This window comes from Tenacibaculum soleae (genome assembly GCF_030549005.1).
GTDB classification, from domain to species: Bacteria; Bacteroidota; Bacteroidia; order Flavobacteriales; family Flavobacteriaceae; genus Polaribacter; species Polaribacter soleae.
This window is the reverse complement of the sequence record NZ_JAUOSW010000007.1, coordinates 57,672-115,342: the sequence shown is the minus strand read 5'-3', so window position 1 is coordinate 115,342 and position 57,671 is coordinate 57,672. Positions and strand designations below refer to the sequence as shown.

Here is a 57,671-nt window from a genome sequence, read left to right as displayed (position 1 = left end):
TGAAGAATTAGGTTTAAAAGTATTATGCTTACCAACGCATTTTATGGATTCGATAGGGCAGTGGCGTTGTGTGTTTGATAAAGAAAATGATCGCATTTTTGAATTAGCAGATAAATATAAATTAGCTATTGAAATTCATCCGTATGACGGTGATAAGATGATTAAGTTAGAAAATACCAATTGGCGTTTTCATTTAATTTGGATGTTGGCTCAATGTGGTGATGCGTATCATTTTTATACTTTAAACGGTATGCAAGAGCGTTTTCCGAATATTAGAACCTGTTTTGCACATGGTGGGCAATTGGCACAAATGAATTTAGGACGTCGTATTCAAGGATTTGACGGAAGACCAGATTTGTTTGAAGGGAAAACGCATCCAAGGAAAGCAGTTGGGCATCCAAATATCTTTTTTGACACCTTGGTACATGATACAGATTCTTTAAAATTAATGATAGATCGCCAAGGATCAAATCAAGTAATTATGGGGTTAGATGATCCATATCCGTTAGGAGAAATGGAAAGTGATGCGCAATCATCATATCCAGGAAAGTTGTTAGATTTAGCAATTGATAGAGATATTATTAATCAAAAACAATATGACGAAATTTGGGAAGATAATACCTTACGTTGGTTGTTTGGTGATGATGAAAAAGCAAAACAAGATTTAATATCGAAAATTTTAAAATAGCATGTCTGAAGTTACCCAATTTCATAACATATCACATATTTTTATTTCCTTTATAGGTGCAGTTTTACTATTAGCAATTTATTATAATATTACTAAAAGGTTTCAGCAAGTATTAGCAGAAGGAAATGTAATAAAGCGGGTAGATAAAGGCTTATTATATTTAAGTTTTGGTATGTTGGTTTGGGTAATTTCAGGTATTTGGGCATATGTAGCAGGTTATTTTAGTTTTACTAAAACTGTTAGTTATCAAATAGGTGTAAATATTTTATCAACTGTTAATAATTTGTTTTGGTTGTTGGCATTGTATTATGTGTATGATGCACCAAAATTTATTTATCAGAATGAAAAAAATGTAAAAATTATAGGGATTATAATTGTAGCAGTAGCTTCATTAACCATGTTATTGTCTTTTTTTGTAGGTAAAGAGGTTTATTATGGTGTAAAAATAACGGCGGTTCCTGATGTGTTATTAACTACTTTTTTGTGTTATTTAATGGGAGTTTCTTTTTTTAGAACCTTTATGCATCGAGATTTAAAGTTAGTGGCTATTATTTCGGTCATTGTAATTTCGTTGTTATTTGTATCACAATTATACGATGTTTTTGTTGGGTTAGATAACGATTTTGTAAACCTGATGATTCGTATTATAGCCAAAACCTCTTTGGTTTCTGTCTTTTTAGTATTGGCAACAAGTTGGGTAATTCAATTAGCGCACACTCCGAAACCTAATGAGATTCGGGTTAAATTTTTAGATTGGTCTTTAATACAGTTAAGTGTACCATCTAAAGGTATTTATGAACAAAAAATTGACTTTGGGTCAAAAACAACACAGTATAAAAATTTATTAAATTTTGCGTACAGAAGAAAATTTGCTGAAGCTTCTAATCAATCTATTGTTGTAAATTCAGGAGGCGAAATTAAAAGTCAAACCTATTTAACTAGAATCGTTGATAATATAAATTCGATACTTCAGTTAGAAGAAAACGATCGATTGGAGCGCAAAGATTTAATCACGTTTATAGGCGAAAGTAAATATCGTTTGCGTATTTTACCTGAGCATATATTTATTGATGAAGCGTTATTAGAAGAGTATAAGCATTAATTATAAAGTGTTTAGTTGTCCTAATAAGTTAATAAGTTTGCTTTTTGTTTTAGCGTAATTGTATTGGTTTTTTACTTCTTTTAAATTGTTTTCAATTAATTTTACTTCTCTATAATTAATTAAAAATAATGAACTTTCGCCTAACGAAAACTTTCGTTCTTCACTTTTAACGATTGTTTTGTAATCATTAACTAAGTTTTTAAGAATGATATTTTGTTTTTTATACGAGGCAATTTCTTGCTTTGTAGCTTTAATTTTGTTTAGCAATATTGTTTTTGTGGTTGCTATTTCAAAATCTAAATCTTGTATTTTTAATTTTGCTAATTTTAAATCACCTCTTGATTTTCTTAAAAATAACGGAACGCTAACTTGAAGTGAATTTTTGTAATTAGATACGTTAAAGGCATCTAGATTATCTACTTTAGCACTTAATAAATTGTATTGAAAATCAATTTTAGGTAATAAGTTGTTAACTTTTAATCGTTTATTTATTTCTAAATTTTTTCTTTTTAATTCTAATAATTTTATTTTCGGATGGTTACTTATACGATTTTCAATAATCGTATTTGATGTTGATTTTAAAAGTCCATCCATCTTATAATACGTAGTGATATCTGGTACTACTTCTTGCTTTAATTCCATCGGAATATTAGCATCAATCCATAAAAAATTAGAAAATTCTAATTTTGATTTCAAGTATTTAATGTTAGCTTTTTCTAAATCTAGTTTTCGACTTTTTAAATTAATACTCGCTTCTAAGGTATCAACAGCAGCCTTATCACCAGCTTTAAAGCTTTTAACAACATTCTTTAAGCGATTTTCTGCGTTTGCATGATAATTTTTGTAAATAGTGTGTTGTTGGTAATATTGAATCCAATTTAGATATGAGTCTATAACATCAAATAAAATATTGTTTACCAATAATTGCTGTTCTAGTTTACCTTGTTTTGTATATAGTTTGGCTTGTTTTAAGGTAGCCATTCGCTTATTGATAAATAAATTTTTAGCTAAAGGAATACTTACACCAATGTTGTATAAACCATTTTTAGGAGTTTTAAATTGAGGGTTTAAATATTGACCAGAGTTGTTTTCATAACTCGCCTTTAATTCAATACCATACCAAGTTGGTACTTTAAAAGTTGAGGTTAGTTTTTTATAATAATCGGTGTTTTTAAATTCTTTTTTGTCGTAATCAACCTCAATTTTAGGGTCAAAAGCACCACGAGCTTTCATTAATTTAGCTTCGTTTTTACTGGTAATAAGTTTTGCTTGTTTTAAAATAGGGTGATGTTTTTTAACATACCCTAAGCTTTCTTCTAATGAAAGTGTGTTGATAGATTGATTTTGAGAAAAAGATATAAAACTTATAAATAGGTGTAAAAAGGATAGTTTTTTCATCATTTCTTTTTCTTTGAATTTGTGTTTTTAGGTTGGTAAAAATTAGGAGGAAAGCTATTAATTTGCCTCCATAATTCATACCAAATAGGTACATTTTCTAACAAAGCAATTGTTTTTGCTCCTGAACCAATTCTAATAGCTTTAGGCCATGGTTGTTTGTTATTGTTAGGAACGATTAAAACTCGATACTTACCATTATCGCTAATAAAATTTTCGATGGCAATTATTTTAGCTTCGTAAGTTCCGGTAGACATATTTGGCCAACCGCTAAAAATTATTGCTGGCCAGCCATCAAACTGAACCCTAACTTTTTCGTTAATATGTATTAGTGGTAAATCAATTGGTTTTATATACATTTCTACTGCTAAATCATATGTAGCAGGCATAATATTCACTAATTGTTCACCTTCTTTAAAAGTTTCACCAATACCAGACTTTATAGTTTTATTGATGTAGCCATCTTGGGGTGCAGTAACATATAATAGAGAGCTTCTTTTATTGTAATTAGCAAGATTTGTTTCTAATTTAGAAACTTGTATTGCCGTTTCATAAGCTCCAGATTTAGCAGAATATAAACTACTTTCAGCTTTTGATATTTTGTCGATATAAGAAGCTCCTATACTTGAAATAGCAATTTCAGCATTGATAATATTGTTTTTAGAAGTTAATAGTTTATTTTTTTGAGAGATAACTTTTGCTGAGTATTCTTGTAATTTAGCTTTCTTTTCTTCAACATCTTTTACCGCTTTTAAACCTTCTCTTTGTAATGTAAGTGTTCTTTCATATTGAGTTTTGGCAATGCCTTGCTTTATTGTTGCTGTTTCTAAATCAATACTATCACTAGTAACTTTTAAATAAGCTTGTTGTAATTTGTTTTTTGCTTGTTGTAATTTTAGCTTACGTTCGTTTTGTAAACCGTTAATTTGTCTTTTTAAAGCAGCTACTTTATTTGTATAAGATTTTTCTGAGAGGCTTTTAGCGTTTAATTGATTACCGGTTCTTTCAGCTAATTTGGTGTCAAAATAATTACTCTTTATTTCAGATATTCTTAAAATAGTATCTCCTTTTTTTACAAAATTACCTTCTTGAATAAACCATTCTTCGATACGTCCAGGTATTTGAGATTGTATCGTTTGTGGTCGTTGGTTGGGTTTTAATGTAGTAACATTACCGGTGCTAGTTACATTTTGTGTCCAAGGTAAAAACAAGGTTATTAAAAGTATAAGTAAAAAAAAGAGTAAAAATTTTTTAAACTTTTTATGGTGCTCTTTTCTAAAAACTCTTTTACCTGATTTTAAACTAGATAAATCTATTTGATTTGCCACCGTATTATTAGATATGTTTAACATTTTATCTGTTTAATTATTAATAATAATACCTTTTTTTAGGGTAATTTTTTTTGTGCATTTTAGTTCCCAACTATCGTTACTGCTAACAATTATTAAACTCCACTCTTGTTGAGGTTTTGTAATAAAATCAATAATTGTTTTTGCTTCATTTTTTTCAAATTGATCTAAAGGATCTTCTAAAATTAATAATTTAGGCTTTTTTATAATTGCTCTTGCTAAAATTATTTTTTTGGCAATAGTGTAGCCTATAAGTTTTCCTTCAGGTTTTAAATAAGTATCCAAACCGTAGGGTTGATTTTTTAAAAAATCGGTTAAACCTACAATAGTAAATATTGAATAAATTTCAGAATCAGTAATTGAACTATCTCCAAAAGTTATGTTTTCTCTTATAGTTCCTTTAAAAGGAGTTTCTTCTGATAAAGACAACCCTAAATTAGCTCTGTAATCATTAATCTGTATACTTGTTAATGCTAAATCGTTAACAAATATATTACCTGCTGTAGGTTTTATAAGTCCACAGATTAGTTGAATTAAACTAGATTTGCCAGAACCACTTTCTCCTTGAATTAAAATTCGATCTTTTGGATTTACTTTAAGTGATATGTTATTTAAAATTACTGAATTTTCTTTGTTCATTTTATAAGAAACATCTTGAACTTCAATTGTAAAGGGAGTTGTTTTATCTATCTTAGTTCCGTTTTGATTTTCAATAGGTTTATCAATCACTTGCCCTAGTTTTTCTATTGAGGTAAGCACATCGTAAAAAGACTCTAACCCCAAAATTAGTTTTTCAACAGAGTTAATTACTAGTAATATAATTATCTCCGCAGCAACAAATTGACCAATATTCATTTGTTGATTTAATACTAAAAAACCACCCATTAAAAGTAAGCCAGCTGTAATAATAACTTTAAAACTAATCATTTGAATGTATTGAATGATTAATATTTTAAAGTGGCTTTCTCGAGAGTTTAAATAATCATTAACTAACGCATCGCTTTTTTCTAAAGCATGTTTTGTTTTGCCTGATAATTTAAAACTGATTATTGTTCGGGCAATTTCTTGCAACCAATGTGCTACTTTATACTTGTTTTTAGATTCGTTTAAACTTGTTTCTAATCCTGTTTTTGCGGTATACTTAAAAACTACATAAATTAATACTAATAATAAAGCACCAAATAAAATAAAAAAGGCATGATAAAATGAAAGTAATAATAAGGCAAAAACAATTTGTAAAAATGCTGACGGAACATCAATTAAAACTTTTGAAATTCCTTTTTGAATTGTGAGCGTATCAAAAAAACGATTTGCCAATTCTGGCGGATAATAATTTTGCAATTCGCTCATTTTAATTTTCGGAAAACGATAACTTAGTTCTATCGATGCTCTTGTAAATATACGTTGTTGTATGGTTTCTATAATTCTAATTTGCATTAGTTTTAATACACCACTAAAAGCAACCCCTATGGTAACTAAAATTACAAGAACTATCCAAGAAGCTGAAATTTGGGCGCCTTGTAATAAATTTATAATTGCTTGGATTCCTAAAGGAAGCGATAAGGCAACAATACCTTCAAAAATAGCATAGTATGATATTTGTAAAATATCTTTTTTTTCTATTTTTAAAAGTCCTAAAAAACGTTGCCAAGGAGTTAATTTACTCTGAATCATTTGTTAATGTGTTTAATGTTAGGTCTATAAAAAATGAAGTCGGTGAAATATTATTATTGCAATTTGTTAACGTTTTAAAATGTTGTTTTATAAACTGTTGATGTAAGGCTCCTTCAATAATTGTACTTGCCAATGTTAATGGGTGTTGGTAGTTGTTATCATAAATTATAATTATATCTGCTAAACGTCTAATTACTTCTTTATAAAGCTTAAAAAAGCCTTCTTTATTTTCAATATCTACGTCTTTTGTGGAGTATGATTTTGAGTTTTCGTTAATTACAATTAAGTTTAACAAAATTTCATTAATGTGCGAAAAATTACTGTCTTGTTCGGTTGTTTTTGTAACTACTTTAATAGCTTTTATTAGTTTTTCCTTCGGATTATTAATGCTATAGGTTTCTATTACCAATTGATATTGTATCCAACCCCAGTACCATGAAGTTAAATAAATTAATAGCTTATGTTTACTTTCAAAATATCGATAAATAGAGCTTTCATTTGAACCAATTAATTTTCCTAACTTTTTAAAGTTAAAGCTTTCAAAACCAATCTCTTCTATTACTTTTATACTGTTTTCTATTATTCTTTTTCCTAAATCAGATGTTTCAGGGTCTTTAATATAGATTCCCGAAGGGATTTCAATTTTAATATTTGATAATAAATTTTTCATAAAATAAAATTACACATGCAAATATAATAGTAATACTATTAATAAAGAAAGTGTTTGTGTTAATTTAATTTTAACATGACAGTTTTTAAGAGTTACAAAAACTCACAAGCACTTATTTTTTAGTATAATAAGCCACAATGCTTTTTAATTTTATTAAAGGAAGATAGGTTTGTGAAAAATTTATTTTATGAACACACAAACATCTACATCAAATTTTATGGGACATCCAAAAGGATTGTTATATCTTTTTTTTGCTGAATTATGGGAACGATTTTCGTTTTACGGAATGCGAGCTTTACTAGTTTTATACATGACCAAACATTTGGTATATTCAGATGAAATGTCGTTTGGAGTTTATGCTGCTTATATGTCGCTCGTATATGTAACCCCGATGATTGGCGGTATACTTGCAGATAAAATTTTAGGATTTAGAAAAGCAATCTTATTAGGCGGAGTATTAATGGCATTGGGTCATTTTTTATTAACCTTTGAGCAGCCGATTTTTTTTTATGGATCATTGGCTTTAATTATTGTCGGAAATGGATTTTTTAAACCCAATATATCATCATTTGTAGGTGATTTATATGAACAGGGAGATGTACGCAGAGACGCAGGGTTTACCATATTTTATATGGGAATAAATATTGGTGGAGCTCTCGCACCTATAGCATGTGCTTGGTTTGCTGAAGTGTACGGTTGGCATTACGGATTTGTATTAGCAGGAATTGGAATGTTATTAGGTTTGCTTGTTTTTCAAAGAGGACTTAAGAATAATACATTTAAAGATAAAGGGCTGGTTACTAATGAAAAACTATATAATGAAACTGTTTTTGGAATAAAAAAAGGAAATGTTATTATTATTGCCGCATTTTTGTCGGTGCCAATTTTTGCCTTAATTGTACGATTTCATCAGTTTGAACATTATTTAGTTTGGGTAGTTTCATTATTTTTAATCGCCTACATCACACATATTTTAAAAAAAGTAAGTAAAACCGAAAAGCAGCGTTTATTAGTTGCTGTATATTTTACGGTTTTGTACACATTGTTTTCAGCTATTTTTGAACAGGCAGGTAGTTCGTTAACACTTTTTGCAGATAGAAATGTGAATTTAATAGGAATGAGTGCAGCAGGTACCAATAGTATCAACTCTGGATTTATTATTTTATTAGCAATTCCGTTTTCTATGTTATGGACCTTTTTGAGTAAAGTTAATAAAAACCCTAATTCTGTAATTAAATTCGGACTAGGGATGTTGTTTTTAGGACTTGGATTTGTTATTTTCGGCATGTCAGCAAACCAAGTAGACGCTTTTGCAAAAACACCAATGTTTTACTTAATAATTGGGTATTTAGTGTTAACAATAGGAGAGTTGTTTTTATCGCCTATTGGTTTGTCAAAAATGACAGAATTATCGCCTACAAAATATGTCGCTTTTATTATGGGAGTTTGGTTTTCTGCAAATTTTTATGGACATTTTTTTGCAGGTAAGATAGCGAAACTAACTACTGTTTCAGAAGGTGATTTAGGTGTTTTTTCAACAGGAATATTTGGAGAAATTACTCGGTTTGTTACAGGGGTATCAAGTAGTGTAGTTTTAGAAAAAGGAATTGTATTTCAACAGTTATATTCGTATGTTTCAGTATATGCAAGTTTCGGAGTTATAGCTTCGTTAGTTGGGGTTTTGGTAATTGTTTTTTCATCTCCTATAAAAAAAATGATGCACAATATTCATTAAAAAAGTAAAACACCAAAAAGCCTTTGATTTAATCAAAGGCTTTTTGGTGTTTTATAATCAAAATGGTTTACTTAAAAGTAGAAGTAATGTTTATAGTAACATCATCCCATGTTTTAGAAACACCGTCAGCACCTTTATGTAGGTCTTTACAAGCTTCATTTAAAGATGTTAATGCTTTCTCTGCACCCCAATTAGTAATTTGTAGTTTACCTGTTAGTTTAAAGGTTTTTCCGTTTAAAGAGTATTTAAATGGTAGTTTTTTTGTTACTCCATTCATGGTAATGTTTGAATAGCCAATAGAATCATTTTCTAAAATTAACTTACCAGATAGCAGCTTAGTGTTGTCCATAATACCAAAAAAGAACTTCTTAATCTTAAAGTCTCTACTAGTATCTTTCGTAAATACACTACTCACAGGTATTGTAAATTCAGCATTGTTAATAGCTTCTTTAGCGGTGTTCCCTTCTCCGTTTGCAGTAATTGTAATTTTTTGAAAATGACCATTTACAGGTATTTTTTCAGTTGTTTTATAGGCTGTCCAATTGATATTATTGTCAGCTTCTTGTAATATAAAAGCAGCTTTCTTTTCAACTTTTACTTCTTCTTTTTTAACAGGTGTTTCTTTTTTTGCTTCTGTTTTACAAGAAACAAAACTTCCTATGGCAGCAAATACAAATAATGAATAAATGATTTTTTTCATGGTATTTATTTTATAATTGAGTTAACTAAATTGATGTATTCTTGTTTAGCTTCATTTTCATTCATGCCCTGTAATTGAATCCAAGCATTAAATTTAAAAGCATTTCTTAAATCATGATTGTTGTTAAATGTAAATTTATCTCCTTTTACCGCCTGTTTATAGTAAGCATAAAGCTTAAGCATAATATCAGGAGGTAATTTCTCTTTTAAGCAAGAAGCTTTAAGGTAAGCTTTTCTAAATTGGATATCTATATCGTTTTCCATAAATAATGAGCAAGTAGAAAATAATTACATTATGTAATGTATATACAAATATACAAAGGGAGCTAGGAAAAACAAACTATCTAACCTATCTAATAATCCTCCATGACCTGGCATAATTATACCGCTGTCTTTTATGTTAGCTTGTCGTTTAAATTTAGATTCTACTAAATCACCTAAAGATCCAAAAACAGCAACAATAATTGCAATAATAACCCAGTTTAATATCGAAAATGAATTGCTTAATTTACCAATTAAAAAACCTGCTAAAATGGAAAAAACTAAACCTCCAATAAAGCCTTCAATTGTTTTTTTAGGAGATACAGATTCGAACAATTTATGTTTCCCAAAATTTTTACCAACTATAAAGGCAAAGCTATCATTAGTCCATATCATTAATATAATACAGATAATTACATTCGGATGATAACTGTTATCTATAAACGGTAATTTTATTAAAAAATAAAAAGGTAAAATTAGATAAATTACTTGTAAAAATAATTTTTGTCCTAATTTTTCGGTTTTTATAGGTTTTGTACTTATTAATAAATAGAGTAATATTAATAAACCCGCAAATGAAAAACCAATTAGGTTACTTGTTAATGTTTTGGGTATTTCAATAACCGATAAATATATAAATGCGGTTAAAATAAAATAGGGTAAAATATTTTTAAGTTGTAGTATTCTTGAAAATTCAAAAACACATATTACTGAAAAAATCGCCATTAATCCTATATATGATTCTTTAGAAAAAAGAATAGCAGAAATGAAAATTATAGCATAAACAAGTCCAGAAATGCTTCTTGTTATAAGGTTGCGCATAGTTTATAAATCTTCAAAGAGGAGCAAATATAAGTTTTTTGAGTTACTATTACCATAACTTAGAAAACTATCATCTTCGCTGTCAATTTTGTAGTTTGTAGTAGAGCTAATATTAGTAGGTATATTACCGCTAAAGTGAGTTTTGATACCTGTAAGTCCTTCCCCCATATTTTTTACTAACTGACTTGTGGTAGCGTATACTATAAAATGATCCGAATGAGAAGGTAGTTTGTTACTGCCGAGTTGATTAGATGAAAATAAAATATTACCGTTATTAGCAATTAAATGTTCACAAGAAGTAAAAAAAGGAACCGATTCAGTAATATGTTGTTGGACATCTATGTTTAACTTTTGGCTTACTTTTAATAAATCATAATCTGAACACGTAATTTTGGTCCAATTATTTTCTTGTAAAATATGTTTTAGGTTATTTGATACTTCATCAATGGTAGTACAGTATAAAAATTTACCTCCTTTATTAATAAAGTTATGAACAAAAGAATCATCTAAAGATAAAATAACTTCTTGTTCGTTAATTATCTTTTCTTTAGATGACTCTTTATATGATTTATATATTTTTTTTAAAAAATTCATTCAAATAAAAACTATTCTTCAATTTTAGGATTAGCTTTCTCTTCTTTTATTTCAAAAGGTCTTTCTCCAAATACCTTTACTAAATCATCTTTAAAAATAACTTCTTTTTCAAGTAGTAATTTAGCAAGTTCATTTAGTTTGTCTTTATGTTTGCTTAAAAGTGCAATAGCTCTTTCATATTGATTTTCGATCATTTTAGAGATCTCTTCATCAATAGTTTTGGCAGTATCATCACTATAAGGTTTTACGAAAGCATCGTTTCCTGATGAATCATAAAAAGTAACATTTCCTACTTTATCGTTTAAACCATAAACAGTAACCATAGCACGGGCTTGCTTGGTAACTTTTTCTAAATCACTTAAAGCACCAGTAGATATTTTATTGAACATTAGCTTTTCAGCAGCTCTACCACCCATAGTAGCACACATTTCATCAAGCATTTGTTCGGTTTGAATAATCTTCCTTTCTTCTGGGAGATACCAAGCCGCACCTAAGGATTGTCCACGAGGTACAATGGTAACTTTTACTAACGGAGCAGCGTGCTCTAACATCCAACTAACAGTTGCATGACCAGCTTCATGAAAAGCAATAACTTCTTTTTCTTTTGGAGTAATTACTTTATTTTTCTTTTCTAAACCACCTACAATTCTATCCACAGCATCTAAAAAATCTTGATGCTCAACAGCTTCTTTGTTGTTTCTAGCGGCAATTAAAGCAGCTTCATTACATAAGTTTGCGATATCGGCACCTGAAAAACCAGGAGTTTGCTGGGCTAGTAATTCTAAATTAGCATTTTCAGCTAATTTTAAAGGTTTTATGTGTACTTCAAAAATCTCTCTACGTTCGTGTAGGTCTGGTAAATCAACATATATTTGACGGTCAAAACGACCAGCACGCATTAATGCTTTGTCTAATACATCGGCACGGTTTGTTGCGGCTAAAACAATAACATTGGTATCGGTACCAAAACCGTCCATCTCTGTTAAAAGTTGATTTAAGGTGTTTTCACGTTCATCATTACCACCTGTCATGCTGTTTTTTCCTCTAGCTCGACCAATGGCATCAATCTCATCAATAAAAATAATTGAAGGTGATTTTTGTTGTGCTTGTTTAAATAAATCTCTAACACGAGAAGCACCTACACCCACAAACATTTCTACGAAATCTGAACCTGATAAAGAAAAGAAAGGTACACCAGCTTCACCAGCAACAGCTTTCGCTAATAATGTTTTACCAGTACCAGGAGGTCCTACTAATAAAGCTCCTTTTGGTATTTTACCACCTAATTTAGTGTATTTTTCAGGTGTTTTTAAGAAATCTACTATTTCTTGAATTTCTTCTTTAGCTCCTTCTAAACCTGCTACATTTTTAAAGGTAGTTTTTACCTTGGTTCCTTGGTCAAAAAGTTTGGCTTTTGATTTACCAATGTTAAATATTTGACCACCGCCAGCACCACCGCCAGCACCACCTGACATTCTTTTCATAAAGAAAAGCCAAATAGCGATAAGTAATATAAACGGAAGGAAATCAAATAAAGTAGTTATTAAACTTGTTGGTTCGATGTTACTTCTATCAAAGTCAAGGTTTTTTTCAGCCTTTTCTTTTTTAATTTCATTTTCGAAATTTTGTAAATCACCAAAGTTATAGGTGTATAAAGGCGCACCTTTTCTGTAAAAAGGAGAGCTTGTTATTTTTTTATGTTCTTCTTTTTTTTCAGCTTCACTTTTTAAGAATACTTGCGCAACATTATTGTTTTCGATAACAATTTTTTGAATATCGTTAGCTTGTAAAATCTTATTAAATTCGTTTTTTGAAATATTACGAGACCCTAAGTTGTTTGAGTTAAAAAAACTCAATCCTAAAAGGATTACTAAAATAGGAATATAAAGCCAAAATGAATTAAATGTAAATTTTGGGGTGTTTTTTTTCTTATCACTCATAAAAGTATGTCTATATTAGTAGCAATTAAGCGGGGTTTATTTCGGTAATTTTAGCATCACCCCAAAGGCTTTCAATGTCGTAATAATCACGTACTTGTTTTTGAAAAACATGTACAACTACGTTTACATAATCCATTAAAACCCATTCGGCATTTGCTTGTCCTTCAACATGCCAAGGTTTGTCTTTTAGTTCTTTACCTACAATTTTTTGTATAGATCCAGAAATAGCATTTACCTGTGTGTTTGAATTTCCTGAACAGATTATAAAATAATCACAAACTGTATTTTCTAATTCTCTTAAATCTAGTAGCTGGATATCTTCTCCTTTTACCTCGTCAATTCCTTTTATAATCACAGCGATTAAATCGTCAGTGCTTGCTTGTTTTTTTGTCATCAAAAAAAATTAAGTTTTAAGCAAAGTTATTATTTTTTTGCGAGTAATTTGCTTAATATTGATACTTGTTTTATTCGCAAAACTTATATGAAAATAATCAAACTTGATGCCATTGATTCAACCAATTCTTTTTTAAAGGATATGGCAGCAAAAGTAAGTGTTGAAGATTTTACTGTAGTAGTAACAAAAAAACAAACATCGGGTAGAGGACAAATGAATTCTAACTGGGAGGTGATAGCAGGTAAAAACCTGACTTTTAGCGTTTTTAAACTATTTGAAAGTTTGTGTATTACTGATTATAAGTATTTAAATTATTGTGTTTCTTTAAGTGTTTATGAAGCCATTAAGTACTTAAAACTACCTCGATTAGCTATTAAATGGCCTAACGACATTATGTCAGAAAATAAAAAAATAGCGGGTGTTTTAATTGAAAATTCGTTGAGTTTAAATAAAATTAATAGTTCTATTATCGGAATTGGATTAAATGTGAATCAAGAGATTTTTTCTTCAGATTTGCCAAACGCATCTTCTATAAAAATAATTTTAGATAAAGAAATTGATTTAGATCTTTTATTAAAAAGGATTTTATTTTATATGAAAAAGAAGATTTTATTGCTAGAAAAAAAGGAATATTTAATTTTAGAAGAGGAGTATTTACGTGTTTTGTATAAAAAAAATGTTCCGAGTATGTTTAAAACAAATCAGAACATTTTATTTATGGGTAAAATCATTGGAGTATCCGCTTCTGGAAACCTTCAAATAGAATTAGCTGATGAAACTTTTAAAGAATTTGGTATTAAAGAAGTTTCGTTTGCTTAATTTATAATTTTGCAATATTTTCAGTTAAAGTATCAATGAATTTGGTTAATGGTTTTTTTACCATCATTGCCATCATAGGATTAAAATCTCCGTCAAATTTTAAAACAACCTCACTTTCATTTTCTGATACTTCATTAATATTAGCAGCTAAAGTGAAAGGTAGTTTACTACTAGCAGCACCTAAAGTGATATTAGAGTATTCGGTTTTTTCTTTCATCACCAATCTAATTTCAGGCATTCCTTTTAATCCAAAAATAAAACTATCGCCATCAACCTCAAATTTTTGAGTATTTTCAGGCATTAATTGTTCAAAATTATCTAGTTTGTTTAAGAAGTTAAAAACCTCTTCTGTTGATTTTTTTACAACTACTTTGTTTCCTTCAATATTCATCTTTCTTATTTTTCGTTTTGTTTCCACTTACTTGGTTCAACTCTCCAGTCTTCTAACATTCTTAGTTCTTCACTCGTAATATATTGGCTGTCTAAAGCTTGCTCAAGTAAATATTCATAATTACTTAATGTAGTAAGAGCTACGTTGTCATTTTTAAAGTTTTCAGTAGCAATATCAAATCCGTAAGAAAAAATAGCAATCATACCTTTTACATTAGCATGTGCTTCTTTTAAAGCTTTTACAGCATTTAAACTACTTTTACCTGTGCTTATTAAATCTTCAATAACCACTACGTTTTGCCCGCTTTCTAAATGCCCTTCTATTTGGTTTTTTCGCCCATGTTTTTTAGGTTCAGGACGAACATATATAAAAGGTACGCCTAGCTCTTGTGCAACTAACATTCCGATAGCAATAGCTCCTGTAGCAACCCCAGCAATAACATCAGGTTTACCATGTTTTTCCTCAACCAACTTAGCAATTTCCTGTTTCAAAAAATTTCTAACTGGCGGATAAGATAATGTAACTCTGTTGTCGCAGTAAATTGGTGATTTCCATCCCGATGCCCAGTTGAAAGGTTCGTTAGGGTTTAGTTTAATAGCTTTTATTTGCAGTAAAAGTTCTGCTGTTTTTTTTCCTGTATCTTTATTAAAATCCATAGCGCAAATGTATAAAGTTTTTGTTAATGATAAACCAATAATTTTTACAACTTCAATAAAAAAATGAAGAAGATTATGTGGTTTTTATTTACAAAAATACAATTATGGATGGACTTACGTATTGGTTAAAATCAGAGAAGTTAAAAATAAATTTACCTTATGAGTTTAAATTAGATATTATAGTGAGGTAATTATGTGTAGTGTTAAATTTTAACTTAAAGTTAGTGTTGGGTTTAAATAGTTGTTTTGTAGAGGTTTTTATTGCGGTTTATTGTTTTTAATAGTATTGTTTTGATGTTGTTCTTGAATTTAATATTTTAAAAGATACTATTTGTATTTAAGTTAAAGATAAAAATATACAAACATTATCAATTTTCTACAGCGCTTTTTTTGTACCTTTCAAAATGTAAAAATAAAGTTAATGCAATTAGAAAAATCGACACTTCAATTCTTACAGGACTTAAAAGAAAACAATACTAGAGAATGGTTTGCTGAACAAAAAGATACTTTTAAAGAAGTACAAAATCAGGCAAAAGATTTTTATGCACAAATAAGAGAAAATTTAGAAAAACACGACGTAGTAGATAAATTTAAACTATTTAGAATTTACCGAGATGTACGATTTTCGAAAGATAAAACACCGTATCAACCCCACTTTGCAGGTTCTTTTTCAAGAAAAGGAAAACATTTAAGAGGTGGGTATTATTTACGTATTCGCCCAGGAGAAAGCTTTTTAGCGGGCGGATTTTGGGAACCTAATAAAGAAGATTTATTACGTATACGTAAAGAAATAGAAATGGATGCTTCTGATTTTAGAGATATTCTAAAAGATCCTGAATTTGTACAGCTTTTTGGAGGTAAATTTGAAGGAGCCGAGTTAAGATCAGCTCCAAGAGGATTTGATAAAAGTCATCCAGATATTGATTTATTACGTAAAAAAGGATTTATTGCAGTTCGTAATTTTAGTGATAAAGAAGTGTTATCAAAAGATTTCTTATCAGAAATAAACAGGTCATATAAAGCTTTACGACCGTTTTTTAATTTAATGAGCGATGTGTTAACTACTAATTTAAATGGCGAAAGTTTAATTTAAACGAAATTTAACTTCCTTTCTTAAATATATATAAGTTACAAAAGTAGCTAAAACATCAGCAATAGGAAAAGACACCCACACACCCAAAACACCGTAAAATTTAGGTAAAAAATATACCAATGGAATTAAGAAAAAACCTTGTTTTAACAAGGTTAAAATTAGCGCTGGTAACGCTTTTCCTGCGGCTTGAAAATATGCAGATCCGATTAATTGTATAGTAATAACAGGTGTTGCTAAAAAGACTATAATTAAAGCATCTGTAGTAAGGTTTTGTAAATTGATATCATCAGTAAACAAAGCAACCAATTCAGTAGGAAAAAACATTATAAATATAAAAATAAGTGTTGCTATTGCTGTTCCGAAAGCAATGGCTATTTTAATACATTCTTTTACTCTTTTAATATCTTTTGCTCCGTAGTTATAGCCAGCAATAGGTAAGAATCCTTGCATAACACCTAACACAGGAAAGAGTGAAAACATCATTATTCTATTGATAATTCCATATACGGCAATTGATATTTCTCCTCCGTATATAAATAAACTGTAGTTTAAGATAATTATTAAAATACTTATGGTTCCTTGCCTGATGATGGTAATTCCACCCAACGAAATGATTTCTTTTAATATATCTGAATCAATAATAAAATACTTAGGAATAATTTTTAAATCCGTATTTTTTGATAAAAAGAACCACAGTATGAATAAACCGCTAACAGCATAGGAAATAGAAGTTGCTAGCCCAGCTCCATACATTCCTAGTTCCATAAATTTTATAAACACAATATCTAAAATAATATTTATAATTGCAGGAAAAATCATGGTAAACATAGCATAGTTAGGTTTTCCTACAGCTCTTGCAACAGGATTTCCCATCATGGCAAAAGCTAAAAAAGGGATTCCCCAAACAATTACATTAAAATATTCGGTAGCAGGAGTTACGATAGTACCTTTGGCGCCAAATAATTGCAGCACAGGAAAACTAAAAAAAGTGCCGATAATTACAAATACAACGGATAAAGAAACAGTTAAACTAATTTGATTTCCAAATACTTTAAAAGCTTTTAAAGAGTCACCTTTACCTAAAGCTCTTGAAATGATAGAACTGCCTCCGATACCAATTCCCATACCTATAGAAGAAATTAAAAAAGCAATTGGTAAAACCACTGTAATTGCAGCTATAGCCATCATATTAATCCAACGACCTACAAAAATGGTATCTACAATCATATTTAAAGACATTACTAAAATTCCTATAGAAGCCGGAATTGCTTGCTTTAAAAGAAGTTTACTTATCTTTTCGGTACCAAAATTGTTTGTAATTTTATTCATGTATGATTTAAAAGGTTCGAATATCAACAATATTACGATACCAATGCAAAATCAGGAGTGGTTTTAAGTAATAATTAACATCAATCGCGTAATTTTGTTAAATGAATTTTTACGAAAAAAAATACACAGTAACTTCAACTGAAATTGATGAATATAAACATGTAAATAATGTAGTTTATGTAAAATGGATGCAAGAAGTATCATCTGAACATTGGGCGTTATTGATAAGTAATATTCCAACACCAGACTATGTTTGGTTTGTAATTAGACACGAAATAGATTATAAAAAACAAGGTGCCTTAGGAGATGAAGTAATTATAAAAACTTGGGTTGGTGAAACTGCGGGTATAAAATCAATTCGCCATTTTGAAGTGAGAAGAGGTGAAGATGTTTTGGTAAAATCACAAACGACATTTTGTTTGTTAGATGCCAAAACTCAAAAACCCAAAAGAGTAACTAAAGAAATAACAAACTTACTTTTAGGCAAAAAATAAGCAATATCTTTGCATTTATAAATAAATAAGATGACAACATTTACAGCATTAGGCATACGAAAAGAGTATGTTAAAGGATTAAAAGAGTTAGGTATAAACACACCTACTGAAGTACAAGAACAAGCAATACCTTATTTATTACAAAATAATGCTGATTTTGTGGGGTTAGCACAAACAGGTACTGGTAAAACAGCAGCTTATGGATTACCTGTTTTACATAAAATTGATGCATCAAAAAATACTACCCAAGCCTTAATATTATCACCAACGAGAGAATTGGTGCAGCAAATAAAAAAACAATTATTTAAGTTTACAAAATATGTTGATGCTAAAATTTTTGTAGAAGCAGTATATGGTGGAGAAAAAATTGATAGACAAATTAACAATTTAAAAAGAACTACACATATAATAGTAGCCACTCCTGGAAGATTAATCGATTTAATTGAAAGAGGAGAGGTTAATTTAAAAGATATTAATACTTTAGTACTTGATGAGGCTGATGAAATGTTAAGTATGGGGTTTAAATTAGAGTTAAATCGTATTTTAAAATACACTTCAGGAACTAGAAAAACATGGTTGTTTTCAGCAACAATGCCAGATGAAATAAGAAGTATCATCAAAAAATATATGAATGCCTCAGCAAAACAAGTAGAAGTAAATAAAAACGCTTTAGTAAATGCTAATATAACCCATCAATTTGTACAAACTACAATTCCTGAAAAGGTAGATGTTATCATTAAGTTTTTAGATAAAAGGCAAGCAGAAAGAGGAATAATTTTTGCTAGAACAAAAGCAGGTGTTCAAAAATTAACCAAACAACTTAAAGAAGAAGGTTTTTCGGTAGATGCCTTAGAGGGTGATATGATGCAAAAAGAACGTGATAAAGTAATGCGTGCTTTTAAAAAAGAAAATATTCAAATTTTAGTATCAACAGATGTTGCAGCAAGAGGTATAGATGTTCAAAATTTAGGTTTTGTATTACATCATCAATTGCCAGAAAAATTAGAGTATTATACGCACAGAAGTGGAAGAACGGCAAGAGCTGGTAAAAAAGGAGTTTCGTTAGTATTAATTCTTAATAATGAAAGAAATAATATAAAAGAAGCTGAAAGAACGTTACAAATACAATTTTCTGAAATAAATATATAGTGGAAATTATTTACATCTTAGATTTGGCAGGAACATTTGCCTTTGCTATAAGTGGTGCTTTGGTTGCAATTAAAAAAGATTTTGATTTATTTGGAGTTGTTATTATCGCTTTTGTTACCGCAGTTGGTGGAGGTATGATTCGCGATGTTCTAATTAATGCACACCCTATAAATTGGATTGGTGATATTAATTACATCTGGACGATATTAATAGCTGTTCTAGTAACTTTTTTATTTAGAAGTAAAATAGCACCACTTCGAAAAACCATGTTTTTGTTTGATACTATTGGTATAAGCGTATTTACTTTATTGGGATTACAAAAGGGGTTAACCTATAATTTACATCCTTTTGTATCTTTGGTTATGGGAATGTCATCTGCAGTAATGGGCGGGGTTACACGTGATGTTTTAACCAACGAAATTCCGTTAATATTTCATAGAGAAATTTATGCATCAGCATGTTTGGCAGGGGGAGTAGTTTATTTGATTTTAAATAATTTTCAAATAAATGAAGATATTCAATTTATTATAGCAGCTTCAGTAATTATTGTCATTAGAACCATAGCTGTTAAATATGAATTAGAATTACCACGAGTTAAAAAAGATGTATTAAATAATTAATAACGTTATGAAAAAGTTAGTATTTGAAGACTTAGCAAAACTACACTCTATAGAAGGTAAAGAATTACCGGTAGGAAATTGGTTTACTGTTACCCAGCAAATGATTAATGATTTTGCAAATGCTACGTTAGATAAACAATGGATTCATGTTGATGAAGAAAAAGCAGCTAAATATTCACCTACTAAAACAACCATCGCACACGGATTTATGTCTGTTGCCATGTTATCGGAATTAATTTCTGATTTGATAGAAATAAAAAGTGTAAAGTTGGGGTTAAACTACGGATTAAATAAAGTTCGTTTTCCTAACTCAGTTCCTGTAAATAGTAAGTTACGCTTGGTTAGTTCGCTTAAACAAATTGAAGATTTCAATAACGGAAAAAAACTAACTTTTAATTGTTTAATAGAAATAAAAGGGCAAGAAAAACCAGCTTGTGTTGCTGAATTTATTTTTGTTTTAATTGAATAAAAAGCTGCCTTAATTTTACAAGACAGCTTTAAAATATTTTTAGGTTAAGAAAGCAAACCGTTAGCTTCACTCTTTTTAGTATACCATAGTATAAAAACAGCAAAACCTATTACCATAATTGGCATTATAACAGCTCCAGGACCATAAACATCTAAAGCACCGCTCATAAAAACGTTGTAAAACATTTGTATTACAATTGCTATTAAAGAAACTAAAAAAATAGGTTTGGCTATTTTTTTTCGAAGTAATAAGAAAACACTTCCTAAAGCTCCACCAAAAACCGCAATAGCAAATGCTCCCATTACCCAAGAAGGAGTATTTAAAGCCATTTCTAAAACTTTTTCATCAGGATACATCGCTTTAAAAGCATCGGTATTATATGCTTGTTGTAAATATTGATTTACGCCCATAGCATTCCATAATACCGCAATAATACCAATTACCCAAAACCATATAGTAGGTTTGTTTGAAGTTGTCATAAGTTTAAAATTTTAGTTAGTTTTATTTAAAAATAATGATAAACTATTATATAACAAAATTATGAGTAAAATCGATCAATCATAAAAAAGTGTTAAACTACAAACAAATTGTAACAATTAAATAAATACATCGTCATATATGTAAGTAATTACTTAATAATTTATTTTTAGTAATTAATTAGTTTTTAATAGTTGATTGAAAAAGGCTCGGAATTTTAAAATCCCGAGCCTTTTGAATTGTATAAAGATAATAGTTGTTATTTTCTTACTAATTGCGCCATGTAAAATCCGTCAAAACCAAATTTATGCGCTAATACTTTATTGTCTTTTACAAGTGTAAAATCTTTTCCATCTTCAGAGGCTAAAAATATTTTAACCTGATCTTGATTTTCAGATGGTAATACTGAACAAGTAGCATAGACTAATTTACCTCCAGGTTTTACCATTCTTGAGTAGCGTTGTAAAACATCTTGCTGAATTTCTTTAATATTATCTATAAATTCAGGTTGTAATTTCCATTTACTATCAGGGTTTCTACGGATAACTCCTAAACCAGAACAAGGTGCATCAATTAAAACCCTATCAGCTTTACCATATAGTTTTTTAATTACTTTGGTAGAATCGATTACTTTTAAGTTAATGTTACTAACACCATTTCTACGCGCTCTAATTTTTAGTTTTTTCAATTTACTTTCGTAAATATCCATCGCTACAATTTGCCCTTTGTTTTTCATTAAGGCAGCTAAATGTAATGTTTTTCCCCCAGCACCAGCACAAGTGTCAATTACTTTCATACCAGGCTCTACATCTAAATACGAAGCTACTAATTGTGATGAAGCATCTTGTACTTCAAAATATCCTTTATGAAAAGCTTCGGTTTTAAAAACATTGGCACGTTCAACTAGGCGTAAAGCGTCGTCACAACCATTAATAAATTCTGTTTCAATACCTTCTTGCTTTAAATCTTTTTGAAGATTTTCTTTAGATATATTTAAGGTGTTGGTACGTAAAATAACATCGGCACGTTTGTTTAAGGCTGCAATTTCTTTTGTCCAAACAGCTTCGCCTAATTCTTTAACACCTAATTCATCAATCCAATCAGGAATAGATTCTCTATATTTTCTGGTTTGAGAAAGTTCATCAAACTTCCCTTTAATTCGTCTAGTAGGGGTTTCTTCAATTTGGTTCCAATCTGGTAATTTAATACCTCTTAACACACACCAAACTACTAGTAAACGCCATAAATCGGGTCTTGAATACGGTGTTTTTACATTGGCAATTTCACCATACAAACGTTTCCATCGTACAATATCATAAATAGTTTCGGCAACAAATTTCCTGTCACGTGCTCCCCATCTTTTATCTCTCTTTAACGCTTTTTCAACAGCCTTATCAGCATAAACATCTTCATTAAAAATATCGCGTAAACTATCAATAACTGCGTAAACTAAATTTCTATGTAATCTCATTTGGTGAATTTAAGAGTGCAAAGATAGTTGATTTTAATGGGTTTTTGTATTTTCGTTTTTAATGAATTTAAATCATCCCATAACATATATAAAAGGCGTAAGTGTTGCCAAGGCAGAATTGTTGTTTACCGAGTTGGGTATAAGAACATGTAGCGATTTATTGCATCTTTTTCCGTTTCGTTATATCGATAAAACTCAGTTTTATACCATTAATCAATTACAGCAAAATTCAGCCGAAGTTCAAATAGTGGGTAAGATTGTTGGAGTAAAGGAGGTGAAACAAAAACGTGGCAGTAGGTTAGTAGCTACTTTTTCTGACACTACTGGGTCGTTAGATTTAGTTTGGTTTAAGGGCGCTAAGTGGATTAAGGATAGCTTAAAAATAGGTGTTCCGTATGTAATTTACGGAAAATTAAACTGGTATAATAATACCGCCAACATGCCACATCCAGAAATGGAAACGGTAAAAGAATATAAAAGTAAGTTACAAATGGCTATGCAACCTGTATACCCATCCACTGAAAAATTAAGTAATAAAGGAGTTAGTAATAAAGTTTTACGAGGGTATATTCAAAACTTATTTAAACAAGCATTCGGGTTAATTGAAGAATCATTTCCGACGTATCTATTAACCGAAAATCAATTTTTAGGAAAAAAAGAAGCCCTTTTAAATATTCATTTTCCTAAAAGTCAAGAATTATTAGCCAAAGCACAATACCGATTAAAGTTTGAAGAGCTGTTTTTTATTCAGCTACAATTATTGCAAAAAAAACTCATCAGAAAATCAAAAATTAAAGGGTATGTTTTTGATAAAGTAGGAGATGATTTTACTAATTTTTACAATAATTACTTACCTTTTGATTTAACTAATGCCCAAAAAAAAGTTTTAAAAGAAATACGAAAAGATATAGGTTCGGGCGCACACATGAATCGTTTACTACAAGGTGATGTTGGCTCGGGTAAAACTATTGTTGCTTTGTTAACTATGTTAATAGCAATTGGTAATGCTTACCAAGCAACTATAATGGCGCCAACTGAAATTTTAGCCATTCAACATTATAACGGAATTGTAGAGCTATTATCAGAAACGAATATAAAAGTAGATTTATTAACAGGATCTGTTAGAACTAAAAAACGACGTGAAATTCATGCGGGTTTAGAAGACGGATCTTTACATATTTTAATAGGGACCCATGCAATTTTAGAAGATAAAGTTCAGTTTAAAAACTTAGGGATTTCTATTATTGATGAGCAGCATCGTTTTGGAGTAGCACAGCGATCTAAAATGTGGCAAAAAAACGAGTTGCCGCCGCATGTTTTAGTAATGACAGCCACACCAATTCCACGAACTTTAGCAATGTCGGTGTATGGAGATTTAGATATTTCTGTTATTGATGAATTACCACCTGGGCGTAAAGAAATTAAAACGGTACATCGTTACGATAGTAATCGCTTAAGTGTTTTTAAGTTTTTAAAAGATGAAATCGATAAAGGGCGACAAGCTTATGTGGTGTATCCGTTAATTCAAGAATCTGAAGCAATGGATTATAAAGATTTAATGGATGGGTATGAAAGTATAGTTCGTGATTTTCCGTCGCCTAAATATCAAATAAGTATTGTACATGGGCAAATGAAACCTGCCGATAAAGAATATGAAATGAATCGTTTTGTTAATGGGGAAACTCAAATAATGGTAGCAACAACGGTTATTGAAGTAGGTGTAAATGTACCCAACGCATCTGTAATGGTTATTGAAAGTGCAGAGCGTTTTGGTTTAAGTCAATTACATCAATTACGAGGTAGAGTGGGGCGTGGTGCTGAACAAAGTTATTGTATTTTATTATCGAGCTATAAGTTATCATCAGACGGAAAAACACGTTTACAAACCATGGTAGAAACTACTGATGGATTTAAAATAGCAGAAGTTGATTTAAAACTCCGTGGTCCAGGTAATATCATGGGAACCCAACAAAGCGGGGTGTTAAACCTTAAAATTGCTGATGTTGTAAAAGACAGTGCTGTTTTACAAAAAGCACGACAAACTGCTGTTAATGTATTAGAAAAAGACCCTAATTTATCTAAGCCAGAAAATGCTAGTTTATTAAAAGTATATAGTCAAATACAAAAAACAAGCGGACTTTGGAGTAATATTAGCTAAGTGTATATGAATGTAAAAAAGAAAAACAAACAACCTTGGCCAACCAAAAAAGCTATGGAACAGGTGTATGAAATGAAACTTTGGGGCGATAATAAAACTGAGTTTTATTCAGGCGAAGGTTCTCATGATTTATTAATAACCGAACCATATATAAAGGCAGTAACAACATTTTTAATGTCTTTTAATAAACCAATTACTGTATGTGATTTAGGTTGTGGCGATTTTAATATAGGTAAACAATTAGTAAAATATACTCATAAATACATTGGAATAGATATAGTTACCGATTTAATAGCTTATAACAAAGAACATTTTAAAAATTCAAAATTAGATTTTCATTGTCTTGATATCTCAAAAGATACGTTACCAACTGCCGATTGTATTATAATAAGACAAGTTTTGCAGCATTTGTCTAATGCTGAGGTTTTAAAAGTTGTACAAAAGTTGCAAAATTTTAAATATGTTATTGTAACCGAACACTTACCAGAAGGAAATTTTACTCCAAATAAAGATATTATTTCAGGACAAGGGATTCGACTAAAAAAACAAAGTGGAATTAATTTACTAGCTCCACCATTTAATTTTAAGATAAAAGAAGAAACAAAATTGGTAAACAATGTTTTAAGTAATGGTAAAGGAGTTATTGTTACAACACTTTATCAGGTTTTTTAAAAAGTTAATTTTATTATTTTTTAATAAAATTTATAACTATTAATAAAGTAAATACTTTTTGCGTACTTTTTTAAAATCTTCTAAGTCTTTTACCCAAGTAGCTTTAATTTCTGCTTCAGAAAAACCCTTTTCAATTTGTTGTTGTAATTTTTTTGTACCTGCTAATTTTGTAAAAAACGCATTAAAAAAATCTTTTTTATTAGCCATTTTATACGATTTTATCAGCCATGATAAATTCAAATTACTTAAAAATTCATTTTGTTGTAAATTTTCTCCGTAGCATAATTTACCCTTATGTTTTGGGTGTTTAGCTCCAGGGTTGGGTTGTGGTGTAAAACTAAAGTCATATTCAGTTAAAAAAGGAGCACCATAAATTTGAAACTGATTCTCAGTGCCACGACCGGCAGAAACATTGGTACCTTCAAAAAAGCATAAACTAGGATACAAATTTATACTTGTATCATTAGGTAAATTAGGCGAAGGTTTTATAGGTAAACTATATTTAATGGCATGTGTGTAGTTTTTTAGAGGAATAACAGTTAAATCACACAGAATTCCGTTTTTTAACCACTTTTCACCGTTAATCATTTGCCCGTATTCGCCAATAGTCATTCCATAAACTACCGGAACAGGATGCATACCTACAAAACTTTTATGCTCGGTTTCTAATATTGGGCCATCGATATAATGTCCGTTCGGGTTAGGTCGATCTAAAACAATTACAGGGATATTAGCCTCAGCAGCAGATTCCATTACATAGTGCAACGAAGAAATATAGGTGTAAAAACGAGCACCCACATCTTGAATATCAAACACAATAATATCTATGTTTTTAAGCTGTTCTTTAGATGGTTTTTTGTTTTTTCCATATAAAGAAATAATTGGCAACTGTGTTTTAGTATCAATACCATCTACCACAGTTTCACCAGCATCGGCTTTACCACGAAAACCATGTTCAGGAGCAAAAACTTTTGTAACGTTAACGTTATTATAAGTATGTAAATAATCAACTAAATGATGCTGTACAAGTTTAGAACCCATAATATTTGGTGCTATTTCAGTGTTTTGTAAAACATTTAAAACAGATGTTTGATTGGCAACAATAGCAACATTTTTACCTTTTAATTTAGATAAATAGCTAGCAGTTCTGTCAGCACCAATTATCAAAGAGTCAACAACTTTAATTGTTGGTGTTGTTTTTTTAGTAACCGTTTTTTGTTGCTTAGCACAAGCTATAAATAGAAAATTAATAGCTAAACTAAACACTATAAAATACTTAAAACTGTTTTTCATCTAAAGGTAAATTTAAAAGATAAAATTACTATTTAAAAACCTGTTTTATATAAAAAAGAGTAAAATATTTAAATGAAGGGTATTATTAAGTTTAGTTAAGTAAGAATTAATTACTTTTGATTTTGTTAAAAATAACGCTTTTGAATTTCGAATTATTTATAGCCAAACGAATTATTGCTGGTAAAGAGCATAAAAGTAATATCTCATCGCCAATTATTAAAATTGCAACCATCGCAATTACTTTAGGTATTGCTATTATGTTAATAGCTGTGTCTATTGCCGCAGGTTTTCAAAAAAAAATTAGCGATAAAATGACAGGCTTTAAAGGGCATGTTCAAATTGTAAATTACGATAGTAATAATTCAGATATTACTACTGCGCCTATAAGTATTAATCAAGATTTTTATCCAAAATTTAAAAATATAACCGGTATTAAAAACGTACAGGTTTTTGCAAATATTGGCGGTATTATAAGAACACCTACCGATTTTGAAGCCATTGTTTTTAAAGGTATTTCATCTGATTATGATTTTTCTTTTTTTAAAGAATATTTACTAGAGGGGCGTTTGCCAAATTTTGAACAACCTAGAAATAAAGAAATTTTAATCTCACAATCAATCGCAAATCGATTAGGATTTAAGTTAAATGATACTATTCAAACTTTATTTAGTGCAGCAAAAAGTAAGTTAAAATACAAAATGCGTAAACCAATAATTGTAGGTATTTATAATACCGGTTTTGAGCAGTTTGACAAAACAATGTTAATTGGTGATATTAGAGAGGTACGTCAAATAAATAGATGGAAACCAGATGAAATTGGCGGGTTTGAAGTTTTAATTGATGATTTTAGTCAGCTAACCCAAAAAGGAAACGAAATTTATAGTACTATCGGAACAACATTAAATAGCTATACAATTGTTGAAAATTATCCGTTAATTTTTGAATGGATAAAACTTTTTGATAATAATGTATGGTTTATTATCGCCATAATGATTGTCATAGCAGGTATTAATATGATAACCGCTTTATTGGTATTAATTTTAGAAAGGGTGCAAATGATAGGTATATTAAAAGCCCTAGGAAGTGCTAATTGGAGTGTTCGAAAAATATTTTTATACAACGCATCATACCTAATTTTAAAAGGATTGTTTTGGGGTAACTTAATCGGAATAACATTGCTATTACTACAACAAAATTTTAAAATAATTACCTTAGATCCAGCAACATATTCAGTAGCAACAGTACCAGTACATATTAGCCTTTTAGCAATCATTTTATTAAACCTAGGTACCTTATTATTATGTTTTTTAATGCTAATAATTCCGTCATATATAATTACCAAAATACAACCATCAAAGTCAATTAAATTTGCTTAACATAGTTTTTTTTTGAAGCTATTTCCCGCTTTTCGCACTCGCTCTTTTTTTGAAGAAAAATCAAAAAAAGGAGCTCAAACAAATGCTACAATCGGGGCTAAGTTTATTTAGTAAGTGATAGATAATTTAACAGTGAGTTCGAATTTTTTTTAGCTAGCAAAAACAATATAAAAAATAGATTAAAATTATTTTTTAATTTATAAAATAACACTAATAAACTGGTTGCGTTAGCGATTGAATGGTGTGTTTGAGCTCTTTTTTAATTTTGGTTTTTATTTGTGAGGAACGAACAAATTAACAAAGTGTCCAAAATTAAAAAAAGCGAGTAATGAAAGCGCGACACTTGTGGAACGCCCAAAAGAAATTACCTTTTCAGTTGTAAAATTATGACACTCTGTCATTGTAATTAAATGAATACTTATTTTTTCTGCCAAAATAAAAGCAAATACTTGTTGGCACACACTTTGACTATTACTACTCGTAAAATTGAATTAAAAAAATTAAGATAAAATAGTTAATTATGAGTAAAATTATAGGAATTGATTTAGGAACCACAAATTCATGTGTTTCTGTAATGGAAGGAAATGAACCAGTTGTTATTCCTAATGCTGAAGGGAAAAGAACTACACCATCTATCGTAGCATTCGTAGAAGGAGGAGAACGTAAAGTTGGTGATCCAGCAAAGCGTCAGGCGGTAACTAACCCAACAAAAACAGTTTATTCTATTAAACGTTTTATGGGTAACAAATTTTCTGAATCTTCAAAAGAAGCAGGAAGGGTACCTTATAGCGTTGTAAAAGGAGATAACGATACACCACGTGTAGATATTGATGGTCGTTTATATACGCCACAAGAAATATCAGCAATGGTATTACAAAAAATGAAAAAAACTGCTGAAGACTATTTAGGTCAAGATGTGGCAGAAGCAGTAATTACTGTACCAGCATATTTTAACGATGCACAACGTCAGGCAACAAAAGAAGCTGGTGAAATTGCGGGTTTAAAAGTTAGAAGAATTATTAACGAACCAACTGCAGCTGCATTAGCGTATGGTTTAGATAAGGCAAATGATGATAAAAAAATCGTTGTTTTTGATTTTGGTGGAGGAACACATGATGTTTCTATCTTAGAATTAGGAGACGGAGTTTTTGAAGTGTTAGCTACGGATGGTGATACGCATTTAGGAGGTGATGATGTTGATGAAAAAATCATTAACTGGTTAGCTGATGAATTTAATGCAGAAGAAGGAATGGATTTACGTAAAGACCCGATGTCTTTACAGCGTTTAAAAGAAGCTGCTGAAAAAGCGAAGATTGAATTATCTTCTACTACTTCATCAGAAATTAATTTACCTTATATTACTGCTACTGCTAGCGGACCAAAACACTTAGTAAGAACATTAACAAGAGCTAAATTTGAAGCTTTAATTGATGACTTAGTAAAAAGAACTATTGAGCCTTGTCAAACAGCTTTAAAAAATGCTGATTTATCAACATCTGATATTGATGAAGTAATTTTAGTAGGTGGTTCAACTCGTATTCCTGCAATTCAAGAAGCTGTTGAAAAATTCTTCGGAAAATCACCAAGTAAAGGAGTAAATCCTGATGAAGTTGTTTCTTTAGGAGCTGCAATTCAAGGAGGTGTTTTAACTGGAGATGTAAAAGACGTTTTATTATTAGATGTAACGCCTTTATCTTTAGGAATTGAAACAATGGGTAATGTATTTACAAAGTTAATCGATGCAAATACTACTATTCCAACAAAAAAATCTCAAGTATTCTCTACAGCAGTAGATAATCAGCCATCTGTAGATATTCACGTTTTACAAGGTGAAAGAGCAATGGCAGCAGATAACAATACAATTGGTCGTTTTCAATTAACTGATATTCCACCAGCACAAAGAGGAGTTCCTCAGATTGAAGTAACTTTTGATATTGATGCAAACGGAATTATCAAGGTTTCTGCGGCTGATAAAGCAACAGGAAAATCTCAGGATATTCGTATCGAAGCTTCTTCAGGATTATCAGAAGAAGAAATCGAAAAAATGAAAGCTGAAGCTGAAGCAAATGCTGATGCAGATGCAAAAGCAAAAGAAACTGCTGAAAAAGTTAATGGTGCAGATTCAATGATTTTTCAAACAGAAAAGCAATTAAAAGAATTTGGTGATAAATTATCTGATGATAAAAAAGGACCAATTGAAGCTGCTTTAGTTGAATTAAAAGCGGCTCACGAATCTAAAGACTTAGCGCAAATTGATGCAGCTATGGAAAAGATTAATGAAGCTTGGAAAGTAGCATCTGAAGAAATGTATGCAGCACAACAACAACAACAAGCTGGTGGCGATGCAGGAGCGCAACAACAAGGTCAACCAGAAGCAAACAATGCTCAGGAAGATAATGTTGAAGATGTAGATTTTGAAGAAGTGAAGTAATTTTTACAAAATAATTTATAAAAGCTCGCCAATAGGCGAGCTTTTTATTTTATAAAAATCTCATTTTTCTTTTAGAAAAGAAAAGAAGTGCTTTAGAAAAAAATAAAGTCACTTGAGCAATTTTTTCTCAATGTGTTAGTAATCACTTATATATTTATGCTTAAATAAGGGAAAAACACCTTTATGTAAAATGTAAAAAAACAAAAAATAGACACACATGAGAAAAAAAATGACCATTTATGTTAGTGCAATACTTTTTGTATTAGCAAGTATTACAAGCTGTGATGATGATGAAAAAATTAGTCCAGCAGAATTTTCTATTACAGCGATAGAAAAAGATTTTGGAACAATAGAAGTAGAGCAATCGATTAACTACTCATTTAAAGTAACAAATGAGGGAGAGGCAGATTTAGAAATTGATGAATTTGTATTAATAGGAACAAATGCAGCTGATTTTTCAACTAGTGCAGTACCTAAAATAATTAAAAAGGATCAATCGTATAGCTTTGAAATTACCTTTGCTCCTTTAACAGAAGGAGAAAAAGAGGCTATTATAGAAATTACTACCAATATTGGAAAAAAAGAAATTACAGTAACAGGAATTGCAAAACCAAAACCATTACCAGGAGTTGATTTAAGTGCAACAGCGTTGGCTTTCGGAGATGTAGAGGTTAATCAAACAAAAGATGTTATGTTTAGTATAACTAATAGCGGAAGTGCAGATTTAGAAATTACTGCTTTTGAGGTAAAAGGAACAAATGCTTCTGATTTTTCAACTTCAGCAACAGCAGAAACCTTAGCAGCAGGAACAACAAAAACAATTACAGTAACGTTTGCACCAACAGTCGTAGGCGAAAAAACAGCAAGTTTAGAGGTAACAACCAATACAGGAGTTAAAGTTATTACTTTAAGTGGTAAAGCTACAGCAACACCAATACCTGTAATGGAATTTAGTGAAACACCTATTCGTTTTGGAAATGTAGAGGAAGGGAAAAACGTATCTAAAAACATTACAGTTTCTAATACAGGAAATGCAGATTTAGAGATTACTAATGTAAATATTATAGGAGGTAGTTCTGCATCATTTTTTACAGTAGTAGGAGGTACAAGTTCATTAATAAGAACTATTGCGCCAGGTGATACATATACTTTTGAAGTTAAGTTTACGCCAAGTTCACAAGGATTTGCTTCAGGATCTATTAAATTTTTTAATAATTCTAGTGATAATGAAGCGTCTTTACCAATGAATGGAACAGGAACAGCACCAGCACAACCTGCAATTGCTTTTAGTGAAACTGGATTAGGTTTTGGAGATGTTACAGTAGGTAACTCTTCAAATGATTTAACTTTTGCTATTCAAAATAATGGTCAAGGAAGTTTAGAGGTAAGTAATATTAGAATGAGTGGACTTAACCCTAGTGATTTTACCTTGGTAAATGTATCTGCACCACAAACAATTGCTCCTAATGGTGGTGTTTATGAGGTAACAGCACGTTTTACACCACAATCTGAAGGACAAAAACAAGCAATGATAGTTGTAGAAAGTAATGATCCTACAAAGCCAAGCCTTGCTATTATTATTAATGGTACGGGGTTACAAGCTACAACAGGTACTATTGTAAATATACCAGATACTAATTTTAAAACAGCTTTAGTTGCTAATAACGCTATTAATATTAATGGAGATAGTGAAATTCAAGTGTCAGAAGCTCAGGCTTTCACGGGTGAAATTAAAGTAGACGGATTGAATATCTCAGATGTAACAGGTTTAGAGGCTTTTGTGAATATTACACAGTTTAATGCTGATAATAATTCGTTAACAAGTATAGATTTAAGTCAAAATACAGCATTAAAAAGATTAATCTTAAGAAGAAATAGTTTAACAGCCTTGGATCTTTCAGCTAATACAGCACTAGAAACTATATTAATTGAGGAAAATAGTATTAGTGCAATAGATTTAACAAATCATTCTAGCTTAGAGAATTTTCAATGTGGAGATAATAATATTGCTACTTTATCATTACCAACAACAGCCAATGATTTACGAACTTTATACTTAGAGAAGAATCAAATTAGTACGTTAGATGTTTCTATGTATCCAGATTTAAGAACTTTAGTTGTTTACAACAACAATTTAACAAGTGTAGATATTTCTAATAATTCGAGAGTTGTTAGTTTACATGTTAGACGTAACAATTTAACAAGTTTAAACGTAGCTAATGGCAACAATATAAACTTTATATATATGGTTGCAGATAATAATGATAACTTAACTTGTATTCAACATGATGCTGGTTTTGATCCTTTAAACCCACCAAATACACAAGCAAACCAATGGGCTAAGCCATCTGGAGCTTCTTGGAGTACTTCTAGTTGTCAATAAAAAACATTCCCTTTAAATAGTAGTTCAAGAAAGTTACCTGTGTAAAAAAGCAGGTAGCTTTTAATAGCATAAAAACAATAATAGAAATGAAAAAATATACAATATTAGTTTGTTTGTTCTTCGCTAGTTTTTTGTTTCATCAAACAGCTAATGCTCAGTTTGGTGGTATGTTAAAAAAAGCTAAGCAAAAAGTAACAAAAAAAATAACAAAGAAAGCTTCTTCATCAATAGAAAAATCAGCTACAAGTTCAACTACTAATTCAACGTCAAATACTAACGAGTACTCAGACGAAGAGTTTAAAAAAGAGTTAGCTAAAAAGTATCCCAACGATAAACAAAAGCAAGATTTTTATTTTAAAAAGTATAAAGAATATCAACAAAAACAGGCAGCAGAAAAAGAAGCCTTGTTAGCTAAAGAAAAAAGTAAAGGTAAAGAAGTAAATAAAATTCCTTCACCAATTGAAAGTAGTGAAAATGATAAATTTAAAGACAATCAAATTTATGTATTAAACAGAACAAAGTTTAAAAAAATGCCTGCTTATGATGGTGGTTTTTCAGATAAAATGGAACTGTCTGGTTACTACCATCTATCACAATACTTTGTTAGAAATCCAACAAATCATTTTGATAGAGATCCAGGTGATATTTACGAAGGTTTTTCTATTGAGTACGACCCAGCATCATATCAGTTAAATGCCTATTTTTCACCAAACCAAAAACGTTACGGTGTTGTTCCTGAGAAGTACAGAAAATCTGCCGATAAAGGTAATATTCAATTTCAATTTGGAATGGGGGGTGGACCAGAATGGACGAATACAAATGTGCTTTTATTGGAGCCAGGAGTATTATTAATTGGAGCAGCGGTATATCATAAAAATGATAATGTTGGTCATAAATGGATGAATAATGCCCAACCAAAACAGTTTGTAATTGCGGCAAAAGATCCAGAAAAAATTAAGAAGTATTATAAAAACCCTGAAGTAACTTCTCAAACAACTTTTGCTAAGTTTGATGACTTACGTAAAGATTGGTTAGGAGCAAAGTTAAATAGTGTAACAATGCCAGCTAAAGGAAGTTTTGATAAAAATTCAGCAATTAAAAGAGCAGCTGTAAGTGGATTGAATAAATATTATGGTAAAATGAGTATGCAAAATATATATCAATACATGACATCTAATAGATGGTCAACTGTAAAACATAGAGTAACAGGAGTACCTTTGTATCAATGGGCAGTTGGGGCTGTTGTACAGAAAAATACTGGCGGAAAATGTATGTTGCAACAGTTTATAATAAGAAAAGACTATACTGGGGGCGGAAAATATGGAAGTCCTTTTTTTAATGGAATTAACAGAGCTAGTGTTAGAGCTCCTTATGGTGGGTATGTAAAATGCAATGCTAAACCTAAAAACTAAATAGATACTTTAAATTAAGAATCGTTGTAAAAGGTGGTGTTTTGCGTATTATTGCATAACCACCTTTTTATTGTAATATTAAATTTGTGAAAAAAACGTTTTATATACTAATTATCATTTCATTTTTTGTTGAAAATATATTTTCGCAAGAACCTTTTTATACACAATTTACATCTGATGATGGATTAGTGTCTTTAGCAAATTATAATATTATACAAGATAAAGATAACCTAGTTTGGGTTGGAGGCGAACAAGGATTGTTTTATTACAACGGTAAAAAGTTTCGACAAGTAAAAAAAACGATTGCTACCACAAAAAGTATTTTTAATTTACAAATAGATAATGAAGGCCAAATTTGGTGCTCAACCATTTCAGGACATATTTATAAGGTTATAAACAAAGAACTACACTTGTTTAAAGATTTTTCTAATGAGTTAAAAGGAACTTATGCGCATTTAATAGTGATGCAAAATGATGTTTTTTTTATATCACAAAGAAAAAGTTATCAGGTAGATAAAAAAACAGCATCAATTAAAAAAAACTTAAATGCGCATGTTTCTAAATTTGTAAAAACAAAGAATGGCTTTTTTTATTACAACTTAAAAGAAACTAATACGATAACGCAAGTTTATGAAAAAGAAGGAAAGCCTATTTTTAAAAAAATAAACTTTGATATAGAAAAGAACTGTTTAGATGAGGGAAAATTTCAAATGCTTCAATGGTTTAATGATGTTGTTGTAAAAGTAGATAAAGAAGAATTTAAGGAATTTTCAATTAACATACATACTCGAAAAATTAATAGAGTTAAGTTACCTAAAGCCCTTAAAAAAGCTCAAGTTTATAACACTAAAAAGTTTAAAGAAAATTGGATGCTAACATCAAAAGGTATTTTTATAACTTTTGATAATGAAAAAGCTGATAGTACTAGACAAATTTTTAAAGATTATCATATAACTGATGTTTTAAAGGATAATGAAAATAACTATTGGCTTACCACACTTCAAAATGGTGTTTTTGTTGTGCCAAATTTAGAGATAACAAAAAAAAGTTTTTTAGGAGTAAACGAAGATATTATTTCAATTGAAATTATAGATAAAGATCGTTTATTATTAGGTACTCAAAATGGTAATTTAATTGATTATAATGTGCAAAATAACAGTCATAAAATTATAAAGTTAACTAACCAACGCCCCGTAAATAGAATTAAATATAACAAAACACTTCAAAGAGCATACATAAGTACCAACGGAACCAGTAGCTATATTTATGATTTAAAAAAGTTGAAAGTTATTAATCTAGGAGAGCAATTTACTACCGCAAAAGGTTTTGCACAAATAAACAAAGATTCACTGGTGTATTTATCATACCGTCATGCTGTTATTTATACCCACCTTTCTAAAAATAATAATAAATATACCGTTTTAGAAAATAAAAGACCAATAAGCACTCATTACGATTTAAAAAATAAACTTATTTATGTAACTTATATTGATGGGACAGTGGTTTATAATAAAAAACTACAAACTATTCCTGTGAGTTATCAAAATAAACCTATTATTTTTTCAGAATATACCCAAACTATTGATGGTGAAATATGGGCAACAGCAAGAAATAAAATTTTAAAGCTAGCAGCAGGAAAAGTTACTGATAGCATAACGTTTTCAAATGGATTATTAAAATCTCAAATAAAAGGAATTTTAGGAGAAGGTAATTTTTTATGGATTGTAACAGAAAAAGGGATACAAAGATACGATACTGATAAACAGCAGATAAAAACAATCAATTTAACAGATAAAAGCACTTTAAAGTTTAAATCTCCCGTAATACAAAACGGTTATTTGTGGATAGCAGGTAATAATTTCTTATGTTCAGTAAATACCGCTATTTCAGAGCTAAAACAGCCAAATTTAGCTCCGTTAGCTTATATAAGTAATATTAAAATTGGTGGAGTTGAACAAGAAATTAAGACAAAATACAAATTACCATATAAAACTAATGATATTACGTTTAATTTTAACGCTAATGGTTTTAAAGCTAGTGCTAAGAATGTTTTTCAGTATAAACTTTTAGGTTTTAATACAACGTGGCAAACATCTGAGTTGAATGATGATGTGGTAAGGTATATTGGAATTCCATCAGGAAAATACGAGTTTTTGCTTAGAACCAAAAGCATAGGTGGAACTATTGGAGAAGAAAGTAAAGGTGTTAAAATAATTGTACAAAAACCTTTTTGGAAAAACTGGTGGTTTATTATAATAGTATTTTTAATAGCTGTTTTAGGAGTAATAATATATTACCAAATTAAGTTAAAATGGAAAGAGGAAGAAGGAGAGCGAGAATTAGAAAAAGTAATTTTAGATAGTAGAATAAGTAAGTTAAGGTTAGAAAACTTACGTTCACAAATGAATCCTCATTTTATTTTTAATTCTTTAGGAGCTATTCAAGATTATGTAATGAAGAATGAAAAATATTTAGCAAGCGATTATTTGGTTAAATTTTCTCGTTTAATAAGAATGTATTTAAACCACAGTAGAGTTAATCTAATATCACTTAAAGAAGAACTTAACTCGTTAGATATATATATAGCTTTAGAGCAATTACGATTTGAAAATAAATTTAAAGTACATTTTTTAGTTGATAAAAAAATTAATAAAGAAGATTTTGAAGTTCCCCCATTGTTTATACAACCATTTGTAGAAAATGCAATAAAACATGGACTCGTTCATAAAAAAGATCAAGGAAATTTAACGATAATAGTAAAAAAAGATATAAGTAATACTCTAATTATAATTATTGAAGATGATGGTATTGGGCGAAAAAAATCATCAGAAATTAATAAAAAAAGACAAAGGCATAAGTCTTTTGCGGTAAATGCTACTCATGAGCGAGTTGCTTTGTATAAAAAAGAAAATTTATTTGATATTTTAGTACATTTTACAGATAAAGAGGATGAATATAATAATGCCACAGGAACAATAGTAACACTAAAAATAAAAAGAATTTAATAATGAAAGCTTTAATTATTGATGATGAAACAAAAGCACGTAGTGTAATGAAAACGATGCTTACTGAGTTTTTTCCTGAAATAAATAGTGTTATTACAGCAAATAATTTAGTAAACGGAGTAAAATCAATCCGTGAAAATAACCCTGATATTGTTTTTTTAGATATTGAAATGCCTGAATACTCTGGTTTAGAAATATTAGATTTTATTTCTGAACCTATAGAGTTTCAATTAATTTTTATAACAGCATATCAACAATACGCATTAGAAGCATTAAAATTATCGGCAATAGATTATTTGGTAAAACCTATTGATAGAGAAGAGTTGCGAGTAGCTATAAATAAAGCTAAAATAAATATTAATCAAAAGAAAGTAACTGCACAATTTTCAGAGTTAAAAAAAGCAATTCAATCATTATCGTCACATAAAATAGCTTTAGAAGTACCGGGAGAAATTATTTTTGTTTCGCATGAAGATATTTTATATTTAGAAGCAGATGGAATGTATACAAAAGTGTATCTAGCGAATAAGGAAAAACAACTAATATGTAAACCATTAGTTTACTTTGAAAATCAACTTCATAATAATAATTTATTTTTTAGGTGTCATAGGTCTTTTTTAATAAACCTCCACTATTTAGACAAGTTTGTAAAAAAAGATGGCGATTTTTTACTGATGCGAAATCATACAACGATCCCTATTTCAAAAACAAAAAAGCAAGAATTTTTAAAAATTATAAAAGAAGTGTTTTAGATTTGTAAAATGCAATTTTATCAAAAAGAAATTCAATTACCAGTATTTACTAGAGGTTATCATTTAATTACTGATGTTTTAGTTGCTGAAATACCTGAAATAAAGAGTATTAAAATAGGACAATTTCAGGCATTTATAAAACATACCTCTGCAAGTTTAACGATTAATGAAAATGCTGATCCAACGGTTCGGTTAGATTTTGAATCGCATATTAATAAAATGATTCCTGAAAACATGCCCTATTATAAACACAATTATGAAGGAGCAGATGATATGCCTGCACACATAAAAAGTTCTATGTTGGGTTGCCAAGTACAAATACCAATAACTAACGGAAAATTAAACCTAGGTATGTGGCAAGGTGTTTATTTAGGTGAACATAGAAATTACGGAGGAAACAGAACAATTGTAATTACCATATTTGGAGTTTAATGAAGTATCATAAATTCAATTTTTTTAAATACACGTATTGCGAGTTTGAATCTCGGTCAATAGATTTTTTTAAAGATAAATCAGCACATTATCAAAGTAAATCGGGTAGTTTGTATTTTTATACAGACGAAGGGGTTTACAGATATTCAAACCATTGGGGACGTGTAGCAAATTGTCGTTGGAAAATTAAAAATATTGAAGATTATAAAAGTCAAAATTATTACGTAGGTTTTGCCAAATGGAGCGATTTTTACCCGTTAAATGATACCGATAAAGTGTTTTATGTAATCGTAGATTTTTTATTAAAACAAGCAAAAATCCAAAGAATTAATAAAAATGAGGGAGGAAATGGAAATTTTTTAATGACATCAATATTAGCACATCAGCGGTTAAAACAAATTAATACCTTATTTAAGGAGCATAAATGGGCACAATATTTTGATGAAGACATTGAGCAACTAAGAAAAATATTAATAACAAATTTAGTTGCCACAACTAAAACAATACAACAATTAAAAAGAGAATTGTAGTTTTAGTAAACACTATTAACCCCTACGCTAAATCCAAAACGAATTTCACTTTCACTACCAAGCCTTTGAATAGCAATTTTACCTAAAGCAATTTTACCAAATTCATTATTGGTAATTTCTTCATCATTTAAAAATAACTGTCCCGTAAACTGCTTTTTAGTATTGTACTCGCTTTTATCTTTTTTGTTTTGGTACACATTAATAGATAAAATATTGTTTTTATCGGTGTAACCACAAAAAACACCATAATTATCCCAAAAAATATAATTATTACTTTTAGTAAGTTCTCTATCAGGTTTTCCTAAAGCGTTAATTAAAGTATCGTATTTTGTAGGAAAAGAAATAGGTTTTTTATTAATAAAAATAACATCAGTATCGCATTTAATAATTAAATTTTTTACTTTTTTCTTTTTAAAAAAATTAAACATAATAGCGTATTTTTATTAAGTGATTACTTTTGTTAAGTTGCATGCAAATTTAAAGAATAAAACTCAACTTTTCGTTAAATTTGCTAATCTGAAACAAAATCATTTAAAATGAATATACCTCAAACAAGTTTTCCTCGAGTCGTGATTATAGGGGGTGGATTTGCAGGACTGGCAGCTGCAAGAGGATTAGAAAAACAAGAACTTCAAGTTGTTTTAATAGATAAACATAATTACCATACTTTTCAACCATTATTATATCAAGTAGCTACTGGTGGCTTAGAGCCCGATAGTATTGCATTTCCGTTGCGTAAACGTTTTAATGATGTAGAAAATTTCTTTTTTCGTTTGGCAGAAGTAACTAATATTGAAACAGATAAAAAAAACATTGAAACAACTATAGGAAATTTAGAGTATGATGAGTTAATTATAGCTACAGGATCTACCACTAATTTTTTTGGGAATACGAATATTAAAAAATATGCGATGGAAATGAAATCGGTTCCGCAAGCATTAAATATTCGTAGTTTGGTGTTAGAAAATTTTGAAGAAGCGCTGTTAGAAACCAATTTACAAAAACGAAGCGCTTTAATGAATTTTGTTATTGTTGGTGGTGGGCCAACAGGTGTTGAGTTAGCAGGTGCATTGGCAGAAATGAAAAAAGGAATTTTACCAAAAGATTACCCTGATTTAGATATCCGATTGATGAAAATAAATTTGATTCAAAGTTCTGGCGAATTGTTAAAAGGAATGAGTAGTAAAGCATCAGAAAAAGCAGAAGATTTTTTAATAAAATTAGGCGTTGATGTTTGGAAAGATCTACGAGTTTTAGATTATGATGGAGTAACGGTAACAACAAATGGCCATGATAATTTTAATGCAGAAACTGTAATTTGGGCTGCAGGAGTAAAAGGAAAAACAATAAATGGCTTACAGCAAGAGTGTATTGTTGAAAGAGCAAGTAGGTTTAAGGTTGATAAATATAATAAGGTAATAGGTTACAATAATATATATGCCATAGGCGACGTTGCTTGTATGCAAACCGAAAAATATAAATTTGGACATCCAATGATGGCGCAACCTGCCATTCAACAAGGAATATTATTAGCAAAAAATATATTAGCGAAATTTAAAAGTAAAAAACTTAAAGAATTTAAATATAATGATAAAGGAGCGATGGCTACCATTGGTAGAAATAAAGCGGTAGTAGATTTACCTAGATTAAAATTTCAAGGTGTTTTTGCTTGGTTTGTGTGGATGTTTGTACACCTTTTTTCTTTAATAGGTTTTAGAAATAAAGTAATTGTTTTTATGAATTGGATGTATAATTATATTCGTTTTGATAGAGAAACAAGGCTTATTATAAGACCTTATAAAAACAAAAATAAATACAGTTTTAAAGCGTAAGAGATGAGTATTACAAGAAATATTAAATGCCCCGAATGCGGATTGTTTAATACGAATAAAGAGTATTGCGAAAATTGTAATACGCTAATTTCTCATGAAAAAAAACGAGCTTTAAAGCAAGAGGCTTTCAAGAAGTATGAAGTAAAGAAGGCGAAGCATAAAATAGATAACCCTAACTTAACAGAGCGTTTAAAAAAACATCCTTTCTTTTTATATAAAGCTATTGGTTGGGTATTATATTCTGCATTTTTAGTGATTAGTTTAATCGGAGGAGCATTAGCTTGGTTTATAGCAATGGTTGCAGCTGGTTAAAATGAAAAAAGCAATATATGTTTACTTTGTGTTTTCATTGTTTTTAGGAACAACTGTGTATTTTGCTCAAAAGTTAAAATTATCACTTCCAAAAATTATTAATTTTTATCTGAATGATTTTTTAATAATCCCAATTTTGTTAATTAGTTGTTTAATTTTTTTAAGATGGAGTAAGCAAAATAAAAACTATCAAATACCTATTTGGATTGTTTTATATATTTGTGGTTTATATGCGCTGTTATTTGAGTACATATTACCTAAATTCCATCCACGGTATACCGCTGATATAATAGATGCGGTTTTGTATTTTGTAGGTGGTTTTGTATTTATGGTTCTTCAAAAAAAAGAGTAAAGGTAAAAATGACTTCTGAAAAAATAACTTCAAAAACAGTTGTAAGAATAAGTAAGGCGATTACTTATATTGAAGAGCATTTACAAGAAAAATTAATTTTAAAAGAAATAGCATCAAAAGCATATTTTTCTCCATTTCATTTTCACCGTCTTTTTTCAGTTGTAACTGGCGAAACATTAAATAATTTTATTGTTAGAAAAAGAATAGAAAAAGCCGCAGCATTTTTATTGCACAAAAAAGAAATGTCGGTTACAGAAATTTCAGAAATGGTTGGGTTTACAAGTTTATCTTCTTTTTCAAGAGCATTTAAAAAATTTTATAGCATGAGTCCTCTTGAATTTAAGAAAGAAAGTAAACATAAGTTTAGCAAAATTTGTAAAATAAAAAGCAAGAACGGACAAATGGAAACGTATTTTGAACAATATATTTGTAATGTAAATAACGCTTTAAAATGGCTAAAAATGAATGCAAATACTGAAGTTAAAATTGTATCCGAATTACAATTAGCGTACATAAATCATCAAGGAAATATAAATTTAATTAGCCAAACCTATGGTAGGTTAATGCAATGGGCTTTTCCTAGAGGGTTAATGGAACAAGAAAATTTAAGAATGGTAACCATTTATCACGATAGTCCTAAAATAACAGCTCCAGATAAAGTACGTATGAGTGCTTGTATGACTTTAAATAAGAAAGTAGAAACAGCAGGAGAAGTAAATTTAAGAACACAAGCAGCATTAAAATGTGTTGTTTCTCGTTTTGAAATTACGGTTAACGAATTTGAAAAAGCATGGGAAAGTAGTTTTGTTTGGATGAGTGAACACGGTTATAAAAAAGCAATTCAAGATCCGTTTGGTATTTATTATAACAATCCAGAAGAGCATCCAGAGAAAAAGTGTATTGTAGATATTTGTATACCTGTAGAATAACTAAAAAGGTCTTTCATTATTTTATGAAAGACCTTTTTAGCTAAATTAGCTTTCTAAAATTAGTGATGTTTTTTTTGGCCTCCGAACTAATGTCTGTGCCATTATCAGTAAACCAAGCATGGGTTGTTCCTAGGTAGTTCATGCCTAAATAATTTGCACTTTCAATAAAAGGCATTTCAAATCCGTTTTTTAAATCGTTAGCACCAGAATTACTTATCATTGCCATGTTTTTTCCTCGTAATTTTCTGCCTAATTCTTTTTTATAATGTAAAAGGTCAGACATTCTATCAAAAAAAGTTTTTAAAACTCCGCTCATTGCATACCAATATACAGGAGTAGCAAAAATAATAGTATCATACTTTTCAATAATCATTTCCATTAAAGGAATAAAATCATCATTAGCATTACTAAAATCGTACTCAAAAGCACCAATTTTTTTAGTTTTTAAATCAATAATATCAAAATCATTGTTTTTATTTAAATAGTTAACAACGGTATTTGTATTACCGTTACTTTTTGAACTTCCTTGTATAATTACTTTTTTATTCATTGGTTTTTATTTAGCGTATAAATTTCAGAATTTATATAAAAAAGATATTTAATATTTGATTGTAAAAATTGATGATTATCAAGAAAAAATCAATCGTAAAAGGAGATATTTTTTGTATTTTTATGCTATAAATTAACTTGAATAAATGAATGTAGATACCTATAAGTTTTTTAACGAAGCAACATTAACAAATTTTAAAACAAAAGAAGTTGATGAAGATGCTAAAAAGAAACTTAAAAAAGTAAGAAAAGAAATTAGTAAACTACAAGGTACTATGTATGCCGAAGGTAAATACAGTATGTTAATTTGCTTGCAAGGAATGGATACTTCAGGAAAAGATAGTTTAATTCGTGAGGTATTTAAAGATGTAAATGCGCGTGGAGTAGTGGTACATAGTTTTAAAGTGCCTACAGATTTAGAGTTAAAACACGATTTTTTATGGAGACACTATATAGCGTTACCTGCAAAAGGAAAAATAGGAGTGTTTAACAGAACACATTACGAAAATGTATTGGTAACAAGAGTGCACCCTGAATATATTTTTGGAGAAAATATACCTACAGTTAAAAGTTTAGATGATTTAAATGATGAATTTTACCATGCTAGAATGGATAGAATCAATCAATTTGAAAAACATATTTCAGACAGTGGTACCATTATTTTAAAGTTCTTTTTAAATGTATCAAAAGATGAACAAAAAAACAGGTTGTTACGTCGTTTAAATATTCCAGAAAAAAACTGGAAATTTTCTTCAGGCGATTTAAAAGAACGTAAATTGTGGGATAAATATCAAGAGTGTTATCAAGATTTATTAAATAGAACATCAACAAATTATGCACCTTGGTATGTTGTGCCTGCAGATGATAAACCTACAGCACGATATATTGTAGGTAAAACAATTTGTGAAGCCTTAAAAAAGTACGGTTTTAAAGAGCCAACATTAGCACAAAAGGATTTAGATAAAATAAACGAGTTTAAAGCTCAGTTAAATAACGAATAATTGCCAAAAAAGATGGAATTAAACTTAACAAAACCAATTATATTTTTTGATTTAGAAACCACAGGAATCAATATAGCAAAAGATAGAGTGGTAGAAATATCAATATTAAAAGTATTTCCAAACGGAAATAAAGAAAGTAAAACATGGTTGGTAAATCCAGAAGTAGCGATTCCAAAAGAATCGTCAGAAATTCATGGAATAACCAACGAAAAAGTAGCTAATGAACCAACTTTTAAAGAATTAGCACCAAGTATAAACGAAATGATTACAGGTTGTGATTTGGCAGGATTTAATTCAAACCGATTTGATATCCCGCTTTTAGCGGAAGAATTAATGCGTGCAGGCATCGATTTTGATATGAAAAATAGAAAAGCGATTGATGTTCAGGTAATTTTTCATAAAAAAGAACAACGTACCTTAAGCGCTGGTTATCAATTTTATTGTGGAAAAGAATTAGTAGGAGCCCATGGTGCAGAAGCTGATACTAACGCTACCTATGAAATTTTATTAGCACAGTTAGACAAATATGACGACATTGAAAACACTGTTGATGCGTTAAGTGAATACTCAACACACGGTAAAAGAGCCGATTTTGCAGGTTTTATTTTGATGAATGATAAAGATGAAGAAATTTTTTCATTCGGTAAATATAAAGGACGTACAGTAGAAGAAGTATTTAAAGAAAACCCAGGGTATAATGCTTGGATACAAAATGCCGATTTTCCGTTATACACCAAAAAAGTATTACGTGAAATTAAAGAACGCATGGCGGTACCTAAAAAGAAAATGTCTGACAAAGAAAAATTAGAAGCTTTGCAGCAAAAATTTAATTTAAGGTAATTTTTAGTATCAAATTAAAAAAGAAAAAAATGTTTACAGAATATAATAATTTACCAAACAATTCAAGAGTTTGGATTTATCAAGCGGACAGAGAGTTTACCATAGAAGAAGTAGAATATATTTGTGCCAAAGCCATCCTTTTTATTGATAATTGGACACGACATGGCGATGATTTAAAAGGATCATTTACCATAAAATACAATCAGTTTTTAGTATTAGGTGTTGATGAAGGTTTTAATAATGTGTCAGGCTGTTCAATCGATTCATCAGTGCGTTTTATACAAGAGTTAGAAAAAGAACTTCGAATTGATTTAATGAATAAAATGAATGTATCTTTTAAAGATGATGAAAATATTAATGTAGTAAAACTACCCGATTTTCAGCAATTAATAAAAGACAAAAAAATAACATCAAAAACTACCGTGTTTAATAATATGGTAAATACCAAAGAAGATTTTGAAACCAACTGGGAAGTAACTGCTGATAAAAGTTGGCACAAACGATTTTTGGTATAACAATTGATTTTAAATATTGTGAAGAGCAATATTATTTTGAAAAGAGAAGAAAAAAATAGATGAAAAAGATATTTATCATAATAGCGATAGCTTTTATACAAACATTGCAGTCGCAACAAATAGATCCGTTGTTAGCAAAGGATACAGAAAATCAAAAAATATGGGTAGATAGTATTATGAATAATATGTCGATTGATGAAAAAATTGGACAGTTATTTATGATACAAGCCTATTCAAATAAAGATAAAAAGCATGAAAATTTTATAACCAATATGCTTACAAAATATCATGTTGGAAATGTTATTTTTATGCAAGGTACTCCTGAAAAACAGGTTGCTTTAAATAATAAATACCAATCAATAGCAAAAGTACCATTGTTGGTTGGTTTTGATGGTGAGTGGGGATTGGATATGCGTTTAAAAAACACCTATCGTTTTCCTTGGAACATGACTTTAGGAGCAATTCAAGATAATGAACTGTTAGAAGCAACAGGAAAAAGAATAGGAGAACACTGTAAAAGAGTGGGAATTCATATAAATTTTGCTCCGGTAGTAGATATTAATACAAACCCTAAAAATCCAATTATAGGAAATAGATCTTTTGGTGAAAATAAAGAAAATGTAACCCAAAAAGCAATCGCTTTTACCAAAGGTATGCAAAGTGTAGGAGTGTTGGCAAACGCAAAACATTTTCCTGGGCATGGAGATACAGCTGCCGATTCACATCATACTTTACCAACTATTAATTTTAACGAGCAACGATTAGATTCAATAGAGCTATATCCATATAAAAAAATATTTAAAGAAAGTGTTGCTAGTGTTATGACCGCGCATTTAAGTATTCCTGCATTAGAACCTAATAAAAAATTACCGTCATCATTATCAAAAAATGTAGTTACAACTTTATTGCAAGAAAAACTAGGTTTTAAAGGGTTGATAATTACTGACGGATTAAATATGAAAGGAGCTGCTAATTACTCAACACCAGCACAAATAGATGTGGCAGCAGTTTTAGCAGGGAACGATATTTTATTAATTCCACAAGATGTTCCTGGTTCGGTAAGATTACTAAAAAAAGCTTTAACTGAAGGGAAATTAACAGAAGAGCGATTAGATTATTCAGTAAAAAAAATATTAAAAGCAAAATATTTAGTTGGTTTAAATTCATATAAATCAATTGAAACAACAAATATTTCAAAATACATTAATTCGCCTTATGATGAGGTTTTACATCGAAAATTAATTAAAAATGCAATTACAGTTGTAAAAAATAAAGAAGCTATTTTGCCTATTAAGAATTTAAAAGACAAAAAAATAGCTTACGTCGCTTTAGGAGATGCGAAAGGCGGAGCTTTTGTAAAGATGTTAAAAAATTACACATCAGTTGATGTAGTTTCAGATAAGTATTTAAGTGTACTGAGCCAAAAATTAAAAAAATATAACTTGGTTATTGTAGGTTTTCATAAATCTAACAAGCATCCATGGAAAGGGTATAAATTTTCGAACAAAAACTTAGTTTGGCTACAAGAAATAGCAAAAAATAAGAAAGTCATTTTAGATGTATTTACAAGTCCGTACAGTTTGCTACAAGTAAAATCGTTTGAAAATATTGAAGGAGTTGTGGTATCATATCAAAATAGTAAATTATCGCAAGAATTATCAGCGCAAGCATTATTTGGCGCTTTTGATATGAAAGGAAAATTACCAGTGTCTATCAAAAATGAATTTAAAGAAGGAACCGGTGTTTTTGTAAAAGAAACGGGTGTTTTTCAATATACAATTCCTGAAGAAGCGGGAGTTTCATCAGAAAAATTATCAATAATTGATAAACGGATAGATACTATTTTACAAGAAAAAATGGCCCCAGGTGGTCAAATTTTTGTTGCTAAAAACGGAAAAGTTATCTATAATAAAAGTTTTGGATACCATACATTAGCAAAAAAAAAAGCAGTAAGAAACTCTGATATTTATGATTTAGCTTCTTTAACCAAAATATTAGCATCTTTACCTATGGTAATGAAAGCCGAAGAAGAGCGAAAGTTAAGTTTGTATTCTAGTTTAGGTGATATTTTACCAAGGTATAAAGATTCTAATAAAGATACGTTGCTAATAAAAGAATTATTGTCTCATTATGGGCGGTTACGTTCTTGGATTCCTTTTTATATGAATACAAGAGATGAAGAAACAGGAAAAAATTCAGTAAAATATTATAGAAAAAAACGAACAGGTAATTTTAATATTAAAGTAGCCAGAAATTTATATTTAAATAAAAGTTATAAAGACTCAATATATAAACATATTGTAGATTCTGAACAACGAAAAAGAGTCGGGTATAAGTACAGTGATTTAGGTTATTATATGATAAAAGAAATCATAGAAAAGAAATATAAAAAACCACTTAACAAGTTAGCAAATGATTTTTTTTATAGCTCTTTAGGTGCTAACAGAACGAGTTATTTACCACTTAGAAAGTTTAGAAAGTCAGAAATAGTACCCACTGAAAGAGATACATACTATAGAAACCAATTAGTACATGGTTATGTGCATGATATGGGAGCGGCTATGCTTGGTGGAGTAGGAGGGCATGCCGGATTGTTTTCAAATGCAAATGATGTTGGTAAAATAATGCAAATGTATTTGCAAGAAGGAACCTATGGAGGCACAAGGTATTTGGCAGCAGAAACTGTACAAAAATTTAATAAACGTTATTATGAAAATAAAAAAGTACGTAGAGGTTTAGGGTTTGATAAACCACAACTAAACCCTAAGGTAAAAGCAACTTGTGGTTGTGTTTCAGATAAAAGTTTCGGTCACAGTGGTTTTACAGGAACTTATACGTGGGCAGATCCTGCAACTGATATTGTATATGTCTTTTTATCTAACAGAATATATCCTACAATGCGAAATAGAGGATTGGTAAAAAGTAACATACGTACCAAAATTCAAAAAGATATTCAAGAAGCTATTTTGATGTCGGAGTAGTACTTAATTTGGTGTAAATAAGTACTATTAGTATTGATGTAGTTAAGTAAATAAAAGCCATTTTATAATCTGTATAATAGCTAATAAGTAAACTTTGCAAAAGGTAAAATAAAGGAAAGAGCACGATATTTAAAGCAAATCTAAACGTGTCGATAAATTCTATTTCAGTTATCTTTTTACTTATTAGCTTCCAAATTAAATAAGGCACTATACTATTTATAATTAGTATATAAAATAAGAAAGAAACGTAGTTTTTACTACGTTTTTTTGCTTTTATAAATTGTGTTGTTTTAATAATTTTGTTTACATAATTAACATATGTAAAGTCTATTTGTGCTTTATTTAGTTTTTGTAAGCTAGCGTGATATTCTTCATTGTTGTTTATGTGAACACTTAAACTTTCTAATTGATTTGTTACTTGTTGTTTTATTGTTTTTACAGATTTAGTAATGTTGTTTTTATCATAATAAGTATTAGCTAAAATAGGTTTTCCGAAGTTTAAAGTAACTTTTGAGGGATAAGAGGAAGCATTTTGATATGTGATTCCTACAGGTATAATATGTATTTTAGTAGTAGGGAAGTTATCTAAGGTGCCAAAAACAATTCGAGTAAAACCTTTACTTAAGGGTCGTATAAATCGATCTTTACAATGACTGCCTTCAGGAAAAATAAGTAACGTTTTGTTTTCTTTTAAAATAGTTTGGCACTTGTTAAAAATTTCTTCATTTTTAGAAAGTTGTTTTATCCCATCTCTTATGCGATATACAGGCATCATGCCTAATAAATCGAAAAAATAAGCTAAAAATCGATTATTAAAAACAGCAGCTCTAACCAAAAAATGAGTCTTTCTCTTTATATGTGTTGCGATAAATAAAGGGTCAATTAAGCCATTTGGGTGATTAGCAGTAAAAAGAACAGCTTCGTTTTTAGGAATGTTTTCTAAGCCCAAAACAGTTGTTTTTTTTGAGTAAAAAAACAAACCTGTTTTCACGTATACTTTTAATAAATAATATAAAAATGTTCTCATATACTAATTTTTTCTTCCCCAATAAGTTGCAAGTATCATTCCTGAAAAAACGTCCCAAATACCCCAAAAAGCAGCGAGTAATGCCATGCCACCAAGCCCTTCAAAGAAACCAAAAATTAATAATAATCCCAATCCGCCATTTTGAATTCCAGTTTCTATAGCAATTGTTTTGCTATCAGCCTTGTTTAAACCAAAAATTTTAGCAGTAAAAAAACCAAGAAAATAAGCTAAAACATTGTGGAAAATAACTAAAAATAGGACTAAATGAATATAATTTGTGAAAATAGTTAGGTTTTGAGAAAAAGCAATTACAATTAAAATAATAAAAACAGTCATAGAAAGTGGTTTTAATATCTTTTCTGTTTTTTCAGCCATTTCAGCATGATAATGTTTTATAATCATACCAATTATTAAAGGAATTCCTAGTATTAGGGATACTAGTTTAAATAATTCGAAAGGATTTAATTCAACCGTTTTTAAAATTGTATTTGTAGGTTTGTATAAACTTCCCCAAAAATGTAAGTTTATAGGAGTCATAAAAATACATATTAATGTAGCAAAGGCAGTTAAACTTACAGATAAAGCGGCATTTCCTCCAGCCATTTTACTAAAGAAGTTAGATACATTTCCGCCAGGACAAGCAGCAATCATCATCATTCCTAAAGCAAAACTAGGATGTGGTTGTATTAAAATAATTGCAATAAATGTTACAGCAGGTAACAAAATAAATTGTGATAACACACCAACAAAAACAATTTTAGGTTTTTTTAAAAGACGTTTAAAATCGTCTATTTTTATGCCCAATGCAACACCAAACATAATAATAGCAATTGCAATGTTTAGAAGCCATAAACCATCTGTATCAAAATTTATTTTAATACTGTCTATTTGTGTGTTATTAATGTTTAAAAGCATATTCAATAATATTTGCTCCCATTTTTAAAGATTTCATCCTTATTTCTTTCGGGTTGTTGTGAATTTCAGCATCTTCCCATCCATCACTTAAATCACTTTCATAATCATAGAAAATAATTAATCGATTTTTATAAAAAAGCCCCAAGCCTTGAGGAGGTTTTTTATTGTGTTCATGAATTTTAGGCATGCCTTTTTTAAAAGAAAATGTTTGATTATAAATTGGGTGGTTATTAGGTATTTCTTGCAGTTTTAATGTTGGAAAAACCTTTTTTAACTCTCTTCTTAAATACTTATCTAGGCCATAATTGTCTGATATATGTATAAATCCGCCAGAAATTAAGTAGTTTCTAAGGTTTTTTACATCGTTATCAGTAAAGAATATATTTCCATGACCAGTAACAAAAACAATTGGATATTTATTAATGGTATCATCTTCTAAAGTAACTGTAGCAACCTTTTGGTTAACCGCAGTATTTATATTGTTATTACAAAATTGTAGTAAATTAGTTAGTGAGGTAGGGTTGGCATACCAGTCGCCACCACCGTTATATTTTAAAACAGCAATTTGTTGAGAAAAAATCACTGAATAATTTATAAGTAAAAAAAATAGTATAAAGCTTTTCATTAGGTAATTTAAGTTATGAAAAGCAAGATAATAAAAGAACAATAAAAAAACACTAATATTACTATTAGTGTTTTTAATGTATAGTCTTCTTCTTTTTCAATATTGAAACGAGTTTCAATGTTTTTTTTTGAAGTTATAACTTTAAAAATAGAAAAACCCTTCAAAAATTCTCTAGCTTTAAATTATAGACTCTATTACAAATCTAAAAAAAGAATATTAAAAAAGAGTTCGAAAACGTCCAATCTGGGTGTTTCCGAACTCTTTTTTTTCTTTTATATATTAATTTTTTTGTTTTTTAAATTGTACAGGAGTACAGCCACATTGTTTTTTAAATACAGTATAAAATGTAGATTTTGAATTGAACCCGCATTCTAGCCCGATGGCAGTAATTGTGTAATTACTATAATCAGAGTCAAGTAAAAGCAACTTAGCTTGTTTAATTCTTTTTTGGTTTAGGTAATCTGTAAAAGATTTACGAGCAATGTTGTTAATAATTAAAGAAAGCGTACTAGAGCTTAGTTTGGTTTCATTAGAAAGTATCTTTAACGTGTATTTAGGGAGTAAAAATTTTTTGTTTTTTGTAATGAAGCTATCAATTTCTAAAAATTGTTTTTTTTGTTTTTCAGAAGGAGAATCTTTAGTGTTTATATCAATAGTTTCTGTTTTATTTTCATCTAAATCAATTAGTAATGATTTTCTAATTTTCTTACGTTCATTTAAAATTCTTATTTGTTGTAATCCTTGGTAACCTAGCCAATATATAAGTATAGTAGTGTATATTCTAAGCGGATAATATGAAAAGATGAACCCAGTATAGTTCATTTTTACTTTAATAATTAAAGCAATAATCCATAAAGTATAGCCAATAGCGGTTAACTTAAAAAAAGTAAACAACCATTTTAAATTGTCAAAAGAAGCTATTTTAGAAAAAATTCGCTCTTTTTTATGCAATATGTAAAATGAATAGATGAAAATAGAAAAAGAAACTACTAAACTAAAGATCTCTTCAAAAGAGGTGTATTTTTCATAAATATAATCAATGTCTACTTGTGGATAAACATCATCACGGCTTACCACGAATGTGATTTGAGTAATTATTATAACTAAAAATACAGGAATTATAATCTTTAAAATATTAAATGCTTTTTTTGATACATTTAAATAATTAATTAAAAACATATATAAAAATGGCATTGCTAAAAAATGCCAAGGTATTTGCAAATAATCTAAAGAAAATTTATGTTGAAATAATTGTTTTTCTAGTGCCCAAGATTGAATGTTATTTAGTGAAATCGATATTATTAAGAGGTTTAAATACAGCATACTTTTTTCTCTTCCATTTTTAGAACAAAAAAGAATAAAGCTAAAAGTAAAACCAATTAAAGCACTAAAGATTAAAAAAAAATTAAATAAAGTCGCTGAGTTCAATGAGGGATATTTTGAACGAAATATACAAAAAAAACAGTTATTGATTTATAAAAGCAATATTTTGCACTACATTTAAACCAGCTGTTTCTGTACGAAGACGATTTATACCTAACGAAATAGGTTTAAAATTAACGGCTAATGATTTTTCAATCTCTTTAGATGAAAAATCTCCTTCTGGACCAATCAAAATTGTGTATTTTGAATTTTTAGTAGCGATGTTTTTTAATGTTTTTTTCTCAATATTATCCTCACAATGTGCAATAAACACTTCTTCTGTAAAGGTTTGTTTTATAAAATCTGAAAATTTTATTGGAGCGTTAAGTTTGGGTAATGTAAATTGTAGTGATTGTTTCATTGCAGCTTGAATGATTTTCGACAATCGCTCAAGTTTTACAACCTTTCTTTCGGAATTATCACAAATGATTGGTGTAATTTCATCAACACCAATTTCGGTAGCTTTTTCTAAAAACCATTCTAAACGATCATTGTTTTTTGTAGGGGCGATTGCTACATGTAAATAATAATCTCTATTATTAGGTTTTTCTTCATACTTAATAACTTTTGCAAGGCATTTTTTGTCACTAGCAATAGTTATTTCTACAAAAAAAAGAAAACCACCACCATTAGTTATATGTAAAGTGTCACCTTCTTTTTTTCTTAAAACACGAACAATATGCCTGCTTTCTTCTTTTTCAAACTTGATTTGTTTGGTTTCAGGAGTAATATCTGGATTATAAAATAACTGCATTATAAATCGAGTTTATAGGTTCTTCTTCTTTTATGTATTGTTGGATTAAAATCTTTCCAAATTTTATGAATGGCTTCATTGTCTTCTAGCTCAGGAGTTCTAATACAATTTATAATCCCTTTTTTAGAAAAAGTGTCAGAATATTCTTTAAAAATAATGGCAAAAACCCCTTTGTTTTGATATTCAGGAGCTACTCCAATTAAATAAAAAGTAACATCTTTTGAGTTTTTACGGGCATTTAGTAAATGAAAAATACCAAAGGGAAAAAGTTTTCCTTTAGCTTTTTGTAAAGCTTTAGAAAAAGAAGGCATTACAATTGCAAAAGCTACTAGTTTGTTGTTTTTATCAACTACAAACTTGATGTACTCTGGGTTGATAAAACTTATGTATTTTTCTTTAAAATGCTTTACTTGTGCTGCTGAAATAGGTACGAATGTTGATAATTTAGCGTATGATTTACTAAATAATTCAAACATTTCATCAACATAAGGCATTATATCTTTGGTTGTAGTAAAATTTAAAGGCTTTAAGTTATATCTTTTTTGAATAATATTACTCGCTTTACCATATTTTACAGCATCAACATTTTTAAAAAGAAATTTGTTTTCTAAATATTCTTTTTCTTTTTTGTAGCCTAACTGCTCAAAATGTTTTGAGTAATACGGATGATTATACCATGTAATCATAGTACCAATATGGTCAAACCCATCAACAAGTACTCCTGTTTTATCTAAGTTGTTAAAACCAATAGGACCTTCAATATATTTTAAGTTATTTTTAAGACCAATTTCTTTAACTTTATTAAGTAATGCTTCTGTTACTTTAATATCGTCAATAACATCAAACCAACCAAAACGTATTTTTTTTATTTGTTGTTTTTCAACTTCGTAGGTATTAATAATCGCTATAACTCTCCCTACAATTTGTTGGTCTTTTAAGGCGATTAAAAAGGTTGCTTTTGCTTGCTCAAAAACAGGGTTTTTATCAGGGTTAAAACTATCAATTTCATCTTTGATAATAGGTGGTACCCAGTTTTTATTGTTCTTATAAAGAGAAAAAGGAAATTTAACAAATTGTTTCATTTCCTTTTTTGATGTTATTTCTTTGATTTTAATCATACAGCAAATGTAAGATTTTTAATTATCCTTCTTCTTGTCTTTTTCTTCTTCCTTTTTTAAATCTTCTTCTAGTTTTTTTATTTCTTTTTCTAGTTTTAAACGTTCTTCTTCTTTACGTTTTGCTTCCTTTAAAAGATTTTTTTCAATTTCTTGACGTTCTTTTTCTTTACGTTTAGCTTCTTTTTCTTCTTCTTTTTTAATGTTTTTTTCTAGCTTTAAACGTTCTTTTTCTTTTTTCTTAATAGCTTTTTCAGCATCTTTTTTAGCTTTTTTAGCGGCTTTCTTTTCAGCTTTAGTTGTTTTTTTCTTTTCTTTTATATCTTCTTTAACAATTACATCAACCAATGATTTAGAACGTTCTCTTTTTGGCTTTTCTACTGTTATTTTTTCTTCTTTTTCGCCTTCTTTTACAGTAACAGTATGTTTGTCTTTCTTTTTGAAAACACCTTTAATTTTATCAAACAAACGACCAAAAAAGCCTTTGTTTTCGGTGTAATTTGTAGGTTTTTGTTCTTCAATTTTATTACCAAATTCATCAACTTCTAAAAATTTGTCGCGATGCCTGTTTAATCTGTACGAAACTCCTATGCTGGTTTGAAAACCTATTTCATCCTGAATAAAGTTAGTTCTAACAGCTGCATTAAACTGCATGTTTTCGTTAAATAAATAAGCAGCACCAACACCAATATTGTTTTTACGTTCGTATTTTTCAAAGGTATCTTGCCATTCAGCAAAACCAGACCAATAATCATTAAAATTATAAGTACCAGTTATAATGTATGAAAATTCAGAAAAATCAGTGCCTATATAATCATAATGAATATTGGTAACTAAATTTAATTGATTTGAAAATTCGTTTTGAAGTAAAATTCCTACTTTAGGGCTAATACCTCCTTTTTTATGAGGTGTGTTTAATATGCTTCCAAAGTTAAGTCCGGCATAGGCTCCAACATGCGGAATCCATCTTTTCCAATCAAAAGAATGCCTTGCTTTCCAACTTCTAATTTCTTCTTTTTTGTTATTATAGGTGGGTGTATATATTAAATACTTAGCGCCTAAAGTAAGCTGACCTAAACCAAATTTATTATATGAAGATTCAAAAACGTTTTTAAAAGCAATTTTATCGCTTTGAAAACTGGTTTTTAAGTTAAATTCTAACTTTTCAGAAAAGAAACTCGTCCTAAACATAAGTCCTAAACCTACTGCTTGTGGATTACTAAAAGTAGGTGTAGCATTTATATTTCTAAAAAACAGGTTGCTTTCAAATTGATAAACATCTGAACCAACACTATAAGGGCTTTCAGAAAAACCAGGCATATTTGAGTTTATAACCGTTGTGTACTGGGCGTTTATAGCCAAGGTTGAGAAAAAAGCAATAAATAAAAAAAGTTTTTTAATCATGTTATAAATTCAATTAATTCAATTAATACAATTAGTACAAACATACATAAAATACAAATTACTATATAATATAAGTTTTGTAAAGTCTTAACGCTTCCTTTTGCTTCAAATTGTTATTTTTGATTAATTTTTTATTAAAAGTTAAGATGACATATATAAATGAAGCTGGACCTATGAATTTTTTAAGAACCATATTAATAATTATACTTGTTTATTACGTGCTTAAATTTCTAGTAAAGTTATTTGCTCCTTATTTGTTAAAAAAAGCGGTAGATAAAGTTCAAAAGAAAGCAGCACAACAGTACAATAATCAACAAGAAAGTACTGTTGATGAAGGTAAAACTGTTGTAGATAAAAAGCCACAAACCACAAAACAAAGTAACAATTCGGTAGGCGAATATGTTGATTTTGAAGAAATAGATTAAGCATGAATTATAAAAAAATGATTCCGTATGCAATAACAATCATTGTTTTTGCAATTATTTCACTATTGTATTTTAATCCGGTTTTAAGCGGAAAACGAATAAAACAAAGCGATATTACCCAATTTATAGGGATGTCGAAAGAGGTAAAAGATTATAGAATTACCAATAACGAAGAGCCATATTGGTTAGGAAATGCTTTTAGTGGTATGCCAGCTTACCAAGTTAGTGCTTATTACCCGAATGATTTTGTGCGTTATATAGATAAAGCAATTCGCTTTTTACCAAGACCAGCAGATTACTTATTTTTATATTTCTTAGGATTTTTCTTATTACTTACAGCTTTAAAAGTAGATTGGAAACTTGCTATTTTAGGAAGTTTGTCCTTCGGGTTTTCAACATACCTAATTATTATTTTTGGGGCTGGTCACAATGCAAAAGCACATGCAATTGGGTATATGCCAATGGTAATAGCAGGAGTTTTATATGTTTTTAGAAAACGATATTTAGTCGGATTTGTAATTACAGCCTTGGCAATGGCTTTAGAGGTATACACAAATCATCCACAAATGACTTATTATTTAGGTTTTTGTTTGTTGATATTGGCAATTGTAGAATTTATAGAAGCTTTTAAAACCAAAACATTACCAGTATTTGCAAAACAAGTAGCCGTATTATTGGTTGCAATGTTTATCGGCTTGGGAGTAAATTCTACTCGATTATTATCAATGAAAGAATACGGTGATTTTAGTACGCGTGGAAAATCGGAATTAACGATTACTCCCGACGGATCACCAAAAGAAAAATCTACAGGATTAGAAAAATCGTACATTACCGAATATAGTTACGGAATTGCGGAAACTTTTAATTTGATAATTCCTCGTTTTATGGGAGGAGGAACAGTTGAAAAATTAGGAGAAGATTCTAACTTTTATCAAGTTTTAGAACAAAACGCAGGTAAAAGTGTCGCTAAAGATTATTCAAGTCAGGTATTAACCTATTGGGGAACTCAACCAATTGTTGAAGCACCAGCTTATATTGGTGCTATTTTATTTTTTTTATTCTTTTTAGGTGTTTTCTTAGTAAAAGGACGTTTGAGAAATTGGTTAGTTGCGGCTACTATTTTTTCAATTATGTTAAGTTGGGGGAAAAATTTTTCAGTTATTACAAACTTTTTTATTGATTACGTACCATTGTATAATAAGTTTAGAGCGGTTTCATCTATTCAAGTAATAGCCGAATTATGTGTGCCGTTATTAGGAATTATCGCTTTACGAGATTTCTTTTCATCAAAACCTACATCCGAAGAAAAAGAAGATGCGCTAAAAAAGGCATTTTATGTTTTAGGCGGAATTACTTTAGGTTTTGCGATATTCGGATCTAGTTTATTCGCTTTTGAAGGATTAAGAGATGGCCAATATCAAGAATTACCAACTTTAATAGATGCCTTAATTTCTGATAGAAAAACAATGCTATTTAACGATAGTGTTCGCTCATTTTTATTGATTTTAGGTGCAGCAGCTTTGTTGTGGTTTTATCTAAAAGGAAAACTAAAACAAGTTCCGGTTTTAATTATTTTAGGAAGTTTAATTGTTTTCGATTTGGTTTCGGTGGATATTAAATACGTAAATAAAGAAGATTTTACATCGGCAAGAAGAGTGTTAAAACCATTTACACCAACTAAGGCTGATAAAGATATTTTAAAAGATAAAAGTTATTATCGTGTAGCTAATTTTGCAGGTAACCCAATGCAAGATGGTCGAACATCATATTTTCATAATTCGATTGGTGGTTATCACGCCGCTAAAATGAAACGTTATCAAGAGTTATTTGATTATCAAATCGCAAAAAATAACATAAACGTATTAAATATGTTGAATACAAAATACGTTATTGTAGGTGAAGATAAGTTTCAAGAAAATACCGATGCAAACGGAAATG

At 29.4% G+C, this 57,671-nt stretch carries 54 protein-coding genes (2 of these 54 cut by a window edge); 29 read left to right on the top strand and 25 right to left on the bottom strand.

All coding sequences use genetic code 11. The features are described from left to right. Both Q4586_RS11170 and Q4586_RS11165 read left to right on the top strand, forming a co-directional pair. Positions 1-688 carry the 3' portion of an amidohydrolase family protein gene (locus tag Q4586_RS11170; RefSeq protein ID WP_068706030.1) on the top strand. The gene continues 398 nt to the left of window position 1, outside the view, so the window shows 688 of its 1,086 coding nt (coding positions 399-1,086); its start codon lies beyond the left edge, outside the window; its stop codon occupies positions 686-688. 1 nt (position 689) lies between these two features. Further along, positions 690-1,790, top strand: coding sequence for a hypothetical protein (locus tag Q4586_RS11165; protein ID WP_303529025.1), 1,101 nt, complete (start codon positions 690-692; stop codon positions 1,788-1,790). Here Q4586_RS11165 and Q4586_RS11160 read toward each other — a convergent pair whose 3' ends face one another. From Q4586_RS11160 to Q4586_RS11145, 4 genes are read right to left on the bottom strand one after another with little or no spacing between them, the layout of a single operon-like run. Beyond that, positions 1,791-3,191, bottom strand: coding sequence for a TolC family protein (locus tag Q4586_RS11160; protein ID WP_303529023.1), 1,401 nt, complete (start codon positions 3,189-3,191; stop codon positions 1,791-1,793). Continuing rightward, on the bottom strand, positions 3,188-4,537 hold the full coding sequence (locus Q4586_RS11155) for an HlyD family secretion protein (protein WP_068706032.1): 1,350 nt from the start codon (positions 4,535-4,537) through the stop codon (positions 3,188-3,190). Before Q4586_RS11155 ends, Q4586_RS11160 begins: the two co-directional genes overlap by 4 nt. A 9-nt stretch (positions 4,538-4,546) precedes the next feature. Then, the gene (locus Q4586_RS11150) at positions 4,547-6,208 is read right to left on the bottom strand and encodes a peptidase domain-containing ABC transporter (RefSeq protein WP_068706033.1); all 1,662 of its coding nucleotides are present in this window, start codon (positions 6,206-6,208) and stop codon (positions 4,547-4,549) included. Further along, positions 6,195-6,878 (bottom strand): TetR/AcrR family transcriptional regulator, encoded by a 684-nt coding sequence (locus Q4586_RS11145; protein ID WP_303529020.1) that lies wholly within the window; start codon positions 6,876-6,878, stop codon positions 6,195-6,197. Before Q4586_RS11145 ends, Q4586_RS11150 begins: the two co-directional genes overlap by 14 nt. A 187-nt stretch (positions 6,879-7,065) precedes the next feature. On the opposite strand from Q4586_RS11145, the gene Q4586_RS11140 reads away from it, so the two are divergent. Continuing rightward, positions 7,066-8,613, top strand: a complete 1,548-nt coding sequence (locus Q4586_RS11140; RefSeq protein WP_303529018.1) for a peptide MFS transporter — start codon at positions 7,066-7,068, stop codon at positions 8,611-8,613. A 67-nt stretch (positions 8,614-8,680) separates the two neighbouring features. On the opposite strand, the gene Q4586_RS11135 is transcribed toward Q4586_RS11140, so the two are convergent. From Q4586_RS11135 to rsfS, 6 genes are read right to left on the bottom strand one after another with little or no spacing between them, the layout of a single operon-like run. Further along, positions 8,681-9,313, bottom strand: a complete 633-nt coding sequence (locus Q4586_RS11135; protein WP_303529016.1) for a YceI family protein — start codon at positions 9,311-9,313, stop codon at positions 8,681-8,683. Positions 9,314-9,318: 5 nt separating this feature from the next. After that, the gene (locus tag Q4586_RS11130; protein ID WP_068706039.1) at positions 9,319-9,576 is read right to left on the bottom strand and encodes an acyl-CoA-binding protein; all 258 of its coding nucleotides are present in this window, start codon (positions 9,574-9,576) and stop codon (positions 9,319-9,321) included. 24 nt (positions 9,577-9,600) lie between these two features. Further along, a complete protein-coding gene (locus Q4586_RS11125; RefSeq protein WP_068706042.1) occupies positions 9,601-10,395 on the bottom strand; it encodes a phosphatidate cytidylyltransferase in 795 nt (264 codons plus the stop codon). A gap of 3 nt (positions 10,396-10,398) precedes the next feature. Beyond that, entirely contained in the window at positions 10,399-10,989 is a 591-nt protein-coding gene (locus Q4586_RS11120; RefSeq protein ID WP_068706044.1) for a hypothetical protein, read from the bottom strand. 11 nt (positions 10,990-11,000) lie between these two features. Then, positions 11,001-12,929: an ATP-dependent zinc metalloprotease FtsH gene (ftsH, locus tag Q4586_RS11115; protein ID WP_068706046.1), complete on the bottom strand. Its 1,929-nt coding sequence runs from the start codon at positions 12,927-12,929 to the stop codon at positions 11,001-11,003. Between the two features lie 25 nt (positions 12,930-12,954). Then, positions 12,955-13,323 carry a ribosome silencing factor gene (gene rsfS, locus Q4586_RS11110; RefSeq protein WP_068706048.1) on the bottom strand — a complete coding sequence of 123 codons (369 nt, stop codon included), beginning with the start codon at positions 13,321-13,323 and terminating at the stop codon, positions 12,955-12,957. Between the two features lie 87 nt (positions 13,324-13,410). On the opposite strand from rsfS, the gene Q4586_RS11105 reads away from it, so the two are divergent. Beyond that, a complete protein-coding gene (locus Q4586_RS11105; RefSeq protein ID WP_068706232.1) occupies positions 13,411-14,142 on the top strand; it encodes a biotin--[acetyl-CoA-carboxylase] ligase in 732 nt (243 codons plus the stop codon). Between the two features lies 1 nt (position 14,143). On the opposite strand, the gene Q4586_RS11100 is transcribed toward Q4586_RS11105, so the two are convergent. Together Q4586_RS11100 and pyrE are read right to left on the bottom strand one after the other, a co-directional pair. Then, positions 14,144-14,533, bottom strand: a complete 390-nt coding sequence (locus Q4586_RS11100) for an orotate phosphoribosyltransferase (protein WP_068706234.1) — start codon at positions 14,531-14,533, stop codon at positions 14,144-14,146. A 5-nt stretch (positions 14,534-14,538) separates the two neighbouring features. Beyond that, the gene (pyrE, locus tag Q4586_RS11095; RefSeq protein WP_068706050.1) at positions 14,539-15,189 is read right to left on the bottom strand and encodes an orotate phosphoribosyltransferase; all 651 of its coding nucleotides are present in this window, start codon (positions 15,187-15,189) and stop codon (positions 14,539-14,541) included. A 421-nt stretch (positions 15,190-15,610) separates the two neighbouring features. Here pyrE and Q4586_RS11090 point away from each other — a divergent pair, with 421 nt between their 5' ends. Beyond that, entirely contained in the window at positions 15,611-16,282 is a 672-nt protein-coding gene (locus tag Q4586_RS11090; protein ID WP_068706051.1) for a DUF2461 domain-containing protein, read from the top strand. Here the strand turns inward: Q4586_RS11090 and Q4586_RS11085 are convergent. Then, positions 16,274-17,611, bottom strand: coding sequence for an MATE family efflux transporter (locus Q4586_RS11085; RefSeq protein WP_303529009.1), 1,338 nt, complete (start codon positions 17,609-17,611; stop codon positions 16,274-16,276). The genes Q4586_RS11090 and Q4586_RS11085 overlap by 9 nt on opposite strands. Positions 17,612-17,712: 101 nt before the next feature. Between Q4586_RS11085 and Q4586_RS11080 the strand changes: the two genes are divergently transcribed. The 4 genes from Q4586_RS11080 to Q4586_RS11065 are packed head-to-tail and all read left to right on the top strand — an operon-like array spanning position 17,713 to position 20,343. Next, positions 17,713-18,105 carry an acyl-CoA thioesterase gene (locus tag Q4586_RS11080; RefSeq protein WP_271405389.1) on the top strand — a complete coding sequence of 131 codons (393 nt, stop codon included), beginning with the start codon at positions 17,713-17,715 and terminating at the stop codon, positions 18,103-18,105. A 30-nt stretch (positions 18,106-18,135) separates the two neighbouring features. Then, positions 18,136-19,254 carry a DEAD/DEAH box helicase gene (locus Q4586_RS11075; protein ID WP_068706057.1) on the top strand — a complete coding sequence of 373 codons (1,119 nt, stop codon included), beginning with the start codon at positions 18,136-18,138 and terminating at the stop codon, positions 19,252-19,254. Between the two features lie 23 nt (positions 19,255-19,277). After that, on the top strand, positions 19,278-19,874 hold the full coding sequence (locus Q4586_RS11070; protein ID WP_408034071.1) for a trimeric intracellular cation channel family protein: 597 nt from the start codon (positions 19,278-19,280) through the stop codon (positions 19,872-19,874). 7 nt (positions 19,875-19,881) lie between these two features. Further along, positions 19,882-20,343, top strand: a complete 462-nt coding sequence (locus tag Q4586_RS11065; protein WP_303529006.1) for a MaoC family dehydratase — start codon at positions 19,882-19,884, stop codon at positions 20,341-20,343. Positions 20,344-20,387: 44 nt separating this feature from the next. Here the strand turns inward: Q4586_RS11065 and Q4586_RS11060 are convergent, their stop codons facing one another. Beyond that, positions 20,388-20,822, bottom strand: a complete 435-nt coding sequence (locus Q4586_RS11060) for a hypothetical protein (protein ID WP_271405385.1) — start codon at positions 20,820-20,822, stop codon at positions 20,388-20,390. A gap of 257 nt (positions 20,823-21,079) precedes the next feature. Continuing rightward, positions 21,080-22,291 carry an RsmB/NOP family class I SAM-dependent RNA methyltransferase gene (locus tag Q4586_RS11055; RefSeq protein WP_303529004.1) on the bottom strand — a complete coding sequence of 404 codons (1,212 nt, stop codon included), beginning with the start codon at positions 22,289-22,291 and terminating at the stop codon, positions 21,080-21,082. 61 nt (positions 22,292-22,352) lie between these two features. Between Q4586_RS11055 and recG the strand changes: the two genes are divergently transcribed. Then, positions 22,353-24,449: an ATP-dependent DNA helicase RecG gene (recG, locus tag Q4586_RS11050; RefSeq protein WP_303529003.1), complete on the top strand. Its 2,097-nt coding sequence runs from the start codon at positions 22,353-22,355 to the stop codon at positions 24,447-24,449. A gap of 6 nt (positions 24,450-24,455) precedes the next feature. Then, positions 24,456-25,121: a class I SAM-dependent methyltransferase gene (locus tag Q4586_RS11045; RefSeq protein WP_303529000.1), complete on the top strand. Its 666-nt coding sequence runs from the start codon at positions 24,456-24,458 to the stop codon at positions 25,119-25,121. A gap of 39 nt (positions 25,122-25,160) precedes the next feature. Here the strand turns inward: Q4586_RS11045 and Q4586_RS11040 are convergent, their stop codons facing one another. After that, a complete protein-coding gene (locus tag Q4586_RS11040; RefSeq protein WP_303528998.1) occupies positions 25,161-26,414 on the bottom strand; it encodes an exo-beta-N-acetylmuramidase NamZ family protein in 1,254 nt (417 codons plus the stop codon). 140 nt (positions 26,415-26,554) lie between these two features. On the opposite strand from Q4586_RS11040, the gene Q4586_RS11035 reads away from it, so the two are divergent. The 8 genes from Q4586_RS11035 (at position 26,555) to Q4586_RS11000 (ending at position 38,735) form a co-directional block, all read left to right on the top strand. After that, positions 26,555-27,790, top strand: a complete 1,236-nt coding sequence (locus tag Q4586_RS11035) for an ABC transporter permease (protein WP_068706071.1) — start codon at positions 26,555-26,557, stop codon at positions 27,788-27,790. Between the two features lie 520 nt (positions 27,791-28,310). Beyond that, positions 28,311-30,221, top strand: a complete 1,911-nt coding sequence (gene dnaK, locus Q4586_RS11030) for a molecular chaperone DnaK (RefSeq protein ID WP_068706073.1) — start codon at positions 28,311-28,313, stop codon at positions 30,219-30,221. 217 nt (positions 30,222-30,438) lie between these two features. After that, positions 30,439-32,604, top strand: coding sequence for a choice-of-anchor D domain-containing protein (locus Q4586_RS11025; protein ID WP_303528997.1), 2,166 nt, complete (start codon positions 30,439-30,441; stop codon positions 32,602-32,604). Positions 32,605-32,690: 86 nt separating this feature from the next. Continuing rightward, positions 32,691-34,016, top strand: coding sequence for a hypothetical protein (locus Q4586_RS11020; RefSeq protein ID WP_303528995.1), 1,326 nt, complete (start codon positions 32,691-32,693; stop codon positions 34,014-34,016). An 86-nt stretch (positions 34,017-34,102) separates the two neighbouring features. After that, on the top strand, positions 34,103-37,021 hold the full coding sequence (locus tag Q4586_RS11015; protein ID WP_303528993.1) for a sensor histidine kinase: 2,919 nt from the start codon (positions 34,103-34,105) through the stop codon (positions 37,019-37,021). 2 nt (positions 37,022-37,023) lie between these two features. Beyond that, on the top strand, positions 37,024-37,773 hold the full coding sequence (locus Q4586_RS11010; protein ID WP_068706082.1) for a LytR/AlgR family response regulator transcription factor: 750 nt from the start codon (positions 37,024-37,026) through the stop codon (positions 37,771-37,773). A 9-nt stretch (positions 37,774-37,782) separates the two neighbouring features. Further along, complete coding sequence (locus Q4586_RS11005; RefSeq protein ID WP_068706084.1) at positions 37,783-38,205, top strand: secondary thiamine-phosphate synthase enzyme YjbQ; 423 nt, start codon at positions 37,783-37,785, stop codon at positions 38,203-38,205. Beyond that, positions 38,205-38,735, top strand: a complete 531-nt coding sequence (locus Q4586_RS11000; RefSeq protein ID WP_303528990.1) for a hypothetical protein — start codon at positions 38,205-38,207, stop codon at positions 38,733-38,735. The genes Q4586_RS11005 and Q4586_RS11000 overlap by 1 nt, the downstream gene beginning before the upstream one ends. Positions 38,736-38,737: 2 nt before the next feature. On the opposite strand, the gene Q4586_RS10995 is transcribed toward Q4586_RS11000, so the two are convergent. Beyond that, positions 38,738-39,163, bottom strand: coding sequence for a DUF7738 domain-containing protein (locus Q4586_RS10995; protein WP_068706088.1), 426 nt, complete (start codon positions 39,161-39,163; stop codon positions 38,738-38,740). 108 nt (positions 39,164-39,271) lie between these two features. Between Q4586_RS10995 and Q4586_RS10990 the strand changes: the two genes are divergently transcribed. Genes Q4586_RS10990 through Q4586_RS10975 form a run of 4 tightly spaced genes read left to right on the top strand, consistent with a single transcriptional unit; the run spans position 39,272 to position 42,160 of the window. Next, a complete protein-coding gene (locus Q4586_RS10990; RefSeq protein ID WP_303528989.1) occupies positions 39,272-40,567 on the top strand; it encodes an NAD(P)/FAD-dependent oxidoreductase in 1,296 nt (431 codons plus the stop codon). Between the two features lie 3 nt (positions 40,568-40,570). Then, positions 40,571-40,879, top strand: a complete 309-nt coding sequence (locus Q4586_RS10985; RefSeq protein WP_068706091.1) for a hypothetical protein — start codon at positions 40,571-40,573, stop codon at positions 40,877-40,879. A 1-nt stretch (position 40,880) separates the two neighbouring features. Further along, complete coding sequence (locus Q4586_RS10980) at positions 40,881-41,231, top strand: hypothetical protein (protein ID WP_068706093.1); 351 nt, start codon at positions 40,881-40,883, stop codon at positions 41,229-41,231. Positions 41,232-41,239: 8 nt separating this feature from the next. Next, positions 41,240-42,160: an AraC family transcriptional regulator gene (locus Q4586_RS10975; protein ID WP_303528986.1), complete on the top strand. Its 921-nt coding sequence runs from the start codon at positions 41,240-41,242 to the stop codon at positions 42,158-42,160. Between the two features lie 40 nt (positions 42,161-42,200). Here Q4586_RS10975 and Q4586_RS10970 read toward each other — a convergent pair whose 3' ends face one another. Beyond that, on the bottom strand, positions 42,201-42,710 hold the full coding sequence (locus Q4586_RS10970; protein WP_303528985.1) for a flavodoxin family protein: 510 nt from the start codon (positions 42,708-42,710) through the stop codon (positions 42,201-42,203). A gap of 145 nt (positions 42,711-42,855) precedes the next feature. On the opposite strand from Q4586_RS10970, the gene Q4586_RS10965 reads away from it, so the two are divergent. The 4 genes from Q4586_RS10965 to Q4586_RS10950 are packed head-to-tail and all read left to right on the top strand — an operon-like array spanning position 42,856 to position 48,046. After that, complete coding sequence (locus Q4586_RS10965; RefSeq protein WP_303528984.1) at positions 42,856-43,710, top strand: PPK2 family polyphosphate kinase; 855 nt, start codon at positions 42,856-42,858, stop codon at positions 43,708-43,710. A 12-nt stretch (positions 43,711-43,722) separates the two neighbouring features. Further along, positions 43,723-44,550: a 3'-5' exonuclease gene (locus Q4586_RS10960; protein ID WP_068706103.1), complete on the top strand. Its 828-nt coding sequence runs from the start codon at positions 43,723-43,725 to the stop codon at positions 44,548-44,550. Between the two features lie 29 nt (positions 44,551-44,579). Continuing rightward, entirely contained in the window at positions 44,580-45,065 is a 486-nt protein-coding gene (locus Q4586_RS10955) for an ABC transporter ATPase (RefSeq protein WP_303528981.1), read from the top strand. A gap of 59 nt (positions 45,066-45,124) precedes the next feature. Then, a complete protein-coding gene (locus tag Q4586_RS10950) occupies positions 45,125-48,046 on the top strand; it encodes a serine hydrolase domain-containing protein (protein ID WP_303528979.1) in 2,922 nt (973 codons plus the stop codon). Here the strand turns inward: Q4586_RS10950 and Q4586_RS10945 are convergent. From Q4586_RS10945 to Q4586_RS10915, 7 genes are all read right to left on the bottom strand, one after another. Next, complete coding sequence (locus Q4586_RS10945; protein ID WP_303528977.1) at positions 48,027-49,073, bottom strand: lysophospholipid acyltransferase family protein; 1,047 nt, start codon at positions 49,071-49,073, stop codon at positions 48,027-48,029. The two genes, Q4586_RS10950 and Q4586_RS10945, sit on opposite strands and share 20 nt — an antisense overlap. A 3-nt stretch (positions 49,074-49,076) precedes the next feature. Then, complete coding sequence (locus tag Q4586_RS10940) at positions 49,077-49,988, bottom strand: bile acid:sodium symporter family protein (protein WP_303528975.1); 912 nt, start codon at positions 49,986-49,988, stop codon at positions 49,077-49,079. Beyond that, positions 49,972-50,613 (bottom strand): DUF4159 domain-containing protein, encoded by a 642-nt coding sequence (locus tag Q4586_RS10935; protein ID WP_303528973.1) that lies wholly within the window; start codon positions 50,611-50,613, stop codon positions 49,972-49,974. Before Q4586_RS10935 ends, Q4586_RS10940 begins: the two co-directional genes overlap by 17 nt. A 279-nt stretch (positions 50,614-50,892) precedes the next feature. Continuing rightward, positions 50,893-51,936, bottom strand: coding sequence for a helix-turn-helix domain-containing protein (locus Q4586_RS10930; protein WP_303528972.1), 1,044 nt, complete (start codon positions 51,934-51,936; stop codon positions 50,893-50,895). Positions 51,937-52,078: 142 nt separating this feature from the next. Beyond that, entirely contained in the window at positions 52,079-52,789 is a 711-nt protein-coding gene (locus Q4586_RS10925) for a 16S rRNA (uracil(1498)-N(3))-methyltransferase (RefSeq protein ID WP_303528971.1), read from the bottom strand. Continuing rightward, positions 52,789-53,907 carry a GTP cyclohydrolase gene (locus tag Q4586_RS10920; protein ID WP_068706119.1) on the bottom strand — a complete coding sequence of 373 codons (1,119 nt, stop codon included), beginning with the start codon at positions 53,905-53,907 and terminating at the stop codon, positions 52,789-52,791. Before Q4586_RS10920 ends, Q4586_RS10925 begins: the two co-directional genes overlap by 1 nt. Positions 53,908-53,925: 18 nt before the next feature. Beyond that, a complete protein-coding gene (locus Q4586_RS10915) occupies positions 53,926-55,308 on the bottom strand; it encodes a transporter (RefSeq protein ID WP_303528970.1) in 1,383 nt (460 codons plus the stop codon). 146 nt (positions 55,309-55,454) lie between these two features. On the opposite strand from Q4586_RS10915, the gene Q4586_RS10910 reads away from it, so the two are divergent. Continuing rightward, complete coding sequence (locus tag Q4586_RS10910; RefSeq protein WP_245662356.1) at positions 55,455-55,733, top strand: DUF4834 family protein; 279 nt, start codon at positions 55,455-55,457, stop codon at positions 55,731-55,733. 2 nt (positions 55,734-55,735) lie between these two features. After that, positions 55,736-57,671, top strand: partial view of a YfhO family protein gene (locus Q4586_RS10905; RefSeq protein ID WP_068706123.1) — the 5' portion only. 482 nt of this gene lie beyond the right edge of the window; the window shows 1,936 of its 2,418 coding nt (coding positions 1-1,936); the start codon lies at positions 55,736-55,738; the stop codon falls past the right edge of the window.

What these genes read in the sequence shown, in the direction of transcription:
- recG (WP_303529003.1), top strand. Translation starts at nt 22,353, where the DNA reads ATGAATTTAAATCATCCCATAACATATATAAAAGGCGTAAGTGTTGCC.
- Q4586_RS11125 (WP_068706042.1), bottom strand. Translation starts at nt 10,395, where the DNA reads ATGCGCAACCTTATAACAAGAAGCATTTCTGGACTTGTTTATGCTATA.
- Q4586_RS10920 (WP_068706119.1), bottom strand. Translation starts at nt 53,907, where the DNA reads ATGATTAAAATCAAAGAAATAACATCAAAAAAGGAAATGAAACAATTT.
- Q4586_RS11075 (WP_068706057.1), top strand. Translation starts at nt 18,136, where the DNA reads ATGACAACATTTACAGCATTAGGCATACGAAAAGAGTATGTTAAAGGA.
- Q4586_RS11150 (WP_068706033.1), bottom strand. Translation starts at nt 6,208, where the DNA reads ATGATTCAGAGTAAATTAACTCCTTGGCAACGTTTTTTAGGACTTTTA.
- Q4586_RS11085 (WP_303529009.1), bottom strand. Translation starts at nt 17,611, where the DNA reads ATGAATAAAATTACAAACAATTTTGGTACCGAAAAGATAAGTAAACTT.
- Q4586_RS11045 (WP_303529000.1), top strand. Translation starts at nt 24,456, where the DNA reads ATGAATGTAAAAAAGAAAAACAAACAACCTTGGCCAACCAAAAAAGCT.
- Q4586_RS10940 (WP_303528975.1), bottom strand. Translation starts at nt 49,988, where the DNA reads ATGCTTTTAAACATTAATAACACACAAATAGACAGTATTAAAATAAAT.
- Q4586_RS10960 (WP_068706103.1), top strand. Translation starts at nt 43,723, where the DNA reads ATGGAATTAAACTTAACAAAACCAATTATATTTTTTGATTTAGAAACC.
- Q4586_RS11165 (WP_303529025.1), top strand. Translation starts at nt 690, where the DNA reads ATGTCTGAAGTTACCCAATTTCATAACATATCACATATTTTTATTTCC.
- Q4586_RS10935 (WP_303528973.1), bottom strand. Translation starts at nt 50,613, where the DNA reads ATGAAAAGCTTTATACTATTTTTTTTACTTATAAATTATTCAGTGATT.
- Q4586_RS11155 (WP_068706032.1), bottom strand. Translation starts at nt 4,537, where the DNA reads ATGTTAAACATATCTAATAATACGGTGGCAAATCAAATAGATTTATCT.
- Q4586_RS10915 (WP_303528970.1), bottom strand. Translation starts at nt 55,308, where the DNA reads ATGATTAAAAAACTTTTTTTATTTATTGCTTTTTTCTCAACCTTGGCT.
- Q4586_RS10985 (WP_068706091.1), top strand. Translation starts at nt 40,571, where the DNA reads ATGAGTATTACAAGAAATATTAAATGCCCCGAATGCGGATTGTTTAAT.
- Q4586_RS11010 (WP_068706082.1), top strand. Translation starts at nt 37,024, where the DNA reads ATGAAAGCTTTAATTATTGATGATGAAACAAAAGCACGTAGTGTAATG.
- rsfS (WP_068706048.1), bottom strand. Translation starts at nt 13,323, where the DNA reads ATGACAAAAAAACAAGCAAGCACTGACGATTTAATCGCTGTGATTATA.
- Q4586_RS10980 (WP_068706093.1), top strand. Translation starts at nt 40,881, where the DNA reads ATGAAAAAAGCAATATATGTTTACTTTGTGTTTTCATTGTTTTTAGGA.
- Q4586_RS10970 (WP_303528985.1), bottom strand. Translation starts at nt 42,710, where the DNA reads ATGAATAAAAAAGTAATTATACAAGGAAGTTCAAAAAGTAACGGTAAT.
- ftsH (WP_068706046.1), bottom strand. Translation starts at nt 12,929, where the DNA reads ATGAGTGATAAGAAAAAAAACACCCCAAAATTTACATTTAATTCATTT.
- Q4586_RS10990 (WP_303528989.1), top strand. Translation starts at nt 39,272, where the DNA reads ATGAATATACCTCAAACAAGTTTTCCTCGAGTCGTGATTATAGGGGGT.
- Q4586_RS10975 (WP_303528986.1), top strand. Translation starts at nt 41,240, where the DNA reads ATGACTTCTGAAAAAATAACTTCAAAAACAGTTGTAAGAATAAGTAAG.
- Q4586_RS11145 (WP_303529020.1), bottom strand. Translation starts at nt 6,878, where the DNA reads ATGAAAAATTTATTATCAAATATTAAAATTGAAATCCCTTCGGGAATC.
- Q4586_RS10930 (WP_303528972.1), bottom strand. Translation starts at nt 51,936, where the DNA reads ATGCTGTATTTAAACCTCTTAATAATATCGATTTCACTAAATAACATT.
- Q4586_RS10945 (WP_303528977.1), bottom strand. Translation starts at nt 49,073, where the DNA reads ATGAGAACATTTTTATATTATTTATTAAAAGTATACGTGAAAACAGGT.
- Q4586_RS11005 (WP_068706084.1), top strand. Translation starts at nt 37,783, where the DNA reads ATGCAATTTTATCAAAAAGAAATTCAATTACCAGTATTTACTAGAGGT.
- Q4586_RS11105 (WP_068706232.1), top strand. Translation starts at nt 13,411, where the DNA reads ATGAAAATAATCAAACTTGATGCCATTGATTCAACCAATTCTTTTTTA.
- Q4586_RS11040 (WP_303528998.1), bottom strand. Translation starts at nt 26,414, where the DNA reads ATGAAAAACAGTTTTAAGTATTTTATAGTGTTTAGTTTAGCTATTAAT.
- Q4586_RS11060 (WP_271405385.1), bottom strand. Translation starts at nt 20,822, where the DNA reads ATGACAACTTCAAACAAACCTACTATATGGTTTTGGGTAATTGGTATT.
- Q4586_RS10995 (WP_068706088.1), bottom strand. Translation starts at nt 39,163, where the DNA reads ATGTTTAATTTTTTTAAAAAGAAAAAAGTAAAAAATTTAATTATTAAA.
- Q4586_RS10925 (WP_303528971.1), bottom strand. Translation starts at nt 52,789, where the DNA reads ATGCAGTTATTTTATAATCCAGATATTACTCCTGAAACCAAACAAATC.
- Q4586_RS11140 (WP_303529018.1), top strand. Translation starts at nt 7,066, where the DNA reads ATGAACACACAAACATCTACATCAAATTTTATGGGACATCCAAAAGGA.
- Q4586_RS11130 (WP_068706039.1), bottom strand. Translation starts at nt 9,576, where the DNA reads ATGGAAAACGATATAGATATCCAATTTAGAAAAGCTTACCTTAAAGCT.
- Q4586_RS10910 (WP_245662356.1), top strand. Translation starts at nt 55,455, where the DNA reads ATGACATATATAAATGAAGCTGGACCTATGAATTTTTTAAGAACCATA.
- Q4586_RS11080 (WP_271405389.1), top strand. Translation starts at nt 17,713, where the DNA reads ATGAATTTTTACGAAAAAAAATACACAGTAACTTCAACTGAAATTGAT.
- Q4586_RS10955 (WP_303528981.1), top strand. Translation starts at nt 44,580, where the DNA reads ATGTTTACAGAATATAATAATTTACCAAACAATTCAAGAGTTTGGATT.
- pyrE (WP_068706050.1), bottom strand. Translation starts at nt 15,189, where the DNA reads ATGGATTTTAATAAAGATACAGGAAAAAAAACAGCAGAACTTTTACTG.
- Q4586_RS11120 (WP_068706044.1), bottom strand. Translation starts at nt 10,989, where the DNA reads ATGAATTTTTTAAAAAAAATATATAAATCATATAAAGAGTCATCTAAA.
- Q4586_RS11090 (WP_068706051.1), top strand. Translation starts at nt 15,611, where the DNA reads ATGCAATTAGAAAAATCGACACTTCAATTCTTACAGGACTTAAAAGAA.
- Q4586_RS11055 (WP_303529004.1), bottom strand. Translation starts at nt 22,291, where the DNA reads ATGAGATTACATAGAAATTTAGTTTACGCAGTTATTGATAGTTTACGC.
- Q4586_RS11020 (WP_303528995.1), top strand. Translation starts at nt 32,691, where the DNA reads ATGAAAAAATATACAATATTAGTTTGTTTGTTCTTCGCTAGTTTTTTG.
- Q4586_RS11160 (WP_303529023.1), bottom strand. Translation starts at nt 3,191, where the DNA reads ATGATGAAAAAACTATCCTTTTTACACCTATTTATAAGTTTTATATCT.
- Q4586_RS11065 (WP_303529006.1), top strand. Translation starts at nt 19,882, where the DNA reads ATGAAAAAGTTAGTATTTGAAGACTTAGCAAAACTACACTCTATAGAA.
- Q4586_RS10950 (WP_303528979.1), top strand. Translation starts at nt 45,125, where the DNA reads ATGAAAAAGATATTTATCATAATAGCGATAGCTTTTATACAAACATTG.
- Q4586_RS11000 (WP_303528990.1), top strand. Translation starts at nt 38,205, where the DNA reads ATGAAGTATCATAAATTCAATTTTTTTAAATACACGTATTGCGAGTTT.
- Q4586_RS11100 (WP_068706234.1), bottom strand. Translation starts at nt 14,533, where the DNA reads ATGAATATTGAAGGAAACAAAGTAGTTGTAAAAAAATCAACAGAAGAG.
- Q4586_RS10965 (WP_303528984.1), top strand. Translation starts at nt 42,856, where the DNA reads ATGAATGTAGATACCTATAAGTTTTTTAACGAAGCAACATTAACAAAT.
- Q4586_RS11135 (WP_303529016.1), bottom strand. Translation starts at nt 9,313, where the DNA reads ATGAAAAAAATCATTTATTCATTATTTGTATTTGCTGCCATAGGAAGT.
- Q4586_RS11025 (WP_303528997.1), top strand. Translation starts at nt 30,439, where the DNA reads ATGAGAAAAAAAATGACCATTTATGTTAGTGCAATACTTTTTGTATTA.
- dnaK (WP_068706073.1), top strand. Translation starts at nt 28,311, where the DNA reads ATGAGTAAAATTATAGGAATTGATTTAGGAACCACAAATTCATGTGTT.